Annotated in this window: 50 protein-coding genes, 1 other RNA gene and 1 pseudogene; 8 read left to right on the plus strand and 44 right to left on the minus strand. The window is 36.8% G+C overall.

The features are described 5' to 3' along the window. Positions 1-132: 132 nt before the first annotated feature. The 9 genes from IC621_RS15535 to IC621_RS15575 all read right to left on the minus strand — a co-directional run bounded on the left by IC621_RS15535 (position 133) and on the right by IC621_RS15575 (position 8,751). A complete protein-coding gene (locus IC621_RS15535; RefSeq protein WP_191159243.1) occupies positions 133-327 on the minus strand; it encodes a hypothetical protein in 195 nt (64 codons plus the stop codon). A gap of 155 nt (positions 328-482) precedes the next feature. After that, entirely contained in the window at positions 483-1,622 is a 1,140-nt protein-coding gene (locus tag IC621_RS15540) for a THUMP domain-containing class I SAM-dependent RNA methyltransferase (RefSeq protein WP_191159244.1), read from the minus strand. A 632-nt stretch (positions 1,623-2,254) separates the two neighbouring features. Then, positions 2,255-2,640, minus strand: an RNA gene (rnpB, locus tag IC621_RS15545) — RNase P RNA component class B. 75 nt (positions 2,641-2,715) lie between these two features. Then, entirely contained in the window at positions 2,716-3,012 is a 297-nt protein-coding gene (gene gpsB, locus IC621_RS15550) for a cell division regulator GpsB (RefSeq protein WP_191159291.1), read from the minus strand. An 84-nt stretch (positions 3,013-3,096) separates the two neighbouring features. Continuing rightward, positions 3,097-3,657 carry a DUF1273 domain-containing protein gene (locus IC621_RS15555; protein ID WP_191159245.1) on the minus strand — a complete coding sequence of 187 codons (561 nt, stop codon included), beginning with the start codon at positions 3,655-3,657 and terminating at the stop codon, positions 3,097-3,099. A gap of 181 nt (positions 3,658-3,838) precedes the next feature. Next, positions 3,839-4,264, minus strand: a complete 426-nt coding sequence (locus tag IC621_RS15560; RefSeq protein WP_224752570.1) for a CotD family spore coat protein — start codon at positions 4,262-4,264, stop codon at positions 3,839-3,841. A 312-nt stretch (positions 4,265-4,576) separates the two neighbouring features. Further along, positions 4,577-5,887, minus strand: coding sequence for a ribonuclease H-like domain-containing protein (locus IC621_RS15565; RefSeq protein ID WP_318153063.1), 1,311 nt, complete (start codon positions 5,885-5,887; stop codon positions 4,577-4,579). Continuing rightward, positions 5,862-8,132, minus strand: coding sequence for a DEAD/DEAH box helicase (locus IC621_RS15570; protein WP_191159293.1), 2,271 nt, complete (start codon positions 8,130-8,132; stop codon positions 5,862-5,864). Before IC621_RS15570 ends, IC621_RS15565 begins: the two co-directional genes overlap by 26 nt. A 118-nt stretch (positions 8,133-8,250) precedes the next feature. Then, the gene (locus IC621_RS15575) at positions 8,251-8,751 is read right to left on the minus strand and encodes a PTS sugar transporter subunit IIA (protein WP_191159246.1); all 501 of its coding nucleotides are present in this window, start codon (positions 8,749-8,751) and stop codon (positions 8,251-8,253) included. Positions 8,752-8,999: 248 nt separating this feature from the next. Between IC621_RS15575 and IC621_RS15580 the strand changes: the two genes are divergently transcribed. Next, positions 9,000-9,464: an Hsp20/alpha crystallin family protein gene (locus IC621_RS15580; protein ID WP_191159247.1), complete on the plus strand. Its 465-nt coding sequence runs from the start codon at positions 9,000-9,002 to the stop codon at positions 9,462-9,464. Between the two features lie 105 nt (positions 9,465-9,569). Here the strand turns inward: IC621_RS15580 and IC621_RS15585 are convergent, their stop codons facing one another. Then, positions 9,570-9,713: a hypothetical protein gene (locus tag IC621_RS15585; protein ID WP_191159248.1), complete on the minus strand. Its 144-nt coding sequence runs from the start codon at positions 9,711-9,713 to the stop codon at positions 9,570-9,572. 174 nt (positions 9,714-9,887) lie between these two features. Between IC621_RS15585 and IC621_RS15590 the strand changes: the two genes are divergently transcribed. From IC621_RS15590 to IC621_RS15600, 3 genes are read left to right on the plus strand one after another with little or no spacing between them, the layout of a single operon-like run. Next, complete coding sequence (locus IC621_RS15590) at positions 9,888-10,028, plus strand: hypothetical protein (protein ID WP_191159296.1); 141 nt, start codon at positions 9,888-9,890, stop codon at positions 10,026-10,028. 4 nt (positions 10,029-10,032) lie between these two features. Continuing rightward, positions 10,033-10,284, plus strand: coding sequence for a sigma-G-dependent sporulation-specific acid-soluble spore protein CsgA (locus IC621_RS15595; RefSeq protein WP_191159249.1), 252 nt, complete (start codon positions 10,033-10,035; stop codon positions 10,282-10,284). Between the two features lie 37 nt (positions 10,285-10,321). Beyond that, complete coding sequence (locus IC621_RS15600) at positions 10,322-10,459, plus strand: hypothetical protein (protein WP_191159250.1); 138 nt, start codon at positions 10,322-10,324, stop codon at positions 10,457-10,459. A 46-nt stretch (positions 10,460-10,505) separates the two neighbouring features. Here the strand turns inward: IC621_RS15600 and IC621_RS15605 are convergent, their stop codons facing one another. Continuing rightward, positions 10,506-10,928: a YppG family protein gene (locus tag IC621_RS15605; protein WP_224752571.1), complete on the minus strand. Its 423-nt coding sequence runs from the start codon at positions 10,926-10,928 to the stop codon at positions 10,506-10,508. Positions 10,929-11,601: 673 nt separating this feature from the next. Between IC621_RS15605 and IC621_RS15610 the strand changes: the two genes are divergently transcribed. Continuing rightward, positions 11,602-11,769 carry a hypothetical protein gene (locus IC621_RS15610; protein WP_191159251.1) on the plus strand — a complete coding sequence of 56 codons (168 nt, stop codon included), beginning with the start codon at positions 11,602-11,604 and terminating at the stop codon, positions 11,767-11,769. 107 nt (positions 11,770-11,876) lie between these two features. On the opposite strand, the gene IC621_RS15615 is transcribed toward IC621_RS15610, so the two are convergent. From IC621_RS15615 to IC621_RS15625, 3 genes are all read right to left on the minus strand, one after another. Then, the gene (locus tag IC621_RS15615) at positions 11,877-12,239 is read right to left on the minus strand and encodes a YppE family protein (protein WP_191159252.1); all 363 of its coding nucleotides are present in this window, start codon (positions 12,237-12,239) and stop codon (positions 11,877-11,879) included. An 82-nt stretch (positions 12,240-12,321) separates the two neighbouring features. Beyond that, positions 12,322-12,600: a hypothetical protein gene (locus tag IC621_RS15620; protein ID WP_191159253.1), complete on the minus strand. Its 279-nt coding sequence runs from the start codon at positions 12,598-12,600 to the stop codon at positions 12,322-12,324. 1,167 nt (positions 12,601-13,767) lie between these two features. Continuing rightward, positions 13,768-14,775, minus strand: coding sequence for a DUF2515 family protein (locus IC621_RS15625; protein ID WP_191159254.1), 1,008 nt, complete (start codon positions 14,773-14,775; stop codon positions 13,768-13,770). Positions 14,776-14,895: 120 nt separating this feature from the next. On the opposite strand from IC621_RS15625, the gene recU reads away from it, so the two are divergent. Together recU and IC621_RS15635 are read left to right on the plus strand one after the other, a co-directional pair. Next, positions 14,896-15,492: a Holliday junction resolvase RecU gene (recU, locus tag IC621_RS15630; protein WP_191159255.1), complete on the plus strand. Its 597-nt coding sequence runs from the start codon at positions 14,896-14,898 to the stop codon at positions 15,490-15,492. 74 nt (positions 15,493-15,566) lie between these two features. Beyond that, on the plus strand, positions 15,567-18,275 hold the full coding sequence (locus IC621_RS15635) for a penicillin-binding protein 1A (protein ID WP_191159256.1): 2,709 nt from the start codon (positions 15,567-15,569) through the stop codon (positions 18,273-18,275). A 263-nt stretch (positions 18,276-18,538) separates the two neighbouring features. Here the strand turns inward: IC621_RS15635 and IC621_RS15640 are convergent, their stop codons facing one another. The 18 genes from IC621_RS15640 to IC621_RS15725 form a co-directional block, all read right to left on the minus strand. After that, positions 18,539-19,069: a YpoC family protein gene (locus tag IC621_RS15640; RefSeq protein ID WP_191159257.1), complete on the minus strand. Its 531-nt coding sequence runs from the start codon at positions 19,067-19,069 to the stop codon at positions 18,539-18,541. Beyond that, the gene (gene nth, locus IC621_RS15645; RefSeq protein ID WP_191159258.1) at positions 19,059-19,724 is read right to left on the minus strand and encodes an endonuclease III; all 666 of its coding nucleotides are present in this window, start codon (positions 19,722-19,724) and stop codon (positions 19,059-19,061) included. Before nth ends, IC621_RS15640 begins: the two co-directional genes overlap by 11 nt. Positions 19,725-19,742: 18 nt before the next feature. After that, complete coding sequence (locus IC621_RS15650; protein WP_191159259.1) at positions 19,743-20,447, minus strand: DnaD domain-containing protein; 705 nt, start codon at positions 20,445-20,447, stop codon at positions 19,743-19,745. A gap of 438 nt (positions 20,448-20,885) precedes the next feature. Then, positions 20,886-22,178: an asparagine--tRNA ligase gene (gene asnS, locus IC621_RS15655; RefSeq protein ID WP_191159260.1), complete on the minus strand. Its 1,293-nt coding sequence runs from the start codon at positions 22,176-22,178 to the stop codon at positions 20,886-20,888. A 736-nt stretch (positions 22,179-22,914) separates the two neighbouring features. Continuing rightward, positions 22,915-24,099 carry a pyridoxal phosphate-dependent aminotransferase gene (locus IC621_RS15660; protein ID WP_191159261.1) on the minus strand — a complete coding sequence of 395 codons (1,185 nt, stop codon included), beginning with the start codon at positions 24,097-24,099 and terminating at the stop codon, positions 22,915-22,917. 12 nt (positions 24,100-24,111) lie between these two features. After that, positions 24,112-24,603 (minus strand): cell wall elongation regulator TseB-like domain-containing protein, encoded by a 492-nt coding sequence (locus tag IC621_RS15665; protein ID WP_191159262.1) that lies wholly within the window; start codon positions 24,601-24,603, stop codon positions 24,112-24,114. A 7-nt stretch (positions 24,604-24,610) separates the two neighbouring features. After that, positions 24,611-24,781, minus strand: coding sequence for a YpmA family protein (locus IC621_RS15670; RefSeq protein WP_191159263.1), 171 nt, complete (start codon positions 24,779-24,781; stop codon positions 24,611-24,613). Between the two features lie 202 nt (positions 24,782-24,983). Further along, the gene (dinG, locus tag IC621_RS15675) at positions 24,984-27,809 is read right to left on the minus strand and encodes an ATP-dependent DNA helicase DinG (RefSeq protein WP_191159264.1); all 2,826 of its coding nucleotides are present in this window, start codon (positions 27,807-27,809) and stop codon (positions 24,984-24,986) included. A 138-nt stretch (positions 27,810-27,947) separates the two neighbouring features. Then, positions 27,948-28,331, minus strand: a complete 384-nt coding sequence (gene panD / locus IC621_RS15680) for an aspartate 1-decarboxylase (protein ID WP_191159265.1) — start codon at positions 28,329-28,331, stop codon at positions 27,948-27,950. Between the two features lie 186 nt (positions 28,332-28,517). Beyond that, positions 28,518-29,366, minus strand: coding sequence for a pantoate--beta-alanine ligase (gene panC, locus IC621_RS15685; RefSeq protein ID WP_191159266.1), 849 nt, complete (start codon positions 29,364-29,366; stop codon positions 28,518-28,520). Then, on the minus strand, positions 29,363-30,202 hold the full coding sequence (panB, locus tag IC621_RS15690) for a 3-methyl-2-oxobutanoate hydroxymethyltransferase (protein ID WP_191159267.1): 840 nt from the start codon (positions 30,200-30,202) through the stop codon (positions 29,363-29,365). The genes panC and panB overlap by 4 nt, the downstream gene beginning before the upstream one ends. Before the next feature lie 376 nt (positions 30,203-30,578). Then, positions 30,579-31,559: a biotin--[acetyl-CoA-carboxylase] ligase gene (locus IC621_RS15695; protein WP_191159268.1), complete on the minus strand. Its 981-nt coding sequence runs from the start codon at positions 31,557-31,559 to the stop codon at positions 30,579-30,581. Continuing rightward, positions 31,544-32,740 (minus strand): CCA tRNA nucleotidyltransferase, encoded by a 1,197-nt coding sequence (locus IC621_RS15700; RefSeq protein WP_191159269.1) that lies wholly within the window; start codon positions 32,738-32,740, stop codon positions 31,544-31,546. Before IC621_RS15700 ends, IC621_RS15695 begins: the two co-directional genes overlap by 16 nt. Next, positions 32,733-33,866: an N-acetyl-alpha-D-glucosaminyl L-malate synthase BshA gene (gene bshA, locus IC621_RS15705; RefSeq protein WP_191159270.1), complete on the minus strand. Its 1,134-nt coding sequence runs from the start codon at positions 33,864-33,866 to the stop codon at positions 32,733-32,735. Before bshA ends, IC621_RS15700 begins: the two co-directional genes overlap by 8 nt. Next, positions 33,863-34,573 (minus strand): bacillithiol biosynthesis deacetylase BshB1, encoded by a 711-nt coding sequence (bshB1, locus tag IC621_RS15710; RefSeq protein WP_191159271.1) that lies wholly within the window; start codon positions 34,571-34,573, stop codon positions 33,863-33,865. Before bshB1 ends, bshA begins: the two co-directional genes overlap by 4 nt. Before the next feature lie 8 nt (positions 34,574-34,581). Next, on the minus strand, positions 34,582-34,992 hold the full coding sequence (gene mgsA, locus IC621_RS15715; protein WP_191159272.1) for a methylglyoxal synthase: 411 nt from the start codon (positions 34,990-34,992) through the stop codon (positions 34,582-34,584). Between the two features lie 11 nt (positions 34,993-35,003). Beyond that, positions 35,004-35,801, minus strand: a complete 798-nt coding sequence (gene dapB / locus IC621_RS15720; RefSeq protein WP_191159295.1) for a 4-hydroxy-tetrahydrodipicolinate reductase — start codon at positions 35,799-35,801, stop codon at positions 35,004-35,006. 18 nt (positions 35,802-35,819) lie between these two features. Beyond that, positions 35,820-36,206 carry a nucleotide pyrophosphohydrolase gene (locus tag IC621_RS15725; RefSeq protein ID WP_191159273.1) on the minus strand — a complete coding sequence of 129 codons (387 nt, stop codon included), beginning with the start codon at positions 36,204-36,206 and terminating at the stop codon, positions 35,820-35,822. Between the two features lie 331 nt (positions 36,207-36,537). Here IC621_RS15725 and IC621_RS15730 point away from each other — a divergent pair, with 331 nt between their 5' ends. After that, positions 36,538-37,410 carry a YitT family protein gene (locus tag IC621_RS15730; RefSeq protein ID WP_191159274.1) on the plus strand — a complete coding sequence of 291 codons (873 nt, stop codon included), beginning with the start codon at positions 36,538-36,540 and terminating at the stop codon, positions 37,408-37,410. A 272-nt stretch (positions 37,411-37,682) separates the two neighbouring features. On the opposite strand, the gene ypjB is transcribed toward IC621_RS15730, so the two are convergent. The 12 genes and pseudogenes from ypjB to IC621_RS15790 form a co-directional block, all read right to left on the minus strand. Next, positions 37,683-38,477 carry a sporulation protein YpjB gene (ypjB, locus tag IC621_RS15735; protein ID WP_191159275.1) on the minus strand — a complete coding sequence of 265 codons (795 nt, stop codon included), beginning with the start codon at positions 38,475-38,477 and terminating at the stop codon, positions 37,683-37,685. A gap of 281 nt (positions 38,478-38,758) precedes the next feature. Then, on the minus strand, positions 38,759-39,376 hold the full coding sequence (locus IC621_RS15740; protein WP_191159276.1) for a DUF1405 domain-containing protein: 618 nt from the start codon (positions 39,374-39,376) through the stop codon (positions 38,759-38,761). Positions 39,377-39,866: 490 nt separating this feature from the next. Next, positions 39,867-40,634: a menaquinol-cytochrome c reductase cytochrome b/c subunit gene (locus IC621_RS15745; protein ID WP_191159277.1), complete on the minus strand. Its 768-nt coding sequence runs from the start codon at positions 40,632-40,634 to the stop codon at positions 39,867-39,869. A 42-nt stretch (positions 40,635-40,676) separates the two neighbouring features. Continuing rightward, complete coding sequence (gene qcrB, locus IC621_RS15750; protein ID WP_191159278.1) at positions 40,677-41,351, minus strand: menaquinol-cytochrome c reductase cytochrome b subunit; 675 nt, start codon at positions 41,349-41,351, stop codon at positions 40,677-40,679. A gap of 3 nt (positions 41,352-41,354) precedes the next feature. Next, positions 41,355-41,864 carry a QcrA and Rieske domain-containing protein gene (locus IC621_RS15755; RefSeq protein WP_191159279.1) on the minus strand — a complete coding sequence of 170 codons (510 nt, stop codon included), beginning with the start codon at positions 41,862-41,864 and terminating at the stop codon, positions 41,355-41,357. A gap of 142 nt (positions 41,865-42,006) precedes the next feature. Continuing rightward, on the minus strand, positions 42,007-42,450 hold the full coding sequence (locus IC621_RS15760; RefSeq protein WP_191159280.1) for a DUF2487 family protein: 444 nt from the start codon (positions 42,448-42,450) through the stop codon (positions 42,007-42,009). 339 nt (positions 42,451-42,789) lie between these two features. Continuing rightward, positions 42,790-49,269, minus strand: coding sequence for a type I pullulanase (gene pulA, locus IC621_RS15765; protein WP_191159281.1), 6,480 nt, complete (start codon positions 49,267-49,269; stop codon positions 42,790-42,792). 483 nt (positions 49,270-49,752) lie between these two features. Continuing rightward, positions 49,753-50,292: a ReoY family proteolytic degradation factor gene (locus tag IC621_RS15770; RefSeq protein ID WP_191159282.1), complete on the minus strand. Its 540-nt coding sequence runs from the start codon at positions 50,290-50,292 to the stop codon at positions 49,753-49,755. Between the two features lie 74 nt (positions 50,293-50,366). Then, positions 50,367-51,638, minus strand: coding sequence for a tetratricopeptide repeat protein (locus IC621_RS15775; RefSeq protein ID WP_191159283.1), 1,272 nt, complete (start codon positions 51,636-51,638; stop codon positions 50,367-50,369). Positions 51,639-51,840: 202 nt separating this feature from the next. After that, positions 51,841-52,761, minus strand: a complete 921-nt coding sequence (locus tag IC621_RS15780; protein WP_191159284.1) for a hypothetical protein — start codon at positions 52,759-52,761, stop codon at positions 51,841-51,843. 261 nt (positions 52,762-53,022) lie between these two features. Further along, entirely contained in the window at positions 53,023-53,580 is a 558-nt protein-coding gene (locus IC621_RS15785) for an SMI1/KNR4 family protein (RefSeq protein ID WP_191159285.1), read from the minus strand. A 162-nt stretch (positions 53,581-53,742) separates the two neighbouring features. Beyond that, a pseudogene (locus tag IC621_RS15790) lies at positions 53,743-54,410 on the minus strand (HAD family hydrolase). Positions 54,411-54,906 lie beyond the last annotated feature (496 nt).

The following is a 54,906-nucleotide window of genomic DNA, read 5'->3' on the forward strand; positions in this document are numbered from 1 at the left end:
AACGTATTCATATTCAGAACTTCTATACTATCACTTTCTTGATGTAGCGGCAAGGGCTTTGTATTTATTAAAAATCGTTGAGATTAAGATTATAGCCTTGGTTTAGTATGTAGAGCAAAAAAAGAAGCCATCTCAGCTTCTTTTTTCGCCTTCAGTTTGCAGGATCAAATGATGGTCAATGGAGTGTGCAAAAGCGTATGCTTTAATTAAATCCGATTGAGCAGTTTGAAGTGCACCTTGATCAAATGTTTCATTCTCATTTTCTAAAGAAAGAAAAGAAGATTGCAATGCCTTTGAAATAAGTTGAAAATCATTATGTTTTAACACAGGCTTTAACACTCCTTTACATCTTGTTTTAAGGAATGTTTATATTTTATGAGCGTACTAGATCATTTATGCATTAAAAAGTGGACCAGCTACCATTCTGATTATTTATGAGAGTTAAAGCGGCACAAAACAAAAATAAACCCCAAAGCAGAGGTTTATTTTTTAGGAGGCCGTTTTCCCCAGAATTGATAAAAGTCTGTTTTAATAAAGCCATTGAAAAGCTTTCTTTTTTTCGTTGCTTGCTTACCGTAAAATTTTTCAAAACCTTCATGTGAAGTTAGCATATAGATAGACCATGTATCAAGGCCGTGAAAAGCTTGTCCCATTTCTTCATACATTTTTTCAACAGCACGTTTTTCACCAAGACGTTCACCATAAGGAGGATTTCCTACGATAACACCGTATTCTTTAGAGGTTGTAAAGTCTCTCACCTGCATTTGCTTAAACTGAATGAGGTCTGCAAAGCCGGCTTCCTCTGCATTTGTTTTTGCCACATCAATCATTTTGTGGTCAATATCGTATCCGTGTATGTCAATTGCTTGATCATAATTAGCAAGATCTTCAACTTCCATCCGGGCTTTCTGCCACTTTTCTTTCCCAATCCAATCCCACGTTTCTGATACAAATTCTCGATTAAAGCCTGGAGCAATATTTTGCCCAATTAAAGCTGCCTCTATTGGGATAGTACCTGAGCCGCAAAAAGGATCGACAAAGGGCTTTTCTGGATTCCAATTTGTAAGCATGATCAAGGCTGCTGCAAGTGTTTCCTTTAGAGGGGCTTCACCTTGATCAATTCTAAAGCCGCGCTTATGCAGTCCAGTGCCGCTCGTATCAATCGTTAAAGTTGCAGTATCTTTATGTAGGGCAACCTCAATCCGGTATAAAGGACCTTGTTCACTAAACCAATCACTGGTCATGTTATGGTATTTTTTCAAATGATCTACGACTGCTTTTTTTACGATTTTCTGACAATCTGGGACACTTGCAAGCTTTGATTTAACCGATTTTCCAACAACAGGAAATTCTGCATTTGCAGGGATATAATCTCCCCAATTTAACGCTTTGGTTTTTTCAAAAAGCTCGTCAAATGATGTTGCTTGAAATTCACCAATTTTTAGTTTTATCCGATCAGCCGTTCTTAGCCATAAATTTGTGCGGCAAATAGCCGTTTCATCTGCTTCAAAGGTTACTTTCCCATTTTCAACAGTACACTCATAGCCGAGATCCTTTACTTCTTTCGCTACTAAGGCTTCTAATCCCATTGCCGCTGTAGCAATCAGAGTTAATTTACCCATATATTCACCTAGCCCTTTACTAGTAGTATAAACGAAGAGTCCAAGCCTCATTAAGCCACGCCTTGCTTGTGAACTCAAAAATCTGGTAAAATGCTGTAGCTGGACAACAAAAACCTACTTTAATCAGCTGATAGTTTAATTCAACCATATCATTATTTCTTTGGAACGAAAAGCGCAGAGCGCTAGTCCTTCGGCGACAAGCACAAGGCGAGCCGGCAGGGATTCACCCTGAGACCTATTGGGCCAATGGCGCTCGGCCTGCAAGGGCGTCACGGCCTTATGCCTGCCCGGCACCACGACGTCCTGTCCCGCCTGCGCTGGACAAAGATACCACTCTTTATCTCGTTAATACTTTAATTAACTTAAATTTTCTTAACTAAGAACGAAAAGCGCAAGGCGCCCGCCTATCGGCGACAAGCATAAGACGAGCCGGCATGAAGGTTGTTCCTTAACCTTCTTGACGGATTGGCTTATGACCTAAGAGCCGATGGCGCCTGGAGCTAGACAACGACAACACTCTTTAATACGTTAATACTTTAATTATATTAAACTTTCTGATCTTATAAAAACAAAAGCTCTCCAGAAAAGGGAGAGCTTATTTTTCAGACTATTTAATCATCGTTTAAATAACGTTCTGTAAGCCATGTTTTGTTCCTTCGTACTGCAAACGGTATAAAACCTCGTACTTAGGCGGCAATCATCTATCTACAGAAGAAAGAATCTCCTGTCCTTCTCTTCGTTCATTTCCTCCAAGAAGGTGCCCCTACCAAAATTTGGGTTTCTCGCTCGAGGGGTTTACCTCGTTCCACTCTTGCAATTTCTTGCAAGACTCCGTCACTGTGGCACTTTCAGGGTATTTAGACCATATCATGAAGACTTAGGTCCTTTCCCCGCCGTCAGCTGTAATCAGCTGCCCTAGCTTATGAATTCGCTAGGCACGAACACTACGGGCATCTCAGCACCGTGCGAGCATGGACTTTCCTCTACAATCAAAAGATTGCAGCGATTACCCGAACGTTAATTGAAACGCAAAGTAAATTATAGTTGAATTTAAGTACGATTGCAAGTGGAAATAAATGTATATCTTATGTAATTAATCGTATAGCTTACTTCCAAAAACGTGCTTTTCAAGATTTGATAATCTTTTTAAAATATCAAAGTTTGTTGTGTTAGTTTGTGTTGGCTGTTTTTTATATGATTCCTCTAATTGTTTTTTCAAACGTAAATTTTCTTGTTGCAGTTCTTCGATTTCCTGATGAAATGTTTCATAGTCTTTGATAATGTAATCTAGATATTTATCTACATCCTCTTGCTTGTAGCCACGCATAGTTGATTTAAATTCTTTTTCCAAAATTTCTTTCGCAGTCAATTTAATTTTATCCGATAGCATAACTTTCACCTCATATTGTGAAATCCTCAACTTATATTTTTTCAAAAATTCCCCCGATTGTCAATTTGGCAATGCTCAGGTTAATCAAGATTGTTCATTTTCAAATAATTGTACTTCCTCAACAACCATTTGTAAATCATCAAACGTAATTTGCTTTATTTCAAACGAATTATTTGATATATATTGTTTCGCAGTCTCTAACAAAAATTTAGGGGTTCCTGGTTTTTGATCATCATAGACGAGCAGCATACCGTCTGATTTTGAAATCAAAAAATGATTTTTCAACCTAAACTGTTCAGGACTTTCATATTCTTTTTTTGTAATGCTATCCACAAAATCTGCTTGTGAAAGGACGAATTCATACAATTCTTTATTGCTTTCTTTCCAATTTTTTTCTTGATTCAAAAATGGAGTAAGAACAGCTAACTTAAGATTTGGATAATTTTCTTGAAGTTCAAATACAACTTCTGCTGCCCACATTTCAACTCCAAGCTGGCCGCTGATAACTATCCATTCCAAGCCCTCCTCAATCGCAGGAAACAAGACGTTAAAAATAGCTTTTTTGATAAATTTAATAGCTGGATCCTTTTGTTTGAATATTCCTAGCTCATGAGGTTTATAGCCGCTAACAAGCATAACATTCATTGACTATTCTCCTTTGATTATCTTTGCTTTTTAAAAACCGCTGGTCCTACCTGAGGATTGCAAAAAGGTAAAAAACTGGAGCGGGAAGAGATAACTCATTTTAACATGTTAATAATTGAATATACTTAGACTTTTTTTACATGAAAAATAGAGCTGAAATATTCAGCTCCATTTAACTCACCTATCTGCGATTCATTTTACCATAGCCATTAGAAGCGCCTGCAACTTGGGATCCAGGACCCATGTTTGGCATCATTTGTCCCATAGGACCTGTTTGTGCACCTGCAACTTGACCTGGTCCGCCCATACCCGGACCCATTCCCATACCGCCGTAACCGCCAGGACCCATGCCATAACCAGGACCCATAGGACCTGTTTGAGCACCTGCCACCTGAGGGCCGGGACCTGCATTAAAATTTTGATGTGATGCTTGATTTACTACAGATTGTGTTTGTGGATAGTAGTGTACATGCTCATAAAAATCATTGTTTACAGTTGTTGTATGCTGTGGATGGATATGAGGAACAACTGTTTTAGAATTGTTACATTGTACACAATGCTTCGTTGGATGAACAATCGGAGCTAGCTTTTTTGGTTTACAAAACATTATTTTAGTCTCCCTTCCTATCATATCTGTCTTACATTAACAGCCTATGATAAAAGGAGTGTACATGTACTAATGTAAAAACCTATTTTTAGAAGAATGCGTAAAAGCTTTCTTTGTAATTTGAAAATATAAACACTGTTAACACGACAATAAGAAAAAACAAATAAAGAATGCCTTTGTACATATAATGCTCTCCCCAATATTTATGATAATCACATTTCTTCATTTTACAGGTTTCAGCATCTTTCTACAATTCATTCTTTATTCTTTTTGTTAATTTCATAAATTCGACAAAAATTATATCGAAAATGCTCATGATTTGCGCTTGCCCGGGGAATATTTTTTCGTTAATTTCCCTTCCAAACGTAATTCCCTTTTTAACAAATCAAGTTCAATTTTATCTTCATGGGTATTTTCATTTCGCTTTTGCTCTTTAATAGTCATCAACATTTCCCTTACTACTTTCAGTGCTTGATTCAGGTCCTTCTCTCTGTGCTCATAAAACTTTGCCAATTCAATGCCTGCTTTAAACTTAGACATGCCTTTAGACTTTTCAAACACATCCCTCCACAGCCTGGCTGCCTGTTGAAATTCCCCTTTTCGTTTCAAGAAATTTGCGATTTGAAGATTTGACTTATTTCTCATTCTTCCTGATCGGCTGGAGACTTCTTCAAACAGTTCATATGCATCTTTTTCAGCCTTAAGTCCCATGAGCCACCTTGACATTTCATATTGTTCTTCCTCATCGTCTATATCTTTACGATTTAAAATTTTTTTAGAAAGATGAATATATAAAGTAATTAAGGAAAGAACATCTATTTCATTGTGCCTTAATACACCTGTAAGAATTTCCGGACTTTCCTGTTGTAAAAATTGAAAATAAAGCATAGGGGCTAAATAGCCTGGAACATCCTCTTCCCTGTTGACATTTAAAATTTCTTTTTCAACAATTGCTAATTTCACAGAATCAAGATGATGCTTCCAAAGTCTCCTGGATGCGTGATACAAATCAAAATGACCGAAGTCAGGTAAGTGTGGGACACTGTTACGGATTAAAGTGTGTCTGGATTTAACTTGAGGCCAATCAAAAGCCTTGCCATTATAAGTTACTAACGTTTTTAAGTTAATTTGATTTAAAAAACTCTGATATAGAGCTACTTCATTTCCTGGTTTAGGAAGCAAGTGCTGGGTTACAACAACCTGATCTTCGAGTACTTGCGCTTGTCCAAGCAAAAAGATTGTATTTCCCGCTCCTCCTCCCAAACCGGTTGTTTCCGTATCAAAGAAAAACAAGTCTCTTACTTCGTGCCCTTTGCATGATAATGGGTGTTTCAGCGTGCTTTTATTCCATTCCTCAACAACATTTGGTAGTGCATTTAAAGGGTAATTGCCATGCTGAAAGGATAAAGGATAAACGATTCTCCGGACGATACAATATTCATTTTCAAAAACAAAAGCTTCTGCATGTTGTTTCTTCCATTCATCTTTATAAGGAAAAACTGCTTTATTTTCAGAAAGTTTTTGTTCTGGAACATGAAGTGCTTCTTGTTTAGTTGTTTCATGCTCTCTCACCATATGCTTCTTAAATTTAGCCAATTTATTCTTTAATGAAATATGTTTCACCTTTTATATTCTCCAAGAGAAGCAGTGTATCCATTTTTTGCTTTTCACCGCCCTCGTTTCCAACGCACGAAGGACAGCCATGCTGACAGGAACAAATGGAAACAGCTTCACAAGCATCTTTAGAAATGTCTTCAAAAAGCTCAAACACTTTTTTGGACAACCCGACACCGCCAGGATATCGGTCATAAAGAAAAACAGTCGGTTCATCATTATGAATAGCTTTTACCTGCGGAACAACATGTAAATCAGCTGGGTCACACATAACCTTAAGAGGAGCTACATGTTGAAAGACATTTGCTAATCCAAGCAGTGCTTGCTCTAATCGATTTTCATTCCATTGGTCTTTTATTTCATGACCGAAGCTTATCCAAGCAGAATTAGTGTGGAGCTCTTCTTCAGGGAGATGAATGGGTCCTGATCCAATATTTTCATGTGTTTCAAATTTGATTTTTTTGAAGATCGTTGCTTTTGCTTGAACCGTAACATCCCCATATCCAAGAGATGATCGAGGCAGCTCCCTCTCTTGATCGATTTCTAAAACTTTAAGCTGTACCGCTAAATTTGCATCTGTAAAATAATCTGCATCGACTTCACTTACAAATGCTTTTTTCTCTTCCCAATCAAGTTTTTCCACTTGATATTGCGTTCCTTGATGCAAATAGATAGCTTCATCGTGAAGCAAAGTCATCGCACTAAATCGATCCATCTCTCCGATAACTTTTACGTGCGCGATATTCGACTGATCAACGATTATAACGTTTTCCTGTGAGGCAGATCGCAGGCTGATTGAATGAGCTGGAAAAGAATCATTCATCCAATGATATCGATTATGATTATAATAAAGAACTTTCTCCTCTGTTAAAAACTCTAAAATATCAGAAATTTCCAATCCACCAAAGGCCTCATCTTGTTTAAAGGGTAACTCAAACGCAGCACACTTAATATGATCAACTAATACGATAAGATTATCTGGATTAATAACCGCTGTTTCCGGGTTTTGTTTAAAGAAGTAATCAGGATTGGCTATGACATATTGATCTAATGGACTTGAGCTTGCAACCATAACAATAACTGCCTCCCCATGCCTTCTCCCCGCTCTTCCTGCCTGCTGCCAAGCACTTGCAATGGTTCCTGGATAGCCTGTCATAATACATACTTGCAGCTGACCGATGTCTACCCCTAGTTCCAGTGCATTGGTACTGACAACGCCTAAAATTTCCCCTGACCTTAAACCTTTTTCAATTTCACGCCTTTGCTTTGGTAAATAGCCGCCGCGATAGCCTCTAATTGACTTATTTCCAACCTTTGACTTTATCAGCTCTTGCAAATAAGTGAGGATAATTTCTACTCTTACACGACTTCTTGCGAAAACAATTGTTTGAATTTGATTTTTTAAAAACTCACTAGCAAGCGTTCGGACTTCCAGCGTAGCACTTTTTCTAATATTTAATGGTTTATTTACAATTGGTGGATTATAAAAAATGAAGTGTTTTTTCCCAGATGGGGCTCCATTATTATTGATCAAATTCATCCTTGTACCTGTCAATTTTTCAGCAAGCTCTGAAGGGTTTGCGATTGTTGCTGATGTACAAATAAACTGGGGATTGCTTCCATAAAATTGACATATTCTTTTTAGCCGCCTGATGACGTTCGCTACATGACTTCCAAAAACCCCTCGATAAATATGCAGTTCATCAATCACAATATATTTCAAGTTCTCAAACAAAGAAACCCATTTTGTATGATGAGGCAAAATGGCAGAATGAAGCATGTCAGGGTTTGTAATAACAATATGACCGGCTTTTCTTACTTTTTGCCTGATGTTAGGTGCTGTATCACCGTCATAAGTATAGGAATGGATTGGTACACCTAATTCAGTAATAATTTCATTAAGCTCGCTCTTTTGATCTTGAGCGAGAGCCTTTGTAGGAAAAATATATAATGCCCGGCTATTTGGATTATTAAGGATTTCCTGTAATACTGGCAAATTGTAGCATAATGTTTTACCAGAGGCAGTTGGGGTTACAGCTACAAATGAATACCCATTTTCTGCTGTTTTCATGGCTGTTGATTGGTGTGTATATAAAGAAGAAATTCCCCTCTTTTTTAATATTGTTTTTAATTTTTCATCAACAGTTTCGGGAATCGTTTCGTATTTTGCTTCTTTTTCATTTATTGTGGTCCATGAGACAATTTGGTCCTTAAAACGGTTATCTTCTTTTAAGAGTTTCACTAAATCAGACATATTTTTTTTACGAAACAAAACGATCACCTCCCTAAATCTATTGTAGCGAATAAACGTTCGCAATGAAAGAAAAAAAGAACAAGCTTTTACCAAGCTTGTCCTTCATTTCAGTTATTCGTTACTTTATTTTCACTTGAAATATCTTTGATTGGCCATTTTGTACTGATCCGCTATTTTCTTTAGATAGTGATTCAACAATATCGCCATTTGTAATTACAATTGGCGTTACGGTGCTAGTTGCTTTTTCATTAATTAAATCAAGGTCACAAGTAATAAGGGGGTCACCAACGCTCACTTTGTCACCCTCTTTTACATGTGCCTCAAATCCTTCTCCATTCATATTAACGGTTTCAAGACCAATATGAATGAGAAGTTCCATTCCGCTTGAAGATTTTATACCAATCGCATGCTTCGTATGGAATAATTGAATGATTTCTCCGTCCACTGGGGAAACAACTTTTCCATCTGTTGGTTCTATAGCTACTCCATCACCCATCATTTTTTGAGAGAACACAGGATCTGGGACTTTTTCTATCTCGATAAGTTGTCCGTTTAATGGAGAGAAGACAGTTTCTTCACTTACTTTCTCCTGCTTTTTTCCAAATAATTTTTTTAACATCGTCATACTCCTTTCTAAGCTCTTTTTATTATTAAAATACCCTTCCTCTTTGTAATAAAACGACTCGATTTTAAACTTTACGGGAGCCATTCTGCTGAAAATGGTATTTTATACCTTACCAAAATATTTACTCGTATGTAACTACATAGTGCTTTTACATTAAATCATAAAACTCAGGCTTCATCAACTTATTAAAACCATTTCTCGGAATTGTGCATAAACTAAAAATGACTTAGGGAGGTATTTAAATGGATAATCAAAAAGATAAAAAAAATGCTCTACAAGGTCTCTTTTCAACATCAGACCCATTTATAAAATCTATAGTAGAGCCTTTTTTACAATCTGAGCCAGTTAAGCAAATAATGGGAGACTTAAACAATTTCTTGCAAAACTCAATACAGATGAATTCAATGGATATCAAAACAAATGAAGAGAAAGGTTATTTTATTATAGAAGTGACTCTCCCGGCGGGAATTAACCGTGAAAACATTGAATTAGATGTAAAAGACCAGGTATTAACGATCACCTTCTTGCATGAGGAGGAAAGGGAAATCATTCATGAGCCCACTGCCACTTTTAATAAATCATTAAAAGTGAGCCACCTTACGAGATCATTATTATTACCCTTCCCTGCTGAAAGAAAAGATTTAACTGTTTTATATCAACAAAAAGTATTATTAATTAAATTGCCGAATAACCGAAAAAGCGGGTGATTGACTCCATCCGCTTTTTTGTTATCACATGAAAGTAAGCTGTCGCCTGAGCCAGCACCTAAGATTGGACAAGTTTTAACACAGCTCTTTGATCTCACTCAGGCCCTATGAATTTTTATGAGAATGACTTCCGTATTTTGGATTGTTTTCAGGAGTTGGATCTTTCGCTAAGTCCTGAGCGTTTTTTGTAAAGCTTTTGTTATTAGGATATTTGTTTTTTCTTTCACGATTGTCGTTTCTGTTTGTCATTATTGTTCACTCCTGTTTTTCCTTTTTTATTTATACCAAATCCAATTTTTATTGTTGATGGAATTGGTCATCATTTTTAGAATGGCCTTCCCCATTCCATTGCTTGCAAGGGAATATTTGTCGTCATGAAAACAGCCAGTAAAGAAAAACTAATCATAAGGAGGTGTTTCCGTATTGTCTTATAATAAAAACATGCCTGACTTTAAACAATTAAGTGATCGTATAATAGCAGAACCTTCAACTTCACCCCAGCTAGTTATTAAAACAAACCTTGATAATCGTAATAATAATAAAAAACTCAAAAAGGATGAATGAAACTTTGGATCAATCACTCGGATATTTAAGAGAATCACTTGCAAATTATATTGATCGAAGTGATGAAGGGAAGGAGATTTATCGTAAACTTCTTCACTTTCAAGAACAGTCAGAAGAACAGTTTGTTAATGAACTATCTGAACAAGAGATCCAATTTTTAAATCATGTTCTTCCAAATGAAATAAAATACGCTGCTGATGAAAAAGATTATGAGCGACTTCATTTTTTAAATGAAGTGTACGAAATTCTTTATTAGAGAGGCAATTAATTATATAAAACAAAGAGGGATCATCATGAATAAATATTTTTCCACCAAACAATATTCCAATACAAATGTTGAAAAAGTGAAGAGGCTTAATGCAAAATCAGGACTTTCCTACCGGGAAGTCATCGCTCTATTAGCCGCCAAATACTCTAATAAAAAGGGATAAATGAAATGAAGCTTCCTTAATAAAGTGCCAGACATTGTCTGGCACTTTATACTTTAAAAATAGATGTCACACCTTTAACAAGAGAGCCCATCTGATTCATTGCACTCATCATCTGCCCGGCTGTATCCATCATTTTATTAATGTCGTACTGTCCATCATGCTTTTTAAATTGAGACATAATCGTTTGCATACCTGATTGTTGCGGGGGAACAAATGGCGTAGGTCTCGGATAAGGGTTAGGATAAGGGGATGGCTGCTGGTGAAAACTCCCCCCCTGATACATATTGTAATTCGGATGTTGGCCATTTTGCTGATACATCATATTCTGATTTATTTGCTGAGGTTGAAAGCTTGCCGGCTTTTGGTACATATCATATTGTGAATTGATTTCATATGGATACATATAAGGATAATGCTGCATAATTGGAGTGTTCTGCCTTCTTCTATAACGTGAGTAACGGTGGTACATCTGCCTCCTCCTTTTTTGTTAGGCTGTTTTCATAAGCTTTGTTACGATTGAAACACATTTTGATCGGATGTGTGAGTTGAAGCAATCTAAAATAAACTGATTGCTTTTGTAACTGTCTATTTTCTTTCAAAAGCAACAAGCCTTAAAAAAAGCTTTCTTATTTGCCTGTATGTCCTGTGCATATTAGCGGTTCTTTCGTCCGCGTTCAAACTAGGCTGATACATACATATGAAAAAAAGGTAAAAAGGTGATTATGTAATAAATGATTTTTTTAAAAATGAACTTAATAACTGTCTCGATGAACTTGTTATCATACTCCTCCAAGAAATCAAGGGTCGTTTTGTTATAACCAAACGAAAAGATTTTATAATGTTCACAAAAAATTTATCTCATTCTTAGCGGGAATACTGCCTTATGCCCAATCCTTGGAGAAATAATGAAGATTGGCGGGGGATTAATGAATAAAGGTTAAATACTTGTGCGTCCTGTCTCAGGCGGCTCTACTTGCACATCCTATGTTTCGAAACACTTGCTGATGGAAATTTCTCTTTATATATATCAATAGGAATATTTTAATCGGGATTTACTTTTTCTTCTTATTAAAAGTCGTATATTGTTTGCCTCAATTACTCATATTAAGAATGGGTTTTAACATGATTAAGGAGGACTTTTTATGGGCAGAGGCAAAGCTTTTGAGGCGAAAAAGAAAGGGCATGAACCGACGATACCGGAGCATGGACGAAAAACTTCTTCAAAGCATATAGAGGATGTGGAATATGCAATTGAACCAGTCGCTAAAGAAGGAGGCCGCCCTGTTTCAGTGAAAACAGAAAAGGAATAATACTTAAATAAGCTGGAGAGTGGACAAAGTTAAGTAAGTCCGCTTCCCAGCTTGTTTTATTTTAGAAAACAGCGATAATTTGTCGTAGCTGCTGAATTTTTTGATTTTTAGTCCCCTTCAATCTCCGTTAATATATTGTTAAAAATGTATTCGTTTGACTCCTTCATATTTTTAAAACGCTTCTTTTTCAAATCTGGAAAGTAGGATTGTAGGATTAGCTGTTCAAAATGATCAATTGTCGTTTCTATTTGGATTGGGTAGATATATTTAGGTTTTTCTAATTGTATCCACTTAAGAACTAATGCCTTCCACTCTGCCGTCAACCGATCTGCTTCATCAACTGCCGGTTTGACTACTTCAAAAAAATCATAGCCAGCTGATTGGCCTTCCATGATTGAGATATGTCGATCCATTGCTTCATTATTTAGTTGAAGCATAGCTTTAGTCAGAAGTATGATTCTCTTCTTCAATCTGTTCACCTCTATATGCATCGTAACAGAAGTGGATAAATTTAGCGAGCCGTTCGTTCTTTTAGAAATGAACAAGTTTCACCTAGGAAAAACTTGTTTTTTGGAGAGACATTTTTAAGTTTGTTTTTACTGAATTTAAAGAAGTGGAAATATGATTAGAATTGGAAGGTGCATTCGCTGCGAATGTTTGAAGCTTTGAAATCTCTGTTTCAGTATTTAATAATTGTTTTACCAAATGATATTCATCCTTTTTGACTTTTTCACCAACCCTGCTATCTAATTGCTTTTCAAGCTTTGACAGCTCTTTTTCAATCTCTTGAAGCATAGTAATCACTTTGCTTTGTTCAATTAATTGATTCATTTCATTCCCTCCTCTCTCTCACACTAAGATGGTTACTCGGAAGCCAGCTAGTATGAAAGAATGATTGTGTTTGCAAAAGGAGCGGAGTGATTAGAATCATTTATCATATAGTACGCTCCGTCCTCTTTCTTTTATAGACTATTCAATGAGCAGGCTTCAACTCCCTTCACACTTGACAAAACTAGTTTTGTTTCGGCAAAGAAAGAAGAGATTTTTATTATTTATCAATTTTTCGACAAGCCTGCATGAAATAACGCACAAAGTAAACAATAAAAAGGAAAATTTTCATTTTTGGGATATTCTGATTTCCCACTGATGGTCAGCATCATATCCACAGGACGTTAGCCACAGACACCTGCAACTGACATGGCGATTTTTAGTCTGTGTGCTTTTTTTCTCGGACACCTGCGAAAAGTTATACTCCACCAAATTCTCGGAAAATTCCAGTTGGGGGTTTAACTGACCGTTAGAATTGAAAAACAGGAGGTGAAAAGTTACATGAACAAGCAAGAAAAGAAAGAGCCTAAAAAGAAACAGGGCCAAGAAACTAAGGGATTTGGAGATAAGAAACTAAACGGACCAAATCGTCCTTCTACATAATAAAAGCTTGATTTCCCTGTTAGAAGGATTGAACGAAAAGCGCAAGGTGCTAGTCCTTCGGCTTATGACCTAAGGGCCGATGGCTCCTGGCCGGCAAAGGCCTCACGTCCTTATGCCTGCCGGCACTAGAACGTCTGTCCGCCTGTGCTGGACAACAAGGAAAAGCGGAAGCGCCTTGCTCAGCCTAGGGCAAGCACTCGGGCGAGCTTCACAGAAAGGCGTTTTTTCCTTTCTTTGGAAGATTGGCCTTGAGACCTCAGGCGGGCTAGGCGCTGCAGCTAGACAACGCTCTTTAACACGATAATACTTTAATTAACCTAACTTTCTGATCTTATAAAAAAGACCAGGCTGCTTAAATATAGACAACATCAACTTCTTTAAGTACTAGAAGATTTGTTGGTTTTTAAGCAGTCTGTTTTTATTTATCTCCGATTTTACAAACATTGTACTATTTAAACAAAATATTAATTAGAAGTTATAGTAAGCCAATTGCCTTTATCTATAAGATTTTTTATCAACAAAAAGCAACTATCTTTTAGAAAAAGAGTCCCCTATTTTCTCGATTCTCTATGGATGTTCCTCAGGTTTGTGTTTTCGAACATTTAGATATTCTTCCACTATAGCTAGAAGCTTTAGCTGCTGCTGTTTTTTTAAATACCACTCCGTAATTTCAATTTTTTTTGGGATCCTTGGATAATGATAAAATTTATTTAAGGATTGCCCATGAAACCAATTTCGATCTTTTTCGTCTATATGATGTGTAACCTCTGGATAGGTTGTTCTTAAAAAAGGAGTTGACCGTTTGCTATTATGTAACACATGTTTTTCAAAATCATATCGAGAGCCTGTATGAACAACGGTTGTCGAAAAGCGTAAAAATTCCTGAAAATAACAGGGATGAAAAAGCAGCCATGAAAGCCGTTTACCCAGTTCAATTCTGTTCTTTAAATATAAAAATCCATGGACAGAAAAACCATACAGTTCACCATCCAAAGTAGGAAAAATAATTGTACTGAAATGCATGAAATCTTGAAATTTGTATGGAAAAGTTTTAAAGACAAACTTTTTAAACAGTTTATTCTGAAGAACAGGCCTTTGTATCAGGTTTTGTTCATTAATAATAAGGCTTGTCAATAATCGCTGGCCATTTTTGTTTTTCCAAAACTCATACCATTCTCTGATCATGAATTCAGAAACATTAAATCTCCTCAACAAGTTAAATAAAGGAGTATTGGTAGCCTTTGAAATTTCATATAAAAGAAGTTGTGGAGAGGCATCAGAGAAAATCAGCCAATTCGCATCTTCATAAGTTAAAAACAAAAGATTCCGTTCTTTTTTTGTAAGAACATTCTTAAACAAGCTGCCTTCTAGATCAGTCATACACCAGCCTGCATTTCGAGAGACCATGCTTGCTAAAAAAGCCCATTTGATTTCGGGATGACGGGTAAAAAAATTTGCATAAAAGATTGTTCTTGATATATTATCTATATTTCCACACTTAACCTTATCAGCAACTAAAGAAGGAATGTCAAGCTTGTCAAGAGTGTGATTTGAGTTAAGGGAGAATTTAGCCATTTTAGCACCTCTTTTCATAAAAATGACATAAATACGTAAAAAAACAGATCTTTTTTACCATTACTTCCCGCTTTTTTTTGTTATGATAGGTAATAGTTTGAGGGCGAGGAGGAGAAAAAGGTGATTCGATACCCAAATGGAAAACTTTATGAAAAGAAACAATCAATAACTCCACGCAAATCGGAAAACCTAACATACAGCAATCGGGGGATGACCCTCGAAGATGACCTAAATGAAACGAACTTATATTATTTAGAAAAAGGAATAGCTGTTATTCATAAAAAACCAACTCCAGTCCAAATTGTTGATGTTCATTATCCGCGAAGAAGTGCTGCAGTTATAAAGGAAGCCTATTTTAAACAGTCTTCAACGACAGACTATAATGGCGTTTATCGCGGGAAATACATTGATTTTGAAGCAAAGGAAACAAAAAATAAGACATCATTTCCCCTTCAAAATTTTCATGACCATCAAATCGAGCATATGAAAAATGTACTGGAGCAAGGCGGAATCTGTTTTGTTATTATTTCCGCATTTCATAAGGTTTATTTTATAGAAGCACGGATCCTTTTTACTTTTTGGAAACGAAAAGAAGATGGAGGCCGAAAATCAATGACAATTCAAGAACTTGAAGAGAATGGTCATCTTATCTCACTTGGCTATCAACCAAGAATTGATTATATTAAAGTAATAGATAAACTTTATTTTAACCAATAAAATCAGTATGCTATTCTATACATTTTCTTCGAACTGTTCTTATCGTTATGTTGATTATGAAAGGTTGATGAAACATGCCAGAAAATTACAGTAGTCGTGAGGAACGACGAAAAGCGAAGACTAAAGCTAAAAAACCAAATCCACAAAAAAAGAAGGGTTCAAAAACAGGACTTTTTAAAAAAATATTATTATTTCTCCTTGCTATTGGGGTAGTTGGAATGCTTGCAGGAGGGATTGCCTTTGCAGTTATCGTATCTGATGCCCCTACTCTTGATGAAGATAAATTAAAAGCAGCCTATTCTTCCGTCATTTTAGATGTAAACGGAAATGAAATAGCAGAAGTGGGATCACAGAAAAGGACATATGTGCCTTATAATGAGATTCCTGAAATTGTAGAAAATGCATTTATAGCAACTGAGGATGTCCGCTTTTATGATCATAATGGAGTCGATATTGTCCGAATTGGCGGAGCTGCGTTAGCAAATATTACTGAAGGTTTCGGAGCAGAAGGCGGCAGTACCATTACCCAGCAGGTTGTGAAAAACTCTTTGTTATCCCATGAGAAAACATTGACCAGGAAGGTTAAAGAGATATGGTTATCCTTCCAGCTCGAAAGAAAATACTCGAAGGAAGAGATTCTGGAGATGTATTTAAACAGAATTTATTATTCTGGAAACAACTATGGAGTCGCAAAAGCTGCTGAGCTATTTTACGATAAAAGCCTTGAGGAATTAGAACTCCATGAAGCTGCGATGTTAGCAGGAATGCCGCAAAGCCCTAATAATTATAATCCTGTCAAGCATCCTGAAGCAGCTGAAAAAAGAAGAAATATTGTTCTCACATTAATGGCTAAACACGGATTTATTAGTGATCAGGAAGCAGAAGAAGCGAAAAAGGTTCCAGTTCAATCCACGCTCGTTGAACAAAACGGGACAGCCAATTCCTATCATGCATTTGTTGAACAAGTTGTCGAAGAAGTAAAAGAAAAAGCTGATGTTGATGTAGGTACAGAAGGATTAACGATTCATACAACTTTAGATCCAAACGCTCAAGATTATGTTTCCCAATTGTTGAACGGAGATAAATATGCTTATGGTGAACACTTCCAAGCAGGAATAACATTATTAGATACTAAAACCGGCGAAATACGCGCCATTGGCGGCGGCAGAAACCAGCCCGCTGGGGGATATAACTATGCACTAGACCTTCAAAGACAACCTGGATCAACCATCAAGCCTGTTCTGGATTACGGGCCTGCGATCGAGTATTTGAAATGGTCTACCTATGAACAAATTGTCGATGAGCCTTATTCATACTCAAACGGGACCCCAATTAACAATTATGACCGGGCCCATGATGGGAAAATGAGTATCCGGCATGCATTAGCCGATTCCCGTAATATTCCAGCACTTAAAACGTTCCAAGAAGTAGGTGCTGACAAGGCAAGAGACTTTGCTTCTAATCTTGGAATTCCATTAGAAGAATCTATTCCAGAAGCGTACTCTATCGGAGGCTTTGATAGAGGTGTCTCCCCTCTCCAAATGGCTGGAGCATACAGTGCATTTGGAAATAACGGTATCTATATTGAACCGCATGCCGTTAAAGAAATTGAGTTTAGTGACGGGACAAAACAGAATTTAGCCCCTGAACCAGTTTCAGCTATGAATGATTATACAGCGTTTATGATTACAGATATGCTTCGCTCTGTTGTAACAAGCGGTACAGGAGCATTGGCAAATGTCCAAGGTGTGAATGTTGTTGGGAAAACTGGTTCTACTAATTTTAACGAAAAAGAAATTTCAGCCTATAACGTACCAGAAGGCGGAGCAAAAGACTCATGGTTTGTTGGCTATTCTCCTGAATATACTGCTGCAATCTGGACAGGTATGGAGAAAAACAAAGAAAAAATGCATCTTAACAGTGAAGATCAAAAACTAGCGAGGCTTTTATTTAAAGATGTGATGGCTCATGTTACTGAAGGGGATGGTGGAGACTTTAAAAAGCCTGACAGTGTTGTAGAGGTTGCCATAGAAAGAGGCTCAGATCCTGCAAAACTGGCAAGTGATTTTACACCAAGCAGCCAAATCGTAAGAGAATATTTCGTGAAAGGCACACAGCCTACCAAAACTTCCGAGAGATATAAACGTCTCGAAAAGCCTAGTGGATTAAATGTAAATTATAACGAGGAAACAAAAGAGATTTCACTCGGCTGGTCCTACAATCAAAATTTAATGGAAAACACTGTGTTTGAGGTCAGCCAATCGGTTAATGATGGCTCGTACCAGGTCATTCATCAAGGGAAGGAAACAAGCCTTTCAATCCCGAATGCTGTCCCAGGTTCAGTTTACAAATTCCAGGTTACCGCAGTAAGTGATGGTACAAAGAGTGACCCTGCATCTGCGATGATCGAAATACCTGAAGAAAATAAAGAAGACGAGATTGAGATCCCTGAGGAGGAAAACCCTGAAGAAGGCGGAGATGAACAAAATCCAGAAGATCCTAATCAGGATAATCCAAATGAGCCAGAAAATCCGTTGGATCCATCTGTTCCACCTGGTGAAGATGAGGGAGCTCAAGATGGTCAAAATGGCGGGCAAGACGGCCAAAATGGCGGACAAAATAATGACCAAGGAGGTCAAAATGAAGGCCAAGATGACGGCCAAGATAATGGCCAAGGTGGTCAGGACGGCGAAAATGAAGGCGGTAATCAGGGACAAGAAGGAAATCCAAATGGAAATGCAAATAATAATAGAAACAATGGATCAAATCGCGAGGGTGACTAAAACCAATTTTAAAGGCTGCTTCTTTGTAAGAAGCAGCCTTTTTATGAATTTTGTTTGTTATCGTACTTCTTACTGGCAGCAATACCGCACCTCAATCTTCAGAGAAAATAAAGAAGATCGCAGACGGGATATCTGCCTGCAGATTTCTGATTGTTCAAGGGCAATTGGAATTAATGGATGGAGTTCAGGAAGTACTTTCTTCGTATTTAGATACTTTTCCAATCTTTCCCCTCTAAAATTCTAACTTCTGGTATATTAAAATTTCACTTTAATTTTTTCATTACTAATTCTTTATGAAATTGCTTTTTAAACTCTTCAAATAATTGCTTAAGCTGAATATATGAGTGATACTGAGCAGGTTTATTTAATATAAAAGCAACTCTCTCAGAAAAATTAACCGGGCTTTTAGAAAAGCGTAAATCATTCAATACAGATTGTTCTAAGCTTTTAACGGGCTGACTATTGAACCAATGAATACCCACTATAAATAAAGAAAATCCTTCAATCATGGGAATTTCTTGAGATTTTTGCTTACGGTCTTTATAAAGATCATGAAGAACCTCTTCAAGCAGGCTCCACCGTTTGAGAATATAAGGTAAATAGTTTTCATATTCATTCCAAGGTTTTTGGCAGGATTTTATAGATAGACATTCACAAATATCATAATAAAATGTGCAATGTATCATGTTTTCTTCAAAACTATCTGCTATTTCAGTTATTTTCGGAGGCATATTCAATGCAAAAGGGGCATGTAAGAAAGGTTCAGGTATTGTAATTTCTCTTTTATTTGCCACTTTGCTTTTTCCCCTTTTTCATCCTCTTTTGCCCTTCCCGACACAGATGAAGTAATGGACAAACTTCACATTTTGGCGATTGTGCCTTGCAATGATATCTACCAAAGAAAATTAATCTGTGATGAGTATTTGACCACTCCTCAGCAGGAACCTTTCTCATTAACGTTTTTTCAACTTCTAATACAGAATCCTTCCACTTGCAAATCCCAAGCCTTTTACTAACTCTTTCAACATGGGTATCTACAGCTATTGCAGGTATACCAAATGCAACGGATACAACTACATTTGCAGTCTTTCGCCCTACTCCGGGAAGTTTTATTAATTCATCACGCTCTGCTGGTACTTCTCCGTTATACTCCTCCAACAGAAGCTGACATAGATTTCTTATATTTTTTGCTTTATTTCGGTAAAGACCAATCGATCGAATATCATTTTGTAATTCCTCTAATGACACTGCAAGATAATCTTCGGGTTTTTTATATTTCTCAAAAAGTGTTTGCGTTACTTTATTTACCAATACATCTGTACATTGTGCAGAAAGAGCAACCGCAATAACTAGTTCAAAAGAATTTCGATGGTTTAATTCACAATGTGCATCTGGAAACATGTCTCCTATTGTGTCTAAGCTTTCTCTAATTTGTTTCATAGTTAGCATAATCAATTCACCTTACATTCAGTTTTCTAGCCAATTATAAAAAGGTACTTTTCGTTTATATTCATCAGTTGATTCATTACCTTCAGAAGAACTTGATTTCGTCTGGTATTGTCGAAACTTTCTCGAATGAATTCTTGCTTGTTCGATCGTTTGAACACCATTTTTCTTCCATTCGAATAAAATACGATCGATGTACCTGAAATTTAACTTTCCGGAAATAACAGCCTCTCGCAGGGCAGTTTTTATGATGACGGGATCATGATAATCTTGGTCAAGCCAGATTGTTAAAGATTCACATTCAAATGGTGAGAGTGGTCTTCCAAACTCCTGTTCAAAAACCGTATATAGTGATTTCTCTGTTTCTTCCTTTTCCTTTGCCGGCTGGTCCTTTTGCAGGAAATATTTATAAAGTTTGTTCCACAATGGATATAATGAATATCTTTCATGCAATATTCCTGATTGATCAAATTCTTCAATATCTAAAAATCCTCGTTTAATGAGAAGCCGGATAGAATTCATACAAGATTCAGAAGCAATTGACATGTTGTTTGCTAATTCATCAGGAGTTGGGAAGTAACTCCCCTTTTCTAACTGAGATTTAATTTTTAATAAAATCATGATTTCCGTTTCAGATAATCCTAAATCTGCATAATGCTCAAACAAGATCCCAGGAATAGAAATGCTGCCAGAGTCCACGATACTAATAAATTGTTCGATCTTCATTTGAAACACCTCTTCGTAAGTATACCACGTCCATAGAACGATCTTGATGAAATATAAGAGAAACTTCTATGATCCAAATGGGGAAAATATAAAAGTGAAAAGATAGAAGGTTAAGCTTGTTAAATAGATGATCTCAATTCTAGTCCCCATCCTCTCTCCAAAAAATTTGTGATAATTACAATCGATTTACCGAACTTAAGAAGCTTAAAGTGAATCCTTGAGAGTGAGCTATAAAAAATGCTCCAGCAATGTATAAGAAAAGCTTAGAGAGCATTGATCAGCCTAAGAAAGGCATATGGGAGTTTTATGAGGAATTAACCTTGTAACCCGTTATATGGATGCATACACTTGAATACAAATACTCTTCTCGCGTTAATTTTATCCTTCTGCATAGGTAAAAAGAAAAATCTCCTTGCTGGAAGGAGAATTTTTCTATCATTAAGGATATAACCTGTTAAGCAAGCGAGGAAATGGAATAGTTTCTCTTACATGCTCAACACCGCTCAGCCAAGCTACAGTTCTTTCTAAGCCTAGTCCAAAGCCGGAGTGAGGAACAGAGCCATATTGGCGAAGATCATCATACCATTGATAGGTTGAAATTTCTAACCCATGTTCCTCTATTCGGCTTTTTAAAAGCTCAGCATCGTGAATTCTTTCCGACCCGCCTATTATCTCCCCATAGCCTTCTGGAGCAATTAAATCAGCACATAAAACGATATCTTCTCTTTCTGGATGCGGCTGCATATAAAACGGTTTAAGAGAGGTTGGATAATGCGTAATAAAAACAGGCTTATCATAGGTTTCGGCAATAGCTGTCTCATGCGGAGCTCCAAAATCATCGCCCCACTCAATATCTGTGAATCCCTGTTTATGAAGCAATGCTAATGCATCATCATATGTGATTCTTGGGAATGGTGCTTGCATTTTCTCAAGCTTGGAAGTATCACGACCAAGTACCTTCAATTCTAGAGCACAATTTTCTAATACATTTCGGATGATAAAAGCAACGTAATCTTCTTGAACTTTTAAATTATCCTCAAATTCGTAAAAAGCCATTTCTGGCTCAATCATCCAAAATTCAATTAAGTGACGTCTTGTTTTAGATTTTTCAGCTCTAAAAGTTGGGCCGAATGAAAATACTTTTCCTAAAGCCATTGCTGCTGCTTCCATATATAACTGGCCGCTTTGAGAAAGGTAAGCATTTTCTTCAAAATATTTTGTATGAAACAGTTCTGTTGTTCCTTCAGGAGCACTCCCTGTTAAAATTGGGGGATCTACTTTCACAAAACCTTCTTTATTAAAAAATTCATAGGTGGCACGGATAATTTCATTTCTGATCTTCATTACAGCGTGCTGACGCTTTGATCGCAGCCATAAATGACGATGGTCCATTAAAAATTCAGTACCGTGTTCTTTAGGGGTAATAGGATAGTCAACAGCCTCATGAATCACTTCGATTCCAGTTACTCCCATTTCATATCCAAAAGGAGAGCGTTCATCTTCTCTAATAATCCCTGTAACATAAAGAGAAGTTTCTTGTGTGATTGACTTAGCTTTTTTAAAAACCTCTTCCTCAACTTCTGCTTTAACGACAACACCTTGTATAAATCCTGTACCGTCACGAAGCTGCAGGAATGCAATTTTTCCGCTGGAACGCTTGCCAGCAAGCCAAGCTCCAATCGTTACTTCTTGGCCAACATATTGACTAACTTGCGAAATCGTTGTTTTCACTATGTATTCCCCTCCAAAAGCCTATAAAAACTAATAACACATATGAATTATATTATACAGTTTTTTAATAGGCATGGTCAATGAACAGGAACGAAAAGATAATGAGCAGCACAAAATATGCTCCCTTTCCTTTTTAGCAAAAATTGTCTAAAAGGCAAGGAATACAAAGAGCTTTTTACTGCAAAATAAACACTTGAATTGCCCGGACAAACTATAATTAATTGAACGTAAGTTTGAAGTGACGGGACGAACCCATAGACCTATTAGAAAAACGCTTCGTGTCTATCTAATAGTGAGAAAGCAAATGTTGAATAGGATAATTTCCTTTTTCTGTAATTTTTTGGTTGTTTAGCATAATTTTGATCACATTTTATACGATTTCTTTATACTCTTACAAAAACAAACGCCATTTGCCTTTGACCACCCAGCGAAAGTTCAAACTTTTCTCTGATATTTCCATCATATCTTCGAAATTTGAAATATATCTTCGATTATTTAACATTTATCTTCGAAATCGTCAGATTTATCTTCGAAAATTTCAAAATATCGATTATTCGACTTAAATCGACAAAAACCTATTGGTGTACAATGTTCCAATTTTTTTGAAAACCTAAATGGAAGTTGATGAATCCCCAAAAAAGCTGATTTCTATTTGTAAATAATTACAATTTATAAATTTAATGAATTTAAACCTTAATTAAAAGCCCGGTGAACCCGGGCTTTTACCATTTTTTACCTATATCTGATTTTCATTAACAAATTTTTGAATTCTTTCGACCGCTTTTTCTAATTGATCTAATGAGGTAGCATATGATAAACGTACATTATCTGGAGAACCAAAACCAGATCCAGGTACTATCGCTACCTTCTCTTTTTCCAGCAACGCTGCTGCAAATTCATCAACGTTAGAAAATCCAGTTAATTCAGCCGCCTTTTTAACATTTGGGAAAAGATAAAAAGCCCCTTCTGGTTTAAGACAGGCTACACCAGTAATTTGCGTCAGTTTTTCAAAAATTATGGTTAATCGCTCTTCGAACGCTTTTCTCATTTCCTCTACTGTATCTTGAGAACCATTGTATGCAGCAATCGCCGCAAATTGGGCTACAGAAGTGGGGTTTGACGTACTGTGACTTGCCAGGTTTGTCATACCTTTAATTATTTCCTTGTTGCCTGCTGCGTATCCAATTCTCCAGCCCGTCATAGAATGGGATTTAGATACCCCATTAATAATAATTGTTTGTTCTTTTAACTCTGATGAAATCTCAGCAATTGAAACATGCTTGGCAGCACCGTAGATCAGTTTTTCATAAATTTCATCTGAAATGATTAAAATATTATGCTTTAAGCAAATTTCGCCTAACTCATTTAACTCTTGCTTTGAATAAATCATCCCCGTTGGGTTGCTTGGTGAATTTATAATGATTGCCTTTGTTTGTGGAGTAATCGCATTTTCCAGCTGTTTCGGCGTGATTTTGAACTCATTATCCTCTAGGCCATCAATGTGCACAGGTTTGCCGCCTGCTAATTTTACTTGTTCTGGATAACTGACCCAATAAGGAGTAGGAATAATCACTTCATCCCCCTCATTTAAGATAACCTGAAATAATGTATAAAGCGCATGTTTCGCCCCGCTGCAAACAATAATTTCCGATGAATCATATGTTAAACCTTGATCGTTTTTGAATTTTGCAATGATTGCTTCTTTTAAAGCAATTAAACCACCTGAAGGTGTGTATTTGGTATGACCTTCATGCATTGCCTTGCTTGCAGCTTCAAGGATATGCTCCGGAGTATTAAAATCTGGTTCTCCCGCTCCAAGGCCAATGACATCATGTCCTTGTGCTCTCAATTCCTTTGCTTTTGCTGTGATTGCCAGTGTAGTTGATGGAGTTAAAGCTGAAACTCTGTTTGCCAATCTCATTAGTAGATCCCCCTAATTCGTTATGCTAAATCTTTTTATAAATGTTCCATCTTCAAAGGTCACATAGTAATAAGTTAACCTGTCTTTGGTATCAATATATTTGACTTCCCATAAAAGGCCATCTTTTTCGCTTATTCCCAATTGAATATTCACGATTTTTTTTGGATTGCGCTCTTGCTTTAATTTGGAAAGAACCTCTTCACTGCTAACGCCGCTTGACTGTTTTTTTACAACAATTTTCTTTTTAGTATCCTCTGGCACCCATGCTACGACATTCTCACCATTTTTCTTCCCATGTACTATGTAATATTCTTCCTTACCGTAAAAGGAATCAATTTTTTCAACACTTGAAAATTCGGCTTTATCAAGGGCAACCTGGCGGATATTATCATAATTTGCAGTTTTCCCAGCCCTTGCTGTCTGATATACATCGGAAAAAATCCAAATCCCAGCTATTGCAAAAAAAATCAAAGCACCAATCATTACGTAAATTTTATTTCCCATGCTATACCTACGTTCTGTATATTGTAAAAACGGCTTTTTCTTTAGCTTCTTGCTCTAAGGCTAGTCCAAACATAAAGTTATCTCTTTTAAGCGTTCTGTTTAACAAATCGACGATTTTATATAAATCATCCGAATGCTCTACTGTAACGGTAGATAAAACTTCAATTTTACTTTCCATGACATATTCCTCCTGGACAAAACAAATATTGTTACTAATACATGTGACCTTTACGGAAATAATAGAAGTACAGCAACAAAACACGTTGCATGTTCCCATTATAACAGTTTAAAGCGTAAGTAGTGAAAATAAATTTTTCCCTAACCCACACTTTTATTGGGTGACTTTTTAAGAAAACCGATAAAAAGTCACCCCTTTTTGATTAAATATTTTCTTTAAAAGAGAAGATTGTATTCTTAATCTGTTCAATTGTCCCCTCAATAATATCAACCTTTGGTATCGAAGAAATAAAATGCTTTCCATAGGAGGCAGTTTTAATTCGCCGGTCAAATACAAATAATATCCCTTTTTCATTATGAGATCTAATCAGTCTGCCAAATCCCTGCTTAAATCTTAAAACAGCTTCAGGTACAGAATAATCAAAAAATGGATCAGCACCTGAGTTTTTTAAGTTATCACACCTTGCCTTAACATATGGGTCATCTGGAGATGCAAAAGGGAGTCTCATGATCATGACCGATTTAATTTCCTCAGATTTTAGATCTATTCCCTCCCAAAAGCTGCTTGTTCCTAATAATAAAGCTTTATCGAACATATTAAAGTTTTTTGTCAATTTTGATTGGCTTCCACCGCTTATCCCTTGCGCCAAAATAACAAACTCCTCAAGAGTTCGATCCTTTTTTAAAGCTTGGTAGGTTGCTTTTAACATCTGATAAGATGTAAATAAAATAAGTGTTTTTCCACTAAGTATTCGTGATAATTCAGAAATATAAGTGGAAACAGATGAGATATAGTCTGTAAAAGGAACCTCATTAACAATTGGTATATCAGTTGGTATTACCAGCTTAACCTGTTCCTTTAACTCATACGGGGAGGGAAGCTTTACCGTTTTAGGATAAAAATCCTCCAAACCTAATTGCTTTATCATAAACGAAAAAGAGTTTTCCACCGTTAAAGAGGAAGAGATTAAGACTGCACTGTGTTTTGAAGCGAAAAGCTGATCAGCTAATTGTTCTGAAACCATGATTGGTTGGGCATATGCGGTAACCGCATTTTTGGCACCCTTAGCCTCGATTTCAAGCCATGTAACATTTCCCTTTACAGGACTTAAAAACAAATGGTCGAGTTTATCATAAATTTCGGAAAAATAACCTTTATACCCCGTAAATTCCCCGATGCTGTTTCTTTCTCTGGAGTTTAAAGCAGATTCTCCATTAAGCAGGCATACACCTTCAATTTTGACTAAGAGTTTTTGTATCGCACGGATAAAAAATTGAATTCTTCTCGCAAGCTCCATTAATCCTGACCATGCTTTTGTTGGTGCTGAAAAACAATCATATTGATAAGATAGTCTGTTTCCATGATGGTCTTTCACCTGTACTTTTACATAGGTATGAAGCGAACTAAAAAATAAATCGAATTCTTCATTCAACTCAGTAACAAGGTTATTAAGCTCGACAATTAATAAATGGTCGATCAGCTTTCTTTTTTTACTCCATTTATATATTTCCCTTAACAAGCCGGTATTGACATTACCAAATCTTGACAGCATGAAATGGACATCCAAATAATCAAGCTTTTCTCCGAATGTCGTGCTCGCAATCCTTTCAAGATGATGGGCTTCATCAATAATCAGCTCATCGTAGTCTATATTTTCTTCTTTTCCATTCAAACAGCTCAATAATAAAAAGGTATGATTTGTAATCACAAGATTTGCACATTCTGCTTTTTTTCGAGCACGATGATAATAGTCAACATTCTGCAGGTTATTATTATTCGTTAATCCGTTTCCGCAAATTCGCTCCCAAAGTCTTCTGCCCCCAGAAGGTAAATTTAATTCATCACGGTCACCGGATTCTGTCTCAGTCAGCCAAATTAAAATTTGTGCTTTTGTTAACAAAGAGTCATAATTATCATCTTCCTCAACTAACACTTTCTCGAATTTCTTCAAATTAATGTAATGTGAGTGGCCTTTTAACACAGCAGCATGAAAATCAAATGGAAGGGATTCTTTTAATGTTTTAATTTCATTATCCATTATTTGGTGTTGCAAGGTGGTAGTATGAGTACTGACCATGATTTTTTTCTGATTTCTTAATGAATAATAAATTGAGGGAATCAGGTACCCAACCGTTTTACCTGTTCCTGTTTCTGCTTCGAGCAGGGTATGTTCATGGGCATTAAAGGAATCATAGATTGTTTCTGCCATCAGCGCTTGTTCTTTTCTGTAGCGATAATTTTGAATGTTCTCTGAAAGAAACCCGTTTTTTTCAAACACTTCTTTTATGTATTGGTTAAATTCAGGTAAATCTGATTTATCATTATAAAAGTCCCTGTTTGGAACTGACACTTCTTTTTTTACAGCAAGTGTTCCTATTAGTTTAACGTCTTCATTGTAATGCTTCTGATCCACTTGGAGAAGCTGATGATGAATAAAATGATCAAATATTTCATCCATATCACTAATAAATGATCTCGCAATTTTTTGAAGAGATTGTAAGGTAATGACAGGCAGTTCTTTTAATTTTGATAAAATATGTATAAACAATTGTGCTGTCACTTCAGCATCACTATCAGCACGATGAGGATTAAGATGAACGATCCCTAGTTCTTGACAAATCTCACTCAACTTATAACTAGATACGGTCGGAAACACCATCCGTGCCAGTTCAACTGTATCAATAATTCCACCAGCAAATGGTGAAAATCCATTATTTGTTAACTCTTCTTGAATAAATGACAAATCAAAATGAACATTATGTGCAACAAAATAAGCATTATGGAATAAATCTACCAGATCATTTGCAATTTCTGAAAAATCTGGTGCCGATTGAACATGTTCATTAGAAATTCCTGTAAATTGCTCAATAAATGGTGGAATCGTTTTTCTCGGGTTTACAAAGCTTGTAAATCGTTCAGCCACTTGACCATCTTGAATAACAACAACGGCAACTTGAATAATTTTGTCCCCTTTTTTCGGTGAATTACCAGTTGTTTCAACATCTAAAACAACAAACTTTTGCTGCATCAAATACACCTCTTAAACATCAAAAACAATTTAATCTATTTTACCACTTTTTTATCACAAAAGTGTAATTTCCCTTTTAATGCAATAAGCGCAAGCACTTACCCCCCTCAGACAGAGTAATAATGCTTGCGCTATATTTTATAAAATTGTTGAGGCGGGTTCTTGGCCAAGTAATTCGACGATTTCATTGTTCTCGTTCATGATGGCAACTTTAGGCTCGTGAGTTTTCACTTGTTCTGCTGACATCATCACATAAGAGATAATGATTACGATATCCCCTTCTTGTACAAGTCTTGCAGCCGCTCCGTTTAAGCAAACCACTCCGCTTCCGCGTGGACCAGGAATAATATAGGTTTCAAAGCGGGCACCGTTATTATTATTTACGATTTGTACTTTTTCATTTGCGACCATTCCGACTGCATCTAAAATGTTTTCATCAATCGTTATACTGCCGACATAATTTAAATTCGCTTCCGTTACACGGGCACGGTGAATTTTACTGTTCATTATCGTACGAAACATAACATCTCCTCCAACTATTTAAGGTGCTGCTTGTATAATTAGCCTCTATTAAAATCAATGGTTCTCTCAAAAAGATATTTATCAAGGCAATTGTTGTTTTTCCAATCTATTTTATTTACCGTATTAGATCCCACTTCATGAATTCTCGGTATTGCGCAAATTTTTCACTGTAACTATGAACCAACATTAATTCAATTCAAGCGTGATATTGTCAATTAATCTTGCATTTACAAAATGGACGGCTACAGCTACTATTATCGTTCCCTTTAATTCATTTAACTTTTTCAACTCTGGATAAGATAAAATTTCAACATAGTCTATATTCCCATCTGTATTTTCTAATATGTCATTTTTGATAACGCTAATTATTTTTCCAACAGATCGTTCACCCTTTTTAATCATCGATTTTGCTTGTAATAATGAGTGGTAAATCCGTGGTGCTTGATTTCGTTCCTTATCTGAAAGCTTTACGTTCCTTGAGCTTTTTGCCAATCCATCTGTTTCACGAATCGTCGGCACCGGAACTAGTGTAACCGGAAAATGAAGATCATTGATAAGTCCTTCAACAACTGCAACTTGCTGTGCATCTTTTTTTCCAAAATAGGCACGGTCAGGCTGAATGATATGAAACAATTTTGTTAATATAGTAACAACTCCATCAAAATGACCAGGCCTTGATTTCCCGCACAATACATCTACACGGTCTTTAGCTTTTACTTCTATAGAAGGTTTAGAAGGATACATCTCCGTTACTGATGGGACAAATAAATAATGAACACCTGCTTTTTCTGCTAAGAACTGATCACGTTCAATGTCACGAGGGTACGAGTCAAAATCCTCATTTTGACCAAATTGAAGAGGATTAACGAAAATGCTGACAATGACACAATCATTTTCACGTGACGCTTGTTCCATTAAAGAAAGATGACCATCATGTAAAAAGCCCATGGTCGGAACAAATCCGATTTTCTTTTTAGTTGATTTTATTTCTTTTATTACGTTTTGTATTTCTTTTATAGTGGAGATCGTCTTCATTCTTTCGTACCCCCATACAATTGCTGCAATTCGTCTTCCTTCATCGTAAAGCTATGCTTCATCTCAGGAAAGGCTTTTTGCTTTACCTCTGACACGTATTGGCTGATAGCAGGTAGAATTAGTTCATCAACCTCAGCATATTGTTTTACAAATTTCGGTACACGATTAACCCCATAACCAACCACATCATGATAAACGAGAACTTGACCATCTGTATGCGGGCCTGCCCCTATTCCAATTGTTGGTATCGATACTTTTTCAGTCACTTCCTGAGCTACTTGAAATGGTACACATTCAAGAACAACTGCAATTGCTCCTGCTTCTTCACAGTTGATAGCATCTTGAAGCAGCTGCCTTGCTGCTTTTGCATCATTACCTTGAACTTTATAACCGCCAAGGACACCTACCGATTGCGGAGTAAGGCCTAAATGAGCAACAATAGGAACTCCAGCTGCTGAAAGAAGTTCGATGGTTTTAATAACATCCCCTGCCCCTTCTACCTTTAAGGCGTCAGCACCTGATTGCTGCATCATTTTTGCTGCATTTTTCATTGTATCTTCCTTTGATGCATGGTAAGACATAAAAGGCATATCACAAACAATAAATGTATCTTTTGCTCCTCTTTTTACTGCGTTTGTATGGTGAATCATATCTTCAATCGTTACAGGTATAGTTGATTCATATCCTAGTACAACCATACCTAATGAATCACCCACTAATATCATATCTACCCCTGCTGCTTCCGCCAATTTAGCTGTAGGATAATCATAGGCAGTGAGCATAACTATTGAAGCTTGTTCTGCTTTCATTTTTAAGAAATGTGATTTTGTCTTCATTATTCTCCTCCTCTTTTTTTCAGAGGAGATGATTTCCCGATAAAAAAGCCAAAAATAAAACCTTCTTCGGGCGAGAAGAAGGATTGTTGTGTGAATCATTATCGGTTTCATCCCTCTGTCCCAGTCCTTTTGGATCAAGGCAGAATCTAATTTTTGTTGCATATTAAAGGTGATTTGTAAAACTTGCATAAAGGTGTAGTTCCGAAGATACTACCCATAGGAAGTATAACAAAATTTCAGTTGGTTTCCAATCCACAATGTTTATTTTATCTCTATCTTAATAATCCTTGGAAGAATGAAATAATTGACTACAAATATCCGATAAGTTCTGGCTGAATATTAATTGGCATAAAAAAACTTCCACTAAATGGAAGTTTCACTTTATTTTAATGTCTGCTGAATAAATTTTTTCAATTTTTCCTTCTCCTGTTTGTAAAAGCAGGATGCCTTCATCATCAATACCGAGTGCTTTTCCTTTAAGAGTACCTTGCAGCGTTTTTGCTACAATTTCTTTATTTAAGCTGATCGCATAGCTTTCCCAAAGCAGCTTAATTGGTTTAAAACCAGATCGCAAATATTGCTCATAAAGATTTTCGAAATGGATCAAAATTTCTTGAATAAGCAAGGAACGGTCACATTTTTCCCCGCTTTCAGCTGCTATTGATGTGGCAATGCTTTTTAAATCCTCATGAAAATCTTCACGCCTTTGATTCACATTGATGCCTGTCCCAATGATCACTGAATGGACTTGATCCGCTTCTGCTTGAAGCTCAGTTAAAATACCAACTACTTTTTTGCCATTTATTAATATGTCATTTGGCCACTTTATATCAGGGAATAGACCAGTCACTTTTTCGATCGCTTGAACGATGGCAACAGCTGTTAGCAATGTTAACTGAGGAGTTTGATTGAGAGGGATTTTCGGACGAATAATCATACTCATCCAAATACCGGTATATTTTGGTGAATACCATACTCTTGCTAACCTTCCTCTACCCTCGATTTGCTGTTCAGCAATGACTATGGTACCTTCTTTTGCTCCTGCGTTTGCTAATTTGTGGGCAATTTTTTGAGTTGAAGTCACTTCTTCCTCAAAATGAATGTTTCGCCCCATAAATTGTGTATGTAATCCAAGGCTTATTTCGTTGCCGCTAACTTTGTCAGGTTTCCTTTTTATCCGGTAGCCACGCCGTCTTACAGCTTCAAGCTCATACCCTTCTTTTCTTAATTCCTCCATATGCTTCCAGATAGCTGTTCTGGAGCAGCCAAGTAAATCGCTGATTTTTTGGCCGGATAAAAACTCGCCTTCTGCATTTGAGAAAGCCTCGAGTAGTTTTGATCTTATTTCTGTTTGCAAGACTCAAGCCACTCCTTTATGGCCTTATTTGAATTATCAAGGGATCCGTAAATGATCTTTTCTTCTATCCTGCATAGGATCTCTGCAACCCAAGGACCTGGTTTTTTATTCATAATCGAAATGATTTCATGACCAGACAGGTCTATTTCTTCTCTATTTTTTATTGGAAGCTCTTCATATATTTGTTCTATTAACTTGAAGCTTTCTTGAGATTTTGAATTCTTCAAAGCTTGATAAACTCTTTCAATTTGCAGAGATTGATTTAAACCAGCTTGATAAACAAGTTTTTTTGACCATCCTCTACTTAGAACCTTAGTCAAAACCTCATTATTATTCTTGACATGTTGAATGATCTTGACTGACAGCTTCCAGCCTCTTAGAAAAGCTTCGATATTGATTATATTTAATACTCGGATGAGAAGAGTCCAATATTCTGCTGAAGTTTGTAAATGTCTGAATTCCAGGTTACTCAGTGTTTTAAGGCCTCCTGATTTTTGCTCAAGGAAAGGAAGACATTTAAAAACATTGGTTTCGAGCATTTTGGAAATGGCAGCTTGTGGACTCTTTCCACTTAATAGCTTCACAAATTCAGCGGTTTTTCGTTCGACAGAAATATGCTCTAATAGAAAAAAATTTTCTTTAATCGCTTGTTCTGTTTTATAATCTAGTTGAAAATCCAAGGAACTCATAAAACGGAGAGCTCTCAGCATTCGAAGTGCGTCTTCTGAAAATCTCTCATGCGGGTTGCCAACTGTCATAATCCGCTTTTCCAGCAGGTGCTTTTTACCTTCAAAGTAATCAAGTATCTTTCCCTTGTCATCCATTGCCATGGCGTTTATCGTAAAATCTCGCCTTTTTAGATCTTCAACTAAAGAGTGAATAAAGGCTACCTCAGCAGGTCTACGGTAATCTTTATAGCCTGTCTCTGTCCGAAATGTTGTCACTTCATATGAATTGTTCTTATAGAGGACAATGATCGTTCCATGGTTTGCTCCTACATCCACTGTACTTGGGAATAATTGCTGGATTTCATCAGGCTTTGCTGATGTTGCAATATCGACATCTCCTATTGAACGTTCCAATAAATGATCGCGAACTGCTCCTCCTACAAAATAAGCTTGATAATTGTGTTCTTTTAATTTCCGAATGATCGGCAGGGCTTCAATAAACAATCTATCCATCCTGTAAAACTTCCTCATAAATTGATTCATAATTAGAAACAATTTTATCTGAATGAAATTTTTCTTTTATAGAAAGAAGCGCATTTTTTGAAAGCATTTGATACAAATCCTCATCCTGCAAAACAGAAATGGCTCTGGAGGCTACTGTTTCGATATCCCCAAGTTCACACAAATATCCTGTTGTTCCATCATCAATTACTTCAGGTATACCCCCTATATTTGTGCCAATACATGGTACCCCGCAAGCCATTGCCTCAAGAAGAACTAGGCCGAAGCTTTCTTTCTCTGATAATAATAACTTCAGATCGCTAATGGAATATAGTTCCTCTAAATTGTCTTGCTTACCTAAAAATAATACAGAATCTCTTATACCAAGCTTATCGACAAGCCTGCAAATCACTGTCATTTCTGGACCATCTCCTACTAGCAGCAATTTAGAAGGGACTTTTTCATGGATAAGCTGAAAAGACTTTACAACTTCATGTACTCTCTTCACTTTTCTGAAATTAGAAACATGAATAATGACTTTTTCTTCAGGTAATATCTTATAGGCTGTGTGCAGATGGTCCACTTTTTTTCTTGAATAAACACGCTCATCAATAAAATTATGTACCGTATAAATTTCTTTATTAGGCTTTAACAGGTCATATGTCTGTTCCGCTAATGAGTGGGAAACAGCCGTTACTCGGTCTGATGCTTCTATCCCGAAACGGATCATATCAGATAATGAGGGGTCATAACCTAACACTGTAATATCTGTTCCGTGGAGGGTAGTCACGATTTTTAGCTGATCTCCGACCATCTGTTTTGCCAAATAGGCACTTATGGCATGAGGGATTGCGTAATGTACATGAAGGATATCTAATCCTTCTCTTTTTGCTACCTGTGCCATTTTACTGGAAAGAGCAAGGTCGTATGGCGGATATTTAAAGACAGAATATTGATTCACTTCTACTTCATGGAAATAAATGTTTCCGTAAATTTTATTCAATCGAAATGGAAGACTAGACGTAATAAAATGTATTTCATGCCCTCTTTCAGCAAGCAGCTTTCCCAGCTCTGTGGCGATGATCCCAGACCCACCTACAGAAGGATAGCAGGTAATTCCAATTTTATATTTCTTCATGTCTCCCCTCCTATCACATCTTTATTTAATAAAAGAGGTTTATTAGTTAGAAATCCTTCCGCATACTCCACGCCTACCTCTTTGCCAAATAGTCTTTCTCTGCTTTTAACGCTCTCGATGTAACCATTGACTAAAGGTGTCTCAAGTGATCCTTCCGTTTTAACAAACTGGCTTTGATAAGCTTGCAAGGCTTCTATTTTAAACCCCATAGTTTTTGAAATATCAACCATAAAATCTGGCTTATGGAAGCCGTTTATCATATAAAAATAGACATGCTTTACCCGGTGTTCTGTTTGCTTTTGCACATCCTCGTATTTTCTTACTGCGGCAGAAAATACAGCTTCTTTAACGAGCTGAGCACAGTTTCCGTGGTCTGGATGACGGTCTTCAAAATAAGGGGCAAATACAGCCTTTGGTTTGTAAAGCCGGATGATTGTTACTACTTGACGAATTTGCTCTTCATTCAAAAATAAGCCGCGATCTGGGAGATTCATAAAAATACGTTTTTGTATCCCTAATATTTCTCCTGCTGACTTTGCTTCAATTTGACGAATTTGCACTGTTCCATTTGAGGAAAGCTCCGCTTTTGTTAGATCACATATTCCAATTTTATACCCGTTCTGAGCATATTTTGCTATCGTTCCACCCATCCCAATTTCAACATCATCGGGATGAGCTCCAAAAGCTAAAATATCTAATTCTTTCATTCTGTTGACTATTCTCCTTGCCGTTTATGAATAATGTTCCTCCAGCTAAAAGCACCTTTTTCCAAGGCTCTTATTAAGATGTCAGCAGTTCCCATGTTTGTAGCTAATGGAATGGCATAAACATCACAAAGCCGGATAAGGGCTGATACATCTGGTTCGTGAGGCTGGGCAGTTAATGGATCCCGAAAAAATATGACTAAATCCATTTGATTTTTAGCAATCATTGAGCCAATTTCTTGATCTCCGCCCAGGGGTCCTGATTGAAAACGGAAAATGGACAAACCTGTCGCCTCTTGTACTCTTAGGCCAGTAGTTCCAGTAGCAAACAGCTCATGCTTTTCTAATATATGCTTATAGGCAGTGGCGAACTGAACAAGATCATTTTTTTTCTTATCATGTGCAATAAGTGCAATATTCATAATATCCCCCATTATTCAATAATGTTTTCTAATCCATATACAAGAAGGTCTAACTTCATCACCTGTTCTACAGAAAGTTTTACCCCGGACATAAAGGAAGCACGATTATAGGAATCATGACGAAGACTTAAGGTTTGACCTTCTCCTCCAAACAGTACTTCCTGATGGGCTACAAGGCCTGGCAGACGAACACTATGCAGTCTTATGCCATCAAAATCAGCTCCTCTAGCTCCTGAGAGAACTTCTTTTTCATTCGGATGACCTTGCTTCTTCTCTTCCCTGACTGCAGAAATCATCTCTGCTGTTTTCAAACCTGTTCCACTTGGTGCATCGAGCTTTTGATCGTGATGCAATTCAATTATTTCAACATCTTGAAAATACTTAGCTGCCATTTGTGAAAACTTCATCATTAATATGGCACCCACTGCAAAATTGGGAGCAATAATCGCCCCTATACCTTTCTCTTCAATTAATTGCTCTATTTCCTTCAAATCTTCCTTAGAAAAACCAGTTGTCCCTACTACTGGACGGACTCCGTTTTGCAGTGCCAGCTTTGTATGTACTTTTCCAATCTCGGGAGTTGTTAAATCGATTAAAACATCTGGTTTCGTTTCTTGGAAACATTTTTCCATATCATTATAAATCAGTACTTTACTGGAAAATCCATTCACTTCATTTAACTGTTGGCCATCATATTTATGATCCACGGCACCGACAAGTTCAAAATGAGGAGTTTTTTCTACTAATTTTACAGCTTCTGATCCCATTCTCCCTCTGGGACCTGCGATTACTATCTTTATGTTCTCCATCAAATGCCACTACTCCTTTTATTCTTTTATTTTTGTCCAACGATTTTTATCTCGGGTTTGAAATTTGTCCATAACTAAATCATGTGCTCGGTCCAAATTTATGTTTAAAGAGTTGGCTAAACAAATCAGCACAAAGAGAACATCTCCGAGCTCTTCTTCGATTGCTTTCTCTTTTTCGCTTGCTTTTTTTGGTTTTTCGCCATATGTATGATTTATTTCTCTTGCAAGTTCCCCAAGCTCTTCAGTTAATCTTGCCATCATGGCTAATGGAGTGAAATACCCTTCTTTATATTGTCCGATGTACTCATCAACTTCTTTTTGCATTTGCTGCATCGATTTTTGGTTCACACTAAACCCCCCTATTCTATCCCTTTCCATGTTAGCTAATCCTAAACAATTTGACAAATATAAAGAAATGCGAAAGAGCCTTGATCAGACCGGAAAATATTAACAGAAGTTTTTTTCCTTTCCATAACTATTGTTGTGGTCTTAGGTGGACAAGGGCTTGTGGCTAGACAATATTAAGACAACAATACATGTCTAGTAATGAAAGATTTCATATCTAGGATTAAAGAATCACAAGCTAAAAGGCAGCCGCTGCAATTGAATAAAAATTTAATTAAACCGGAAATCTCTAACTCAATTTCTTTAAGGTTTTTGGAAAATAAATTGATACAATAATTTCTTTCAACTATAATAATAGCGCTATCACCAGTCTAGATTGGAGTTGTTAGTATTGTATAACAGGTTAAAAATACAAAACATTTTATTTATTTTGTTAGGCTCTGCAATTTTCGCTTTTGGGCTTGTTCACTTTAACATGCAAAACAATTTGGCAGAAGGCGGATTCACAGGGATTACGTTACTCTTGTATTTTTTATTCAATATTGATCCATCTATATCAAACTTACTATTAAATATCCCAATTTTTTTCATTGGCTGGAGGCTTCTCGGCCGAAGCTCCTTTATATATACGATGATTGGTACTTTCAGTTTGTCTATCTTTTTATGGATCTTCCAAAAGTATCAAATTAAAATGCCTTTGTATGAGGATTTAGCATTAGCTGCTTTATTTGCCGGAGTATTTATAGGGGTAGGGCTTGGAACAATTTTTCGATTTGGCGGTACAACAGGGGGAGTAGATATTATCGCAAGATTGGTACACAAATATATTGGGTGGAGCATGGGAAAAACAATGTTTCTATTTGATGCCTTTGTCATAACCTTATCGCTTGTTTCATATTTGTCCTATCGAGAAGCTATGTACACATTAGTTGCTGTTTTTGTCGGAGCAAAAGTGATTGACTTTATGCAGGAAGGCGCGTACGCCGCAAAAGGAGCAACAATTATTTCTGATCAAAATGAAACAATTGCTGCAAAAATTTTGGAAGATATGGATCGCGGCGTTACGGTTCTGCGTGGACAAGGGTCGTTCACAAAGCTCGATCGGAATGTACTTTATTGTGTGGTGGGTAAAAACGAAATAGTCAAATTAAAAGGAGTTATCCAATCAGTTGATCCTCATGCGTTTGTGGCCGTTAGTGATGTTCACGATGTCCTTGGAGAAGGCTTTACCCTTGATGCAAATAAAAACCCAATCGAGCGGTAGCCCTGCTCGTACAGCCTAATTAGATAGGGAAACATCCATAATCTTAGAGGCAGAAAACTAAAGTTGAGTGCTTGTAAGCCTAAGCCAAACTGAACTAAATTTTTAATTATCCAACTTCTAACTTTTTTAGAATATAAGGAAATGGCAAAAGGTCGATCGAACCAACAGCCGACCATAGTCACCTCTAAAGACTGAAGGGAGATTTTCGTCTCGTAAGAATTAGATTAATAAAGAGGCCCATTTGGCGTGGCCTCTTATTACAACTTCAATGCCTATTTATTTGTTTCACGATCCCGCTGTTTCCTTCTTTCCTTCTCTCCTTGATACTTTCTAAAGCCTGCATATGATAAGGACAAAATAATGATACTTCCTGTTGAAATGATCACCCAAAGTAAAGAGGGATCAGATTCATCCTCTTCCGCCCGATCAAATAACGTCCGCAAATCTTCTTCCATTTGCGAGATATGTTGCTCCTTTGTTGAATCTGACATTTGATCAAATAATCGATTATCAATCGTGGATATATGAGAGTCTACGCGTTTAATAATTTGAGAATCAACATCAACTGAGACTGATGGATAGATCATTTCATACATGATTAGAAACTCATTCCATTGCTCCTGAAAAGATTCATAATTACCGCTTTCCACGTCTGTTTTTATTTGGGAAAAAACATTCATAACCGAATCTTCCATCGAGCTCCATAAAGGGTCATATTCTGAATTCATTGCATCCACAACTAGGCGAAATTGTGTAACCGCCCTTATTTTTTCTGAATCCCCCATAGTTTTATTTTGTAGTGCTTCTAATGCATGTGTATGAGTCAAACTAACCGTTCTAATATCATCTGCTGATAGTTCGCTTTGGATACCAGGTTTGTTTTCAAACTGTTCTTTGAAATAGACGATAAGGTGTGAACTATCCTCAAACCGATTTTGCTTAGCAAGCTGCAAGGCAGTTTCAGTTAAGTTATTTAAGTTATTCCAATGGTGCTCTGTTTCACCATAAACCGTCTGAGAATTTATAAAAAAGAAAACAATTACTAAAATCATGATCATTTTTTTCATTCTTGTCCCTCCCAAAATCTCTAATAAACTTTATGAAAAAGTGGACAAGGTTAGACCAAAAAAATCATGATTAAACGAAAAGCGTAACTGAAACGGTCCTTCTGCGACAACAATAAGTCAAACCGGCAGAAAGGTAATGTAAGATTGGCATGTGTTCTTAAAAATCGGGTCAGGTAATGAGACTTGTCAGGTAACAGCTTATGGTACCCATTTCTCTGTTTTCGTTCGCTTCAGGTCATCATGCGTATTATTAAAAAAGCCAAAAAGCCGAGATGATTAAATTATTTGTTTAATGAAGAGGTTCCAGCTGGTAATTCTAATTTAATTGCTTTAGTTCGCACCACTAAAAAATAAGCAATAAAGAGGGAAAGAATGGTTAACCAAAATGTAAAATACCCAATCTGGGGAGTGAAATCATCTAACATACTATATCTTGGCACCATGCCAAATACATAATCAATAACATCATTATGTAATGTCCATACTCCAGCTAATGCTAAATGCCAGCCTCTAAAACGATAATACGGGGAAAACAACAGCCCTTGAACGGCCATCCCTAAGTGAGAAAATATTAACATATAGCCAACCCAATCCATCGAACCTGTTACAACAAAAACAAGTATGTTCATGACAACTGCCCAAATTCCATATTTAAACAATGTTACAATTGCAAGGGCTTCAAACAGAGGTGAATTCTGTTTAAGTAAAAAAGCTATGAGAACAAACAGAAAAAACAGGCTGGCTGTCGGGCTATCCGGTACGAAAGCTAAATACATAGCAGGAGTATCAATAAGCTGAGGAGTATACCAATAATATCCATAAATTGTTCCAAGAAAATTAATTAATAGTAATAAAGACAGTATCTTTCTTGTTCCAAGCAAATAATAATAAGATTTCATTTCATCAACTCTTTGTTTGTTTGATTAGATAAAAAAATGACTTCGCCAAGTCCTGAGAACTGTTGGGAATACTTGGTGCTGAGCCTGCACATTGAAGCAAGTACTGACTATTTGACGCGAGCCCTCAGGCAATAAAAAATTTGGGCGAACCGGCTTAAAGTCTGTTCCAAAACCCTCTTGGGCGGGCTGTGAACAAGGCAAAACCGGCCCTAGAACGGCTTGGACGAAGGCTGCTAGCTGTAATAGTTATATCAATATAAAGTGAATCTTCCCTCAGTGGGGGTTTTCCTCATCCCCCACTGAAGGTTAGATGTGAGCCACAGGATGTGGCGTGTTTTTGTCTGTGTTCCTTTTTCGGACCTTTACGGGCAGTTTATCTCCCACATTTCTTCATTGCTTCTTTACTGAAGTTGAAATGGGGGTTTTACTGCCCGTTATGAGTGGGATAAACTATTCAATATTACAAAAAAGCTGACAAAATGTCAGCTTTTTATTTAGCAGTAACTTCTGAAATAAACTTCGAAAGAACGTCTAGTTCTTCATCTGTGCCTTTAAAGACTCCAGGAGGCATTTCTCCCTGCCCTTCCTTGGCAATTTTAGCTATATCCTCTGGAGGCAGACCATTATCAACAAGAGATGGACCCGCAGCTCCTCCTTGCAGGTTATCACCATGGCATGAAATACATCCTTGTTCTTGGTAGAGTGCATAACCATCTGATTCTTTATCAATTTCTGCTTCTGCCTGAATTTTCCCTTGCTCAGCAGCAGCTTCCCAGTCATGAGTCGCTACAGACTCCCAAGTCAAGAATATCGTTGAAGCTACAGCAAGCAGCATCATTCCTACTGCAACAGGCCGTTTTGCCGGTCTTCGATGTGGACCCCGGTCGAGCCACGGGGCCAGCATTAATGCTCCAAAAGCTAAACCCGGCATAATAAATGCGCCTATTACAGTATACGGTCCTGCAGCAAACGTATATTTTAACAATTGGTATAAGAATAAGAAGTACCAGTCAGGCAATGGAATATATCCTGTATCAGTGGGATCTGCCACCCGCTCAAGCGGTGATGGATGGGCAACAGTTAAGCATAAATACCCGACCAAGAACACAGCCCCAACAAGCCATTCCTTTAGCAAGAAATTCGGCCAGAACGCCTCTGTTTTACCAGGATATTCCGAGTAATCTTTTGGAATATTCGGCTTTCTTTCTGCAGGAATACGTGAATCTCCTACAAATTTCATTCCTTTTCCACGATGCAATGAGTTCCCCTCCTTTTAGGTTTTCAGTTATTTACTGTAATTTTAAAGAGGTCCAGAAATACCTTGCTTGCGAATCATAAGGAAGTGAGCTCCCATTAAGCCAAACAGTGCAGCAGGTAAAAAGAACACGTGTATAGCAAAGAAACGAGTAAGCGTCTGCGCTCCTACAATTTCTGGGTGACCTGCTAATAGCGTTTTCACTTGGGTTCCTATTAATGGCGTAGCTTCTGCGATTTGCAGACCTACCTTTGTCGCAAATAAAGCTTTCATGTCCCATGGTAATAAATACCCTGTAAAACCTAAGCCTAACATGACGAAGAAAATAAGAACTCCCACAACCCAGTTTAATTCACGAGGTTTTTTATATGCACCTTGAAAGAAGACACGAAGAGTATGTAAAAACATCATGACGATGACAAGGCTTGCTCCCCAGTGGTGCATACCACGGACAATTTGTCCAAAAGCAACTTCATTTTGCAAATAGTAAACAGATTCCCAAGCATTTTTAATGTCGGGTACATAGTACATTGTTAAAAACATACCAGATAGAACTTGAATGACCGTTACGAAAAACGTTAATCCACCGAAGCAATATACAAAGGCGGAAAAATGATGAGCAGGGTTAACATGCTCAGGAACTTCGTGGTCTGCAATATCCCGCCAAAGCGGCGTAACGTCTAATCGTTCATCTACCCAGTCATAAATTTTATTAAGCAATTATTACGCCCCCTCTCGTGGTTTTGCTTGACCTAAATACAAAGTTCCATCCTTAACAGAATGCTCATAGCGATCTAGAGGTGCCAAAGGAGGTGTTCCCGGTACGTTTGTTCCATCCTTGTCATATAAACCATAATGACATGGACAGAAAAATTTGTTAGGATTCGACTTATCACTGTTCCAGTTAACTGTACATCCTAAATGCTTGCAAATTGGGGATAAAGCAACAATGTTGTCCCCTTCTTTGTAAACCCATGCAGATCTTGATTCTTCGGATTCGTACCAAGCGTCCACTTGTTTAATTGTAAAATCTACTCTTGTTGGTTCTTCAGTTAGTTCATCTAACTTTACATCTACTGGAACCATATCCTGTGCTGCAGCAGGCCGCAATACAGGATCCAAGGCAAATCGAACCATCGGCATTAGCATACCTGCAGCCATGAAACCGCCTACACCAGTAAGCGTATAATTCAAAAATTGCCTTCTAGATACCCGATGTTTTTTCTCGCTCATTAACTTCCCCCCTCTATCACAAAGCTACTACAGTCCAAATGGACATATCATTACTTATAAAACTAGGACATTCTCATGATATATCAATCTTGTCTCAAAATCAATACGACTATTCCTTTGTATATCAAAAATGAAAGGGTTTTTATGACTTGCTCCAATATTGTAATAAAATGTTCAAAATTTGTTCGATTTGATCTTGAAAAAGGTTACCTTTTAGCTTTTCACTCAAATGCTCAAGGGGAACAGCCGGAATCCATATCACACTTTTATCCTTGTCTTCTTTTAATTTTTCTTCACTTGTTAAAAACAATACATGTTTAAACTGATTTTCTAATTCTTTTTTCCACTCGATTAAACGATTCTCAATATGATCATCAGACTTTATGAATGTTAACGGAGGATATAGAAATATTCTACCAGTTAATTGTCTTTCCAGTTCCTGCGTAATTTGAGTTATAAATTCCCCTTTTGAAACAGTAGATTTTAATTCTCTGCTTCCAGTAACAGATAAGATTGGGATAATAACAGTGTCAATATACTCTTTTGATTGATTAAATACTTCCACGTCAGCTGCTGTCCATTTCATTATACTCAACTCCTCAAATTTGAAGCTTCTCTCATTATATAGCACTAGTATCCAGGAGGTAAACGCTTAATATAAAATTTGATTACTATTTGATTGGTTAAACAAACCTTTTCATTTCAGATAATTCTCGTTTCAAAAAATAAAAAGAAGAAGCTCATTTGGGGAGCTCCTTTTAGTAATAATTAAAATACTTCCGTAATAAAATGGGTTATCATTGTCCACCCTTAGCGGACAGGACATCCAACTGAACAAGAACGAAACGCCTTTGCCGATCAGAGCATAGCCTTTTAAAAAGATTATCCATGGCTGTTAAGGGCCTGGAGCTTTTCATTTTTATTTCTAGGATTTCAAAGAGTTTTTCCACTTCACATACAAAATTCTCCCAAAGAGCAGAAGGACAATCCCTGCCAAAAGATAGGTGTAGTTCTGCGTGGCTGTGATCGGGAGTCCAAAGCCGTTTACTTCAATCGATTCTCCCTCATTTGCTGTTCCTTGCTCTTTTGCGGACTGGTCATTTTCAACTTTATCATTTTTTCTATTGTCATCATTCTGGTTATCATTTTTCCGACCGTCATTATTCTTTGGTGGTCCAGGTGTCATTTCTTTTTCTTTATCAGGTATTTCATCCGGGTCAGGAGCTTCAATATCGCTTGCTCTCACAAGGACAAAGGTGCCCCCCTCATGCCTTTCTGAAAGCTTTATCTTTATTTTGCTGTCTTTTTTCACTTTGTATTTTTTACCTGAATAGAGGTCAACTAGTTTTGTCCCTTTATCATACGGGAGAGTTAGGTCAATATTTTTCTTCATATCAGTCATGTTAATTCCAACCGTAACTGTTTGATCACCATATGAGCGGCTGAAAACGGAATAGCCTTCTTCATCTCCACCTGCAAGGGTATCCCTGTCTCCTTTGGAGAAAACTTTAGAAAAGTCTTCCCTAATGTTCAAAAGAGTTTGATAATGCTCTAATAAATCATTGTCCTTAATTTTATCCCAAGGCATGTCGTAACGATTTTCGTTGAACTCGCCTTTATCCATATCACCAGCATGCTTGCCAGACTCACCTAGCTCTTCCCCGTAATATATCACTGGCTGACCTTTAGCAGTGATTTGCAAAGAAGCTGCAATCATTTGCTTACTGACATCTCCGTCAGCGTGAGCTAATAGAAATCCGTCTTCATCGTGACTGCTTAAAAATTGACCCATCGTTGCTGTATTCGATAGGAATCCGTTTCTAGATCGCATTTCGCTCTCTGCAGCTTCAATCTTCCCATCTATAAAATCCTTCGCGATTGATTTAAATCCGAAATCTAGCAGGGAATCCATTTGACCGCTGTCAAGATAACCTCCTGTATTGTTATAGGAGGCGCCATAGTTTTCCCCAATCATTTTAAAATCTGGCTTTATTTCTGTTAATTCATTTTTAAAAGCATTCCATGTAGTCTCTTCTACATGCTTGACAGTGTCAACTCGGAAATAATCGATTGTTTCACCATCTTCTGTTCTTACCTTTTCCAGCCATTCGGTCTGCCATTTGATCATTTGCTCCCGTACATGCGGGTCTTCTGTTATAAGATCAGGTAAGCCGGCAACCTCCCCTTTTACGACATCGGTTCCGCCATCACGCAGCATTCCTTTAAACTGCTTCCGGTCTTCATCTGTCGGAAAATTAGATATGCCTTTACCAATACTTGGATCATTTACTTTCAATCCATACCCTGTATGATTTAAAACGACATCGACCATGATTTTAATTCCCTTATCATGAGCTTTTGAAATTAGTTCTTTCATGTCTTCCTGATCGCCTAAATGTTCATCCATTTTCGTGAAATTTTTTGCCCAATAACCGTGGTAGCCATACTGATGGCCTTCATTATCATGTCTAAGATCCCAATCAATGTTGTCGACAATTGGCGTTATCCAAATTGTATTTATACCCAGCTCATCCAAATAGTCTAATTTTTCTGTAATTCCTTCAATATCGCCGCCATGGTATGTTTCAGGATGTGATGTATTATAATTTTCGCCATTCGGATTATTATTGGACGGGTCGCCATCATAGAATCTGTCTGTTAGGAGGAAATAAATTCTTGCTTCATCCCAATCAAAATCCAGTTCACCAACTGCTTGCCTTGGCTTCACTTCCACCTTTGCTTCGTGTTCATGTTTGTTACCAAATTCGTCGACAATCGTTACCGGCAATACCTTCTCTCCAGAGGTTACATCATCTTCCACCGCAATAGATAATTTGTTTAAAAGAGGGTCAATTGCTACTTTGTCCGGGCCTCCTATTTCCTTTAAATCCACATACGTTTCCTTAATAGAAACTGGTTCTTTACTAAAAATACTAGTCGTGATCACAGCATTTTCGTTAGAGCTGATTGCAGTTGGATACACCTGAGCAGTGACATCCAAATCAGGGATCTGATAAGTAAATTCTGATTTCCCATTTTCGTTCGTATTGTACGGATCTGTTACCTCGGTTGTTTGTCCATTCGTCGTTACTAAAAACGAATATTCGTGTGTTCCTTCCTCTATATCTTCTAATGTAAAAGTAAAATACTCATTTTCTGGTTCGTATGTCATGTCATATTTTTGGTTGTTAACTTTTACTTGTACCTTGTCTACCTGATCCATTTCATTTCTCTCATATAATTCAGGATTTCTATAGAAAAATGTAACCTTACCATCTTGAAGAACCGGACCATTTACATTTGGTACAGTATGAAATTCTTTTTCTCCACTCTTTATAACAGCCTTTGTTATTGACTCATTAGGGTCAACTTCAATATATCTGTCTTCACCATATGGATCTTTGATCGCCGAATTCCAATCAGAACCTTTTCTTATAACAAAACCAATTTGCGAGGCATCTGGTCCAATATCAAAAGTGGTTACGGCTCCTTGTTCTGTGATGTCGGTAAATCTTTTTTCCCCATCTTCAGCCCCAGTTTGCCATGTCCAAATATTCCAGTCCTCATAATTTTGGTCATCACGAACATAAGTAATTTGGACTTTTCTCTGCACATATTTTTTGACTTCTACTTGCTTTTCAGCAATTGCAGGGCCTGCTTTTGCAGTAATTGTTGTTTTACCTGGCTTTAGTCCCGTTACTACTCCGTTTGAATTGACAGATGCAACGTCTTTATTGGAAGAATTCCAAATAATTTCTGGTGCAGGCATTTTCTGCTCATATTGATCTTTTACTGTTGGATGAAGCTGTACTGTCAACCCTTCAAAAACTGTATCTTGACCTGACAATGTGATAGAATCAGGGATTAGATTATCAACAGTCACTTCAATTGTAGAATGGATAGAACCTGCAGATGCTGTAATAACAGCTTTCCCCTTCGAAATAGCAGTTACCTTCCCATTTTGACCAATTTTAGCTACTTGATCATTACTGGAGCTCCAATTAATTTGTTCAGATAAAATTGGATTGCCTTTTTGGTCTTTAATAATTCCCCTAATCATTCTTGTGTCTCCCGGGTTTAAAGCAATAGATGATGGCGAGACATCGATTGATGCAATCTCAGGTGTATATTTCTCTTCCACATCATATAAAACCATCATTGAAAGTGGAGCGATTGTAACATGATCGCCATTCACTTCAGTTAGTTTTTCAACACCAGCCTTCTGCTCGTTTACGACAACATTCCACTTTGCTGAGGACGGTAAGTTAACACTTCTCGATTCATTATTCCCATTAAAAATCACAACAATGTTTTTCCATGTGTCGTGGTTTGCATGATTTTTCAGTTGGTAAGCGACAATATTTCCGTCTTGTTTAAATATTTCAATATTTTTTTCAATCGCTTCTTTTGAGCTCATCCGAAAAGCGGGATGGGTTTTTCTTAGTTCAATTAGTCCTTTATAGTAGTCGAAAACAGGCTTAAAGTCCTTTTTGTCATTCCACCTTATTTGATTGACAGCATCCGGACTTTTATAACTGTTATGATCACCGTATTTTGTCCTCAGGAATTCCTCACCTGCATGAATAAAAGGAATGCCTTGTGAGGTTAAAACGATTCCGTTAGAGAGGAGCGATCTTTTTACGGTTTCATTTGCCATTACATTGTCCAGGTCAACGGCATGATGTGGAGTTGCAGCTTCCACTGCCTCCTCGACTGATCGATATCTGGCCGCATCTTCCCCTTGCAATACGCCGTCCTTTATATGGATAAACCCTTCTTCCTCCTCTAAGCCTTGAGTTTTAATCACTTTATCCCATAGATTTAGATTATCGTGAGCTGTTACATAATTGATCGTTTCTAACGGACTATTTGTGAAATCTGTTATTGCACCCAAAATTCCTTTAACAAGGTCTGCTTCTTTTCCAGGCTCGCCTGTAGCAAAGCCTTTTGAAGCATCATCACTCCCCCCCTTTATCGCTCCTCGCAGATTATCGTTAAAAACTGCGAAGTTTTTATCTTTTTGCGAGCCTTTTAAGGTTTGCTCACTTTCAGGCAGAGGTGAACCACCGGCTTGCCATGGTTCTCCATAGATCAAAATGCTTGGATCTACTTCCTCATGTAATTCTTTTGTTATTTGTTCCATTGTAGTAATATCAATTAAGCCCATTAAATCGAATCTGAATCCATCAACATTGTACTCCTCTGCCCAATATCTAACAGAATCTTTAATGAACTTTCTTACCATCGGCCGCTCAGTTGCAATTTCATTTCCAACCCCCGAGCCGTTTGCCAAATCCCCTGTATCAGTTGTTCGATAAAAATAACCTGGGACAATTTTTTCAAACGGTCCATTTGGAACCTCAAACGAATGATTATACACGACATCCATGACCACTCTCATATCATGATCATGCATGGATTTAACCATTTCTTTGAACTCTTTGATCCGAGTGACCGGGTCTAAAGGATTCGTTGAATAGGATCCTTCAGGAACATTGTAATTTTGCGGGTCATAGCCCCAGTTAAACTTTGGATTTTTATTATTTTCATCATCAACAGTTAATTCATTAACCGTTTTAAAATCATATGACGGCAAAAGGTGCACATGAGTGACTCCCAATTCCTGCAAATAGTCAATGCCTGACGGTTCACCGTTCACAGTCTTTTTTCCTGATTCTGTGAATGCTTTAAATTTACCCTTATGGTCTAATCCTGAATTTTCGTCCATTGAAAAATCCCTTACATGAAGTTCATAAAGAACAGAATCGGTTGGATTCACCGTCACTGGTTTTTGATCTGATGGCCAATCGGCTGGATCTGTATTTGCTAAGTTAACAATAGCACTTCTTTGTCCGTTTGCAGAAACTGCCCTTGAATAAGGGTCAACAGCATAATTGGTTGTACCGTCCGCAAATTCTAATTTGAACATATAATACTTTCCTTGATGGTCCCCATTTAGGTCTTGAGACCAAACCCCGTTGTCTGCACGTTTCATCGCCGTTTCTCTACCGCCTGTATGATCCTCTACCGTACCTGAGTTAATATAAGTTCCTGCTTCATCGTATAGAGAAACATGTACATTAACAGCCGTTGGCGCCCAGATTTTAAATGAACTTTTTTCAGGAGAGTAGGTTAAACCAAGATCATCAGCTTCATAAAAATATTTCTTGTTATCTAGTACCTTTCTCATCGTTACATTGGAAGGGGAAAATTGTTCACTTCGTACTTCATATAAGTTTCTAACGTCAATTTTATCAGGTTCCAATACCGTTAATTGAACTTGATTTGACTTCGTCACTTTTGCTTCTGTTTTTATTTTTTGATTATTCGTTTGGTCAGTCAGAGAAAAAGTTGATAAATCATTTTCTTCTATTAGGTGAGTGGTTGTAAGAGTAATCCGGTTTTCTGAATCCATAAAGGCTGCTTGGATACGCGCGGATAGGTCAAAGTCATCTTTATTGTAATAAACTTCTTTTACACCTTCGATAATCCATACTTCCACTTTTGTTTTTCCTTCAGGCATTTGTATTGTTCTTGTCGCCTCTTGAGAAGACCAATCTCCTGGTCTGGTGATGACATTAATTTTATTCGTATTGAATTTATGGGTGCCTTGGACAAAGTTATCCTTTTTGTCCGTAAATTCGTATTCTTTGCCGTCTTTGTTGTCTTCCCAAATCCACATATCATATTTTTCTTGCATTCCATCATAACGGAAATAATTAATCGTATATTCATATAGGCTTTCTTCTACCTTGAACGTTTTCTCGATAGTAAAATCTTCATAATGGCCGATTATTGTAAATTCAGTTTCCTTTGCAACAGAATTGTCTAATGTCAATGTTTGACCTTCAATTTGAACTCCTTCGATCGTGTTCTTTAATGACCATTTTGGATCGACAGATGTTTTTTCTCCTTGTTCATCTATTAAACCTGCATCCAGTATTATTTCTGTTCCTTTTTCAATTTCACTGGAATTAGACAGTGTAAGACCTGGTACAATGAGCTTGCTGTCATCTCCATATTCTCCTTGAATGATTTCATCATTATGAGGGTCAAGTATCCATTCACCATCGACTATAAGTTTATAGGCGTATATGCCTGGTGAAATAGTTGTTGTAGCTTCCCATGTTTGATGATCTGTTTTTTTCATTTCTATCGCATTTTTTTCCCAATCTGTAAAAGCTCCTGCAACTCTAACGTGATTAGTTTTCTCTTTTCCTTGATAAAAAAAAGCAATTGACCCATCTTCATTTAGCTCAGGGTTATTCAACTGGGCTTCAGTTTGTTTGTCAGCTTGAATCGTTGCAGGTCCTGATGCTTGTCCGGCTTGCATAGAAAAAACATTTGCAAACATAGAGAAGATGAGCACAAAAACAAGCAGATACGATATCCCCCTTTTATTCATAAATCTTTCCCCCTTATTTAATTGCGAAATCGTTTGCACAAAAACCAAAAAATGAAATCGGTTACATCTATGTATATCTTGCCACCATTATTCTGAAAAATCAATATATTTTAAAAAAACAGGTTTAAAGCCCTGTTTTTGAGAAATTAGAGGTTATGTGGGGGAAAGAAGAAAATCGGCGAAAAGTTTCTTTCGATGGACTAGTTCCCGCCTTTTTCTGTCCAGTTTCTTTGATGAAAGAGTCAGTGTTGATTGTTCTGATCGAAGTGTCGATGTGAAAGGGGCTATATGTTCCAGATACTCTTTATTACAAGCCATGAAAAACTTTTCTTTGCTGTCCCTTCATAAAGATAGGTATTTTGAGCAAGATTACTCTTATTCGTGCCAGTTCTCGAAAGTACTATCCGGTTTCCATGACAAAGGAGCCAAATTTCGTAGTAAAAGTTACACCCCCAAAAAAAACAGAGTTAATAAAAACTCTGTTTACAAATAGTTCTTTAATTGCTTTGTAAGCGTTTGAAATGCTTCTTTATCCTGTTCATCTAGTGCTTTGTCAATCAGCGTCATCAGCTTCTCTTTTTGGAATGTTTGGATAGAGTGTTCCAATATTTTTTCAGCAACAACTCTGTCTTTTTCATTAATGTTTAAATGCTTTGGCATAAAAGGATTTCCTTCTAAAACAGCAGCATATTCTGGAGATTGATAGACAGAACGGAAATTTAACTGAATAAAAAGCTCTTCATCCTTGTTTAACCGAATATCGTGAAAGGATTTTTCTGCATCAGTCGTCATAACATTTTCCTTATAAAATCTGAAAGGAACTTCTTCTACACAATGGGTTGACATGACGATTCCTCTTGGACAGTATTGTGCTTGTTCTACAAAATGTACTCTCTCCATCAATGAATCATGACTCATCAAATAGTTTAAGATCCAAACACATTCTCTTCTTTTTAACTGGTAGTGATTTAAAAACCAACGAATGAAATCTTTTTTCTCATTGACAGATACAGGGGCCTTCATCCTATTCCCTCCTCTGTTTTCCGGAATTTTCTTATCTTTAGATTTCAACAAGTACGTCTCAAAATCCTTCTCCTTCAATTTGGAAATTGATCTTCTAATTGCATCAAGATCTCTTGAATTTCGACATTTGCAGGATCTAGAAGTAAAATCTTTTCAAACAATCTTTTTGCTTCCTTATGCTGTCCTTCTTCAATTAGGAAAAAGGCATATTCCTCTAAAAATTCTCGGTTGTCTTTGAAAGAATTATATGCAAGTTGGTATCGTTTTAATGCATCCTTATACCGTTCTGTCTCTTGATACGATTTCGCGAGGCTCCATTGAAATTGGGGATCCTCTTCTCCGTATTTCATAACTTCTTCAAGAAGATCTATTACTTCTTCATATTTTTCGTCATGTAATAAAATATTGGTTAGGGTAAGAGTTGCTTCGATATGGCTTGGATCGAGAGCCACCGCTTCCCGTAGAAGAAAAATGGCATCTTGCTTTTGATGATTTTTTAAAGCAATTTTGCCGCCATAAAGAAAGAGCTCCTTATTAAATTCGTCTACTTTCAAGCCTTCCCGAACAGTATTAAAGCTTTCACTGAACATTCCTTCTTCTTCATAGGCTTTAGCTAAATATAGGTAAAGTGAAGAATAATGTGGATCCAAATCTTTCAATTCATTAAATTGCCTTATCGCTGTCCTTGGCTGATCTGCCCTTAATGCAGTAAAACCATAACCAAAGATTGTATGCGGCTCAGGCTGTTCTTCTACTGCTTGTGCGTAAAATTTCAGCGCTTCCTCAAATTGTCCAGTTTGGCTAAGTGATTCAGCGATCCGGTGAGCGATACTTACACCTGCCACAATCTTCTCATTTTGAATAATTTTTTTTAAGATTGTAATCGACTTCTGAAAGTCACCTTGGTGAAAATAAAGCTCTGAAAGTGCAAAATCAATGACCAGTTCATTTGGTAATAGCTGCTTCGCTTCCTTTAGCTTTTGCTCACTAACCTCGATTAATCCTTGCATTTGATACAAATCAGCTAAAAGCAATAGTGCTTGGGGATATGTGTCCCCTTCTTTATTTACAGTTTGGAGTAAGCTGATCGCCTTTTCTTCATCATCTAGATCGACATATACTTCAGCAAGAAAAACTGTGATCGCTGACTCCTCAGGATAAAGATCATGGAGGTCTTCTACTATTTTTAAAGCTTTGTCAACAATCCCCCATTCATAGTATTTTTCAGCTAGAATGAGCTTTTCTTCATCATGAAGCATGTGTTCTATGTCAGCTAATTGCTGTAGACCTTTATCGGTAAGTCCTGTTTCGACTAATTGAATAGATTCTTGCAAGGTTCTCTGCAAAATATCGACTCCTCCTGTAAGTTTGCGTTCGGCTCTATTCTTACAAATAGTTATTTTTTCAAGTGAAAAATAGCAGAATAGGCAATTTGTATGTCTCTGATTGCTACAAGTCTCAAATCCGACCTTTTATCACAGGGTGAGACAAAAGTCTTGGTGTGAACTATTTTTCAATCGACACCATGTGTACCATAAATATAGTTCATTAATTAGTAGCGGATTGCGGCAGAAATCTTTTCGTAATCGGAATAACACATTCTTCTCCAAACCCTGTATAATAATGAATTTTTTCTGCTTTTTGTAGTCTTCCTTTATGAACAGTAAAAGTAGGTTTATGAATATGATAATCGAGGATGATGTTTTCTTCAACTGAATAGCCTACATCTTCAAGCTTATATAAATTATAATCGACTTGCCCCCCGATTCGGAGGTCACCTTTATCCGGATAGATCCCAATTGTCATTAATTCGTTCTTTTGGAGAGGACGGTTATTTTGGGGACAATCTTGTAATGCTGTTAACTTATGCTCTTTTACCATGTCTCGCCATAAAAATTTAACTTTATGATACTGAAAGAATGACATCTCTGCTTTGCTGATTTTGGGAATAAGGGTTACTGGGTTCATAAACAAAGCATCTCGTATCCATCCCCATGGAACTCTCCTAATTTCATTTTCATTAAAAAAGTTTACAATCACCATAGAGATTTTTAATTTTTTACACAGCCTAAGTAAGGAGGGTGTTAGGTTTTTTGCTGAAATCTCTAAGGCAATATAAAAATCAATCGGTGAATTAATCAAAATTTGTCGTCTTTCTTTTACCTTTTTTTGAATGTCTCCTTCATATTGAATCGGTATAACAGAGATTAAAGATGTACAGCCTCTGATTAGGTAATTTTCTGAAAGATAGGATTTTACTTGAGGAAACGTCTTAATATCTTCTGGAAGAGTATCCATCATAATAAAACCAGGTGTCATAACGTATTCATTAGCTAACATCCTCATAAATTTCAATTTCTCCAAATGATGATCAATAAACTGGATGCGATTTTTCTCAATTAGTAAAGAGCAAGTTTTTAAAGTGTCATTTTTACATAGTTGAACACCCTCAATAATGTATGGCGGCATTACATTTTCACACCCTTTTCTTTTCTTAAGACAAGCTATGTGAAAATATTGACGCATATGCAAAAATGTCCGATAAAAATTGAAACTTTAATGTTAGGGATTTCATTTCGTCAGAGAGCATTTCTCAAACACCATTAGGGTACTGCCAATGTATTTTTTCATATTGTTAAAATATCGCCAAAAGTAAAAATAAAGGGGATTTTTGAAAAGAAATACCTTAAAAAAACCAATTCCGATAAAGAATTGGTTTTAAAAAACTTTTTAGAATTCAATTCCACCTTGGTATTTGTAATAATTTTTAGCAGTATAGTTGGGCCAATCCCAAAAATTTGCTCCTTGAGAAATAATAAACCTATCAAAAAACAATTCAAAGTTTAAGTTTAGTGGTTTTATCTCTGGAAATGTACTAGCTATAAATAGGTAATTAAGGTTCTTTTGTTCAATATCTTTATTATTAATTAAAAGGTAACTTTCTAATACATATCCAATCGGATAATATGTTGATGTTAATTGGAGGTTTTCATAAGTTTTTTGTATTTCTTGCATAGAATATATTCTGAGTCCTCCACCAATATTGACTTTTCCTAATAACATTTCGAAAATTCGAGCTCCGTTATGATGGGTCAAAAATTCTTTATAATCATCAGGCAATGTCCAATTGCTTTCCTGTTGAAAGGCTAAGAGAGTCTCATTACAAATAGGGGAATTAAATGAACAATTAACCGTATGGATGTTTCCTTGTTCTGCAATTACTTCCATATTTCCTTCATCATCAAGTTTGTTCTTTAGAGCTTCTAACGTTTTATAAATTATCTTCATTTTTAGATTTCCCCTATTTTTTAGTAACTTGATCACCAAGGTGTTACAATTTGCTCGTGGATATCTCTTGGTAATGGCTACAGATTATAGAAACTATTTCCTCCCCCATAAATCCTAGGAATAACATGATCAGGTTCGAACTTTTGCACCCGTTTAACAAGATTAAATACTACTTACTCTTTCTATAATTAAAGGTAGTTCTGCCAAATCATCAATCATGAGGTCCGTTTCAACATTGCCCCATTGTGAGTCTTTTTTCCAAATTCCTTTCATTCCTACATTTCGAGCAGCTTTTACATCGTTTTCTGGATGATCTCCAACGTACATACTTTCATACGGTGAGACATTTAATTGCTCTAAAGCTTTTTTAAAAATTTTAGGATCAGGTTTTTTTATACCTTCCCATTCAGAAACAATAATAGTTTCAAAATACTTTTCAATACCTAATGCTTTATATTATCCATTTGGAACTGTCCTTTTCCATTCGTTATTACTCCTAATTTAATGGACTTACTTTTTAACCCTTTTAACATACTGATGAGATTCGGAAAAGGGACACAATTATTCTTAAATTGTTCTAAGTAATCTTGAAGTAAGCTTTCCCAAGTGATCCCAGCGATATTAAATTCATCAACTAATTGTTGATACACTTTATCTTTCCATACATACCCACGGTTATCCAATTCTATAAATCTTGTCATATACCTCTCTTTTGGAATATGACCTACTAGTTTATTTAATCTGTCATATTGCCTGTCAATAAATATTTTTACTGACTCATCTCTATTTAATAAAGTTCCATCTAAATCAAATAAAGCAGCTTTAATCACTTTTAAATGCACTCTCCCCAATTCAATATACTCATATTCTTCTTTATAGTTAATATAAAGCCCTTGTTCAACTCAGGTATGCAACTCAATTTTTTTCCTCAAAAAAAGACGCCTACCTTACCGGATAAGTATCCTTTTACTTTTATTGAAGAAGGGTTATAATTTTAAAAAATCGTCTAATCTTTTCATTACCTTTTCTAAGGCTGAGATGGACATTAAAGTATTAAATGGTTCATTATCTAAAGAATGGTTAGCATTAGGGACTTTTTCAATTTTTATCACTAGTGTTGCATAAATATTGTTTGAATTTTCAGATTTATCATTTTCTAGATTGAGAGCCAAAAAAGTAAATACCCAACAAAAGGTGGCTCCATCCATTTGGAAATTTATTTACAATTACACTAGTGCGACGACAACAATTTGCTCATTATGGGAGGGCTTTTCCTTCAATTTTTCGAAGCCAAATATGCGCTGGCTTCCACAGTGCTGCCCTTAA

Origin of the sequence: Metabacillus arenae, from assembly GCF_014773385.1 — a bacterium.
GTDB lineage: Bacteria > Bacillota > Bacilli > Bacillales > Bacillaceae > Metabacillus_D > Metabacillus_D arenae.

Coding starts and splice junctions, on each gene's coding strand:
- IC621_RS15540 (WP_191159244.1), bottom strand. CDS start 1,622: ATGGGTAAATTAACTCTGATTGCTACAGCGGCAATGGGATTAGAAGCC.
- gpsB (WP_191159291.1), bottom strand. CDS start 3,012: ATGCTATCGGATAAAATTAAATTGACTGCGAAAGAAATTTTGGAAAAA.
- IC621_RS15555 (WP_191159245.1), bottom strand. CDS start 3,657: ATGAATGTTATGCTTGTTAGCGGCTATAAACCTCATGAGCTAGGAATA.
- IC621_RS15560 (WP_224752570.1), bottom strand. CDS start 4,264: ATGTTTTGTAAACCAAAAAAGCTAGCTCCGATTGTTCATCCAACGAAG.
- IC621_RS15570 (WP_191159293.1), bottom strand. CDS start 8,132: ATGTCTGATTTAGTGAAACTCTTAAAAGAAGATAACCGTTTTAAGGAC.
- IC621_RS15575 (WP_191159246.1), bottom strand. CDS start 8,751: ATGTTAAAAAAATTATTTGGAAAAAAGCAGGAGAAAGTAAGTGAAGAA.
- IC621_RS15580 (WP_191159247.1), top strand. CDS start 9,000: ATGGATAATCAAAAAGATAAAAAAAATGCTCTACAAGGTCTCTTTTCA.
- IC621_RS15585 (WP_191159248.1), bottom strand. CDS start 9,713: ATGACAAACAGAAACGACAATCGTGAAAGAAAAAACAAATATCCTAAT.
- IC621_RS15600 (WP_191159250.1), top strand. CDS start 10,322: ATGAATAAATATTTTTCCACCAAACAATATTCCAATACAAATGTTGAA.
- IC621_RS15605 (WP_224752571.1), bottom strand. CDS start 10,928: ATGTACCACCGTTACTCACGTTATAGAAGAAGGCAGAACACTCCAATT.
- IC621_RS15610 (WP_191159251.1), top strand. CDS start 11,602: ATGGGCAGAGGCAAAGCTTTTGAGGCGAAAAAGAAAGGGCATGAACCG.
- IC621_RS15620 (WP_191159253.1), bottom strand. CDS start 12,600: ATGAATCAATTAATTGAACAAAGCAAAGTGATTACTATGCTTCAAGAG.
- IC621_RS15625 (WP_191159254.1), bottom strand. CDS start 14,775: ATGGCTAAATTCTCCCTTAACTCAAATCACACTCTTGACAAGCTTGAC.
- IC621_RS15635 (WP_191159256.1), top strand. CDS start 15,567: ATGCCAGAAAATTACAGTAGTCGTGAGGAACGACGAAAAGCGAAGACT.
- nth (WP_191159258.1), bottom strand. CDS start 19,724: ATGCTAACTATGAAACAAATTAGAGAAAGCTTAGACACAATAGGAGAC.
- IC621_RS15650 (WP_191159259.1), bottom strand. CDS start 20,447: ATGAAGATCGAACAATTTATTAGTATCGTGGACTCTGGCAGCATTTCT.
- IC621_RS15660 (WP_191159261.1), bottom strand. CDS start 24,099: ATGAGATTGGCAAACAGAGTTTCAGCTTTAACTCCATCAACTACACTG.
- IC621_RS15665 (WP_191159262.1), bottom strand. CDS start 24,603: ATGGGAAATAAAATTTACGTAATGATTGGTGCTTTGATTTTTTTTGCA.
- IC621_RS15670 (WP_191159263.1), bottom strand. CDS start 24,781: ATGGAAAGTAAAATTGAAGTTTTATCTACCGTTACAGTAGAGCATTCG.
- dinG (WP_191159264.1), bottom strand. CDS start 27,809: ATGCAGCAAAAGTTTGTTGTTTTAGATGTTGAAACAACTGGTAATTCA.
- panD (WP_191159265.1), bottom strand. CDS start 28,331: ATGTTTCGTACGATAATGAACAGTAAAATTCACCGTGCCCGTGTAACG.
- panC (WP_191159266.1), bottom strand. CDS start 29,366: ATGAAGACGATCTCCACTATAAAAGAAATACAAAACGTAATAAAAGAA.
- panB (WP_191159267.1), bottom strand. CDS start 30,202: ATGAAGACAAAATCACATTTCTTAAAAATGAAAGCAGAACAAGCTTCA.
- IC621_RS15700 (WP_191159269.1), bottom strand. CDS start 32,740: ATGGATAGATTGTTTATTGAAGCCCTGCCGATCATTCGGAAATTAAAA.
- bshA (WP_191159270.1), bottom strand. CDS start 33,866: ATGAAGAAATATAAAATTGGAATTACCTGCTATCCTTCTGTAGGTGGG.
- bshB1 (WP_191159271.1), bottom strand. CDS start 34,573: ATGAAAGAATTAGATATTTTAGCTTTTGGAGCTCATCCCGATGATGTT.
- mgsA (WP_191159272.1), bottom strand. CDS start 34,992: ATGAATATTGCACTTATTGCACATGATAAGAAAAAAAATGATCTTGTT.
- dapB (WP_191159295.1), bottom strand. CDS start 35,801: ATGGAGAACATAAAGATAGTAATCGCAGGTCCCAGAGGGAGAATGGGA.
- ypjB (WP_191159275.1), bottom strand. CDS start 38,477: ATGAAAAAAATGATCATGATTTTAGTAATTGTTTTCTTTTTTATAAAT.
- IC621_RS15740 (WP_191159276.1), bottom strand. CDS start 39,376: ATGAAATCTTATTATTATTTGCTTGGAACAAGAAAGATACTGTCTTTA.
- IC621_RS15755 (WP_191159279.1), bottom strand. CDS start 41,864: ATGAGCGAGAAAAAACATCGGGTATCTAGAAGGCAATTTTTGAATTAT.
- IC621_RS15760 (WP_191159280.1), bottom strand. CDS start 42,450: ATGAAATGGACAGCAGCTGACGTGGAAGTATTTAATCAATCAAAAGAG.
- pulA (WP_191159281.1), bottom strand. CDS start 49,269: ATGAATAAAAGGGGGATATCGTATCTGCTTGTTTTTGTGCTCATCTTC.
- IC621_RS15770 (WP_191159282.1), bottom strand. CDS start 50,292: ATGAAGGCCCCTGTATCTGTCAATGAGAAAAAAGATTTCATTCGTTGG.
- IC621_RS15780 (WP_191159284.1), bottom strand. CDS start 52,761: ATGCCGCCATACATTATTGAGGGTGTTCAACTATGTAAAAATGACACT.
- IC621_RS15785 (WP_191159285.1), bottom strand. CDS start 53,580: ATGAAGATAATTTATAAAACGTTAGAAGCTCTAAAGAACAAACTTGAT.